At 48.6% G+C, this 57,671-nt stretch carries 51 protein-coding genes (1 of these 51 running past the window's edge); 14 read left to right on the top strand and 37 right to left on the bottom strand.

The window, feature by feature from the left end; genetic code table 11:
- Window positions 1-62: the 5' portion of a ketol-acid reductoisomerase gene (gene ilvC, locus B2739_RS02470; protein ID WP_331344294.1), read on the bottom strand. Its footprint begins 955 nt before the window's first position; 62 of the gene's 1,017 nt are visible here — the first part of the coding sequence; the start codon lies at window positions 60-62; its stop codon lies off the left edge, out of view.
- A 156-nt stretch (window positions 63-218) separates the two neighbouring features.
- On the opposite strand from ilvC, the gene ilvY reads away from it, so the two are divergent.
- Window positions 219-1,085, top strand: a complete 867-nt coding sequence (ilvY, locus tag B2739_RS02465; protein WP_331344293.1) for an HTH-type transcriptional activator IlvY — start codon at window positions 219-221, stop codon at window positions 1,083-1,085.
- Window positions 1,086-1,089: 4 nt separating this feature from the next.
- Here the strand turns inward: ilvY and B2739_RS02460 are convergent, their stop codons facing one another.
- The 7 genes from B2739_RS02460 to B2739_RS02430 form a co-directional block, all read right to left on the bottom strand.
- Complete coding sequence (locus B2739_RS02460; RefSeq protein ID WP_331344292.1) at window positions 1,090-1,650, bottom strand: DNA-3-methyladenine glycosylase; 561 nt, start codon at window positions 1,648-1,650, stop codon at window positions 1,090-1,092.
- A gap of 3 nt (window positions 1,651-1,653) precedes the next feature.
- Entirely contained in the window at window positions 1,654-2,574 is a 921-nt protein-coding gene (locus B2739_RS02455) for a DUF6999 family protein (RefSeq protein WP_331344291.1), read from the bottom strand.
- Window positions 2,574-4,466: an iron-containing redox enzyme family protein gene (locus B2739_RS02450; RefSeq protein WP_331344290.1), complete on the bottom strand. Its 1,893-nt coding sequence runs from the start codon at window positions 4,464-4,466 to the stop codon at window positions 2,574-2,576. Before B2739_RS02450 ends, B2739_RS02455 begins: the two co-directional genes overlap by 1 nt.
- Before the next feature lie 3 nt (window positions 4,467-4,469).
- Window positions 4,470-5,333, bottom strand: coding sequence for a fatty acid desaturase (locus B2739_RS02445; RefSeq protein ID WP_331344289.1), 864 nt, complete (start codon window positions 5,331-5,333; stop codon window positions 4,470-4,472).
- 5 nt (window positions 5,334-5,338) lie between these two features.
- A complete protein-coding gene (locus tag B2739_RS02440) occupies window positions 5,339-6,091 on the bottom strand; it encodes a sterol desaturase family protein (RefSeq protein ID WP_331344288.1) in 753 nt (250 codons plus the stop codon).
- A 121-nt stretch (window positions 6,092-6,212) separates the two neighbouring features.
- Window positions 6,213-6,704 carry an acetolactate synthase small subunit gene (gene ilvN / locus B2739_RS02435; protein ID WP_331344287.1) on the bottom strand — a complete coding sequence of 164 codons (492 nt, stop codon included), beginning with the start codon at window positions 6,702-6,704 and terminating at the stop codon, window positions 6,213-6,215.
- A gap of 1 nt (window position 6,705) precedes the next feature.
- On the bottom strand, window positions 6,706-8,439 hold the full coding sequence (locus tag B2739_RS02430; RefSeq protein ID WP_331344286.1) for an acetolactate synthase 3 large subunit: 1,734 nt from the start codon (window positions 8,437-8,439) through the stop codon (window positions 6,706-6,708).
- 496 nt (window positions 8,440-8,935) lie between these two features.
- On the opposite strand from B2739_RS02430, the gene B2739_RS02425 reads away from it, so the two are divergent.
- Entirely contained in the window at window positions 8,936-9,361 is a 426-nt protein-coding gene (locus B2739_RS02425) for a DUF4124 domain-containing protein (RefSeq protein ID WP_331344285.1), read from the top strand.
- A gap of 118 nt (window positions 9,362-9,479) precedes the next feature.
- Here the strand turns inward: B2739_RS02425 and B2739_RS02420 are convergent, their stop codons facing one another.
- The 6 genes from B2739_RS02420 to rluD form a co-directional block, all read right to left on the bottom strand.
- Window positions 9,480-13,547, bottom strand: a complete 4,068-nt coding sequence (locus tag B2739_RS02420; protein WP_331344284.1) for a S8 family peptidase — start codon at window positions 13,545-13,547, stop codon at window positions 9,480-9,482.
- 161 nt (window positions 13,548-13,708) lie between these two features.
- The gene (gene clpB, locus B2739_RS02415; RefSeq protein WP_331344283.1) at window positions 13,709-16,366 is read right to left on the bottom strand and encodes an ATP-dependent chaperone ClpB; all 2,658 of its coding nucleotides are present in this window, start codon (window positions 16,364-16,366) and stop codon (window positions 13,709-13,711) included.
- A gap of 126 nt (window positions 16,367-16,492) precedes the next feature.
- Window positions 16,493-17,014, bottom strand: coding sequence for a DUF4870 domain-containing protein (locus tag B2739_RS02410; protein ID WP_331344282.1), 522 nt, complete (start codon window positions 17,012-17,014; stop codon window positions 16,493-16,495).
- A 36-nt stretch (window positions 17,015-17,050) separates the two neighbouring features.
- Entirely contained in the window at window positions 17,051-17,809 is a 759-nt protein-coding gene (locus tag B2739_RS02405; protein ID WP_331344281.1) for a copper homeostasis protein CutC, read from the bottom strand.
- A gap of 89 nt (window positions 17,810-17,898) precedes the next feature.
- Entirely contained in the window at window positions 17,899-18,678 is a 780-nt protein-coding gene (gene pgeF / locus B2739_RS02400; protein ID WP_331344280.1) for a peptidoglycan editing factor PgeF, read from the bottom strand.
- On the bottom strand, window positions 18,671-19,636 hold the full coding sequence (rluD, locus tag B2739_RS02395; RefSeq protein ID WP_331344279.1) for a 23S rRNA pseudouridine(1911/1915/1917) synthase RluD: 966 nt from the start codon (window positions 19,634-19,636) through the stop codon (window positions 18,671-18,673). Before rluD ends, pgeF begins: the two co-directional genes overlap by 8 nt.
- Window positions 19,637-19,793: 157 nt before the next feature.
- Between rluD and B2739_RS02390 the strand changes: the two genes are divergently transcribed.
- Window positions 19,794-20,696: an outer membrane protein assembly factor BamD gene (locus tag B2739_RS02390; protein WP_331344278.1), complete on the top strand. Its 903-nt coding sequence runs from the start codon at window positions 19,794-19,796 to the stop codon at window positions 20,694-20,696.
- 94 nt (window positions 20,697-20,790) lie between these two features.
- Here the strand turns inward: B2739_RS02390 and B2739_RS02385 are convergent, their stop codons facing one another.
- Window positions 20,791-22,419: an NAD+ synthase gene (locus B2739_RS02385; protein ID WP_331344297.1), complete on the bottom strand. Its 1,629-nt coding sequence runs from the start codon at window positions 22,417-22,419 to the stop codon at window positions 20,791-20,793.
- A 172-nt stretch (window positions 22,420-22,591) separates the two neighbouring features.
- On the opposite strand from B2739_RS02385, the gene B2739_RS02380 reads away from it, so the two are divergent.
- Entirely contained in the window at window positions 22,592-24,259 is a 1,668-nt protein-coding gene (locus B2739_RS02380) for a sensor histidine kinase (protein WP_331344277.1), read from the top strand.
- A gap of 39 nt (window positions 24,260-24,298) precedes the next feature.
- The gene (locus B2739_RS02375; RefSeq protein WP_331344276.1) at window positions 24,299-25,702 is read left to right on the top strand and encodes a sigma-54 dependent transcriptional regulator; all 1,404 of its coding nucleotides are present in this window, start codon (window positions 24,299-24,301) and stop codon (window positions 25,700-25,702) included.
- 31 nt (window positions 25,703-25,733) lie between these two features.
- Here the strand turns inward: B2739_RS02375 and B2739_RS02370 are convergent, their stop codons facing one another.
- From B2739_RS02370 to B2739_RS02345, 6 genes are read right to left on the bottom strand one after another with little or no spacing between them, the layout of a single operon-like run.
- Complete coding sequence (locus B2739_RS02370; protein WP_331344275.1) at window positions 25,734-26,159, bottom strand: type IV pilin protein; 426 nt, start codon at window positions 26,157-26,159, stop codon at window positions 25,734-25,736.
- 13 nt (window positions 26,160-26,172) lie between these two features.
- Window positions 26,173-30,612 carry a pilus assembly protein gene (locus B2739_RS02365; RefSeq protein ID WP_331344274.1) on the bottom strand — a complete coding sequence of 1,480 codons (4,440 nt, stop codon included), beginning with the start codon at window positions 30,610-30,612 and terminating at the stop codon, window positions 26,173-26,175.
- A 12-nt stretch (window positions 30,613-30,624) separates the two neighbouring features.
- Window positions 30,625-31,179 (bottom strand): pilus assembly PilX family protein, encoded by a 555-nt coding sequence (locus B2739_RS02360; RefSeq protein WP_049630962.1) that lies wholly within the window; start codon window positions 31,177-31,179, stop codon window positions 30,625-30,627.
- Window positions 31,180-31,198: 19 nt separating this feature from the next.
- Window positions 31,199-32,245: a PilW family protein gene (locus B2739_RS02355; RefSeq protein ID WP_331344273.1), complete on the bottom strand. Its 1,047-nt coding sequence runs from the start codon at window positions 32,243-32,245 to the stop codon at window positions 31,199-31,201.
- Between the two features lie 11 nt (window positions 32,246-32,256).
- On the bottom strand, window positions 32,257-32,733 hold the full coding sequence (gene pilV / locus B2739_RS02350) for a type IV pilus modification protein PilV (protein WP_331344272.1): 477 nt from the start codon (window positions 32,731-32,733) through the stop codon (window positions 32,257-32,259).
- A 17-nt stretch (window positions 32,734-32,750) separates the two neighbouring features.
- Window positions 32,751-33,311, bottom strand: a complete 561-nt coding sequence (locus B2739_RS02345) for a GspH/FimT family pseudopilin (RefSeq protein ID WP_049630965.1) — start codon at window positions 33,309-33,311, stop codon at window positions 32,751-32,753.
- Between the two features lie 207 nt (window positions 33,312-33,518).
- On the opposite strand from B2739_RS02345, the gene B2739_RS02340 reads away from it, so the two are divergent.
- The gene (locus tag B2739_RS02340) at window positions 33,519-34,049 is read left to right on the top strand and encodes a GspH/FimT family pseudopilin (RefSeq protein ID WP_331344271.1); all 531 of its coding nucleotides are present in this window, start codon (window positions 33,519-33,521) and stop codon (window positions 34,047-34,049) included.
- A 51-nt stretch (window positions 34,050-34,100) separates the two neighbouring features.
- Here the strand turns inward: B2739_RS02340 and ispH are convergent, their stop codons facing one another.
- The 6 genes from ispH to murJ all read right to left on the bottom strand — a co-directional run bounded on the left by ispH (window position 34,101) and on the right by murJ (window position 41,567).
- On the bottom strand, window positions 34,101-35,039 hold the full coding sequence (ispH, locus tag B2739_RS02335; RefSeq protein WP_331344270.1) for a 4-hydroxy-3-methylbut-2-enyl diphosphate reductase: 939 nt from the start codon (window positions 35,037-35,039) through the stop codon (window positions 34,101-34,103).
- Between the two features lie 2 nt (window positions 35,040-35,041).
- Window positions 35,042-35,491 carry a peptidylprolyl isomerase gene (locus tag B2739_RS02330; RefSeq protein ID WP_331344269.1) on the bottom strand — a complete coding sequence of 150 codons (450 nt, stop codon included), beginning with the start codon at window positions 35,489-35,491 and terminating at the stop codon, window positions 35,042-35,044.
- Window positions 35,484-36,041, bottom strand: coding sequence for a signal peptidase II (gene lspA / locus B2739_RS02325; protein ID WP_414633205.1), 558 nt, complete (start codon window positions 36,039-36,041; stop codon window positions 35,484-35,486). Before lspA ends, B2739_RS02330 begins: the two co-directional genes overlap by 8 nt.
- Window positions 36,010-38,808 carry an isoleucine--tRNA ligase gene (ileS, locus tag B2739_RS02320; RefSeq protein WP_331344268.1) on the bottom strand — a complete coding sequence of 933 codons (2,799 nt, stop codon included), beginning with the start codon at window positions 38,806-38,808 and terminating at the stop codon, window positions 36,010-36,012. Before ileS ends, lspA begins: the two co-directional genes overlap by 32 nt.
- Before the next feature lie 28 nt (window positions 38,809-38,836).
- On the bottom strand, window positions 38,837-39,820 hold the full coding sequence (ribF, locus tag B2739_RS02315) for a bifunctional riboflavin kinase/FAD synthetase (RefSeq protein WP_331344267.1): 984 nt from the start codon (window positions 39,818-39,820) through the stop codon (window positions 38,837-38,839).
- Between the two features lie 127 nt (window positions 39,821-39,947).
- Window positions 39,948-41,567 (bottom strand): murein biosynthesis integral membrane protein MurJ, encoded by a 1,620-nt coding sequence (gene murJ, locus B2739_RS02310; protein WP_331344266.1) that lies wholly within the window; start codon window positions 41,565-41,567, stop codon window positions 39,948-39,950.
- Window positions 41,568-41,889: 322 nt separating this feature from the next.
- On the opposite strand from murJ, the gene B2739_RS02305 reads away from it, so the two are divergent.
- A complete protein-coding gene (locus tag B2739_RS02305; protein ID WP_049630970.1) occupies window positions 41,890-42,183 on the top strand; it encodes a YebG family protein in 294 nt (97 codons plus the stop codon).
- Here the strand turns inward: B2739_RS02305 and B2739_RS02300 are convergent.
- Complete coding sequence (locus tag B2739_RS02300; RefSeq protein WP_331344265.1) at window positions 42,180-42,440, bottom strand: hypothetical protein; 261 nt, start codon at window positions 42,438-42,440, stop codon at window positions 42,180-42,182. The genes B2739_RS02305 and B2739_RS02300 overlap by 4 nt on opposite strands.
- 188 nt (window positions 42,441-42,628) lie before the next feature.
- Here B2739_RS02300 and B2739_RS02295 point away from each other — a divergent pair, with 188 nt between their 5' ends.
- The gene (locus tag B2739_RS02295; RefSeq protein ID WP_331344264.1) at window positions 42,629-43,510 is read left to right on the top strand and encodes a diguanylate cyclase; all 882 of its coding nucleotides are present in this window, start codon (window positions 42,629-42,631) and stop codon (window positions 43,508-43,510) included.
- A gap of 57 nt (window positions 43,511-43,567) precedes the next feature.
- On the opposite strand, the gene B2739_RS02290 is transcribed toward B2739_RS02295, so the two are convergent.
- Genes B2739_RS02290 through B2739_RS02270 form a run of 5 tightly spaced genes read right to left on the bottom strand, consistent with a single transcriptional unit; the run spans window position 43,568 to window position 47,177 of the window.
- Window positions 43,568-44,311 carry an ABC transporter ATP-binding protein gene (locus B2739_RS02290; RefSeq protein WP_331344263.1) on the bottom strand — a complete coding sequence of 248 codons (744 nt, stop codon included), beginning with the start codon at window positions 44,309-44,311 and terminating at the stop codon, window positions 43,568-43,570.
- The gene (locus tag B2739_RS02285; protein WP_331344262.1) at window positions 44,301-45,059 is read right to left on the bottom strand and encodes an ABC transporter permease; all 759 of its coding nucleotides are present in this window, start codon (window positions 45,057-45,059) and stop codon (window positions 44,301-44,303) included. Before B2739_RS02285 ends, B2739_RS02290 begins: the two co-directional genes overlap by 11 nt.
- Window positions 45,060-45,096: 37 nt before the next feature.
- Entirely contained in the window at window positions 45,097-45,519 is a 423-nt protein-coding gene (locus tag B2739_RS02280) for a hypothetical protein (RefSeq protein ID WP_331344261.1), read from the bottom strand.
- A complete protein-coding gene (locus B2739_RS02275) occupies window positions 45,516-46,121 on the bottom strand; it encodes an SCO family protein (protein ID WP_331344260.1) in 606 nt (201 codons plus the stop codon). Before B2739_RS02275 ends, B2739_RS02280 begins: the two co-directional genes overlap by 4 nt.
- A gap of 12 nt (window positions 46,122-46,133) precedes the next feature.
- The gene (locus B2739_RS02270; protein ID WP_331344259.1) at window positions 46,134-47,177 is read right to left on the bottom strand and encodes an ABC transporter substrate-binding protein; all 1,044 of its coding nucleotides are present in this window, start codon (window positions 47,175-47,177) and stop codon (window positions 46,134-46,136) included.
- Between the two features lie 273 nt (window positions 47,178-47,450).
- On the opposite strand from B2739_RS02270, the gene B2739_RS02265 reads away from it, so the two are divergent.
- From B2739_RS02265 to B2739_RS02255, 3 genes are all read left to right on the top strand, one after another.
- On the top strand, window positions 47,451-49,508 hold the full coding sequence (locus tag B2739_RS02265) for a TonB-dependent copper receptor (protein ID WP_331344258.1): 2,058 nt from the start codon (window positions 47,451-47,453) through the stop codon (window positions 49,506-49,508).
- Between the two features lie 134 nt (window positions 49,509-49,642).
- A complete protein-coding gene (locus B2739_RS02260; RefSeq protein WP_331344257.1) occupies window positions 49,643-50,899 on the top strand; it encodes a glycerophosphodiester phosphodiesterase family protein in 1,257 nt (418 codons plus the stop codon).
- A gap of 115 nt (window positions 50,900-51,014) precedes the next feature.
- Window positions 51,015-51,236, top strand: coding sequence for a DUF2805 domain-containing protein (locus B2739_RS02255; RefSeq protein WP_331344256.1), 222 nt, complete (start codon window positions 51,015-51,017; stop codon window positions 51,234-51,236).
- Here B2739_RS02255 and B2739_RS02250 read toward each other — a convergent pair.
- The gene (locus B2739_RS02250) at window positions 51,129-52,364 is read right to left on the bottom strand and encodes an SAM-dependent methyltransferase (protein WP_331344255.1); all 1,236 of its coding nucleotides are present in this window, start codon (window positions 52,362-52,364) and stop codon (window positions 51,129-51,131) included. The two genes, B2739_RS02255 and B2739_RS02250, sit on opposite strands and share 108 nt — an antisense overlap.
- Before the next feature lie 235 nt (window positions 52,365-52,599).
- Between B2739_RS02250 and B2739_RS02245 the strand changes: the two genes are divergently transcribed.
- The 3 genes from B2739_RS02245 to cydB are packed head-to-tail and all read left to right on the top strand — an operon-like array spanning window position 52,600 to window position 55,585.
- Complete coding sequence (locus tag B2739_RS02245) at window positions 52,600-53,166, top strand: GbsR/MarR family transcriptional regulator (RefSeq protein WP_331344254.1); 567 nt, start codon at window positions 52,600-52,602, stop codon at window positions 53,164-53,166.
- A gap of 18 nt (window positions 53,167-53,184) precedes the next feature.
- Entirely contained in the window at window positions 53,185-54,573 is a 1,389-nt protein-coding gene (locus tag B2739_RS02240) for a cytochrome ubiquinol oxidase subunit I (protein ID WP_331344253.1), read from the top strand.
- Window positions 54,566-55,585, top strand: coding sequence for a cytochrome d ubiquinol oxidase subunit II (gene cydB / locus B2739_RS02235; RefSeq protein ID WP_331344252.1), 1,020 nt, complete (start codon window positions 54,566-54,568; stop codon window positions 55,583-55,585). Before B2739_RS02240 ends, cydB begins: the two co-directional genes overlap by 8 nt.
- A 47-nt stretch (window positions 55,586-55,632) precedes the next feature.
- Here the strand turns inward: cydB and B2739_RS02230 are convergent, their stop codons facing one another.
- The 3 genes from B2739_RS02230 to B2739_RS02220 form a co-directional block, all read right to left on the bottom strand.
- Window positions 55,633-55,806 carry a hypothetical protein gene (locus B2739_RS02230; RefSeq protein WP_331344251.1) on the bottom strand — a complete coding sequence of 58 codons (174 nt, stop codon included), beginning with the start codon at window positions 55,804-55,806 and terminating at the stop codon, window positions 55,633-55,635.
- A 78-nt stretch (window positions 55,807-55,884) separates the two neighbouring features.
- On the bottom strand, window positions 55,885-56,337 hold the full coding sequence (locus B2739_RS02225) for an isoprenylcysteine carboxylmethyltransferase family protein (RefSeq protein WP_331344250.1): 453 nt from the start codon (window positions 56,335-56,337) through the stop codon (window positions 55,885-55,887).
- 121 nt (window positions 56,338-56,458) lie between these two features.
- Window positions 56,459-57,671, bottom strand: a 1,213-nt coding sequence (locus B2739_RS02220; protein ID WP_331344249.1) for a cytochrome P450, incomplete at its 5' end; no start/stop codon positions are given.

Raw genomic sequence — 57,671 nt, 5'->3', positions numbered from 1 at the left:
ATGGCTACTTTTTTGCCCTGGATGATAGAAAGATCGGCATCTTTATCGTAATAAACGTGCATAACAGACTCCTGTAGGGATGATTACCGCCTGATAATAAGAAATAACAAGGCGACTTGGATAAAAGGCCGCCAGTGTAGAGAAACACCCGCATCGCGTAAAATGATATATTCGCAATTCAATATTTCATTTTATGAAACACGGTTATTACCCACTTTATGGATATCACCAAACTTCGCTTGTTTTGCAACCTCGCCAACAGCCTTCACTTTGGCCGCGCTGCCGCGAGCGCCCATGTCAGCCCGTCCACACTCAGCCGAAACATCAAACAACTTGAAGACGATTTGGGTGTAAGCCTGTTCGTGCGCGACAACCGCTCGGTGATACTCACCCACGAAGGTGAACAGTTTTTAGGGTTTGCCAAAGAAGTGATCCAGCAGTGGGAGACTTATCAAGAGTCGCTGCTTGCACAAGCCGATCAATTGCGCGGCCAACTCAGTATCTATTGCTCGGTAACCGCCAGTTACAGCTTTCTTTATGAAATCCTCACCGAGTTCCGCGTTAAACATCCCGGTATTGCGATCAAACTTCACACCGGCGACCCTGCACAGTCGATTGAGCGGATTCTGGCAGGTGATGAAGATATCGCTATCGCCGCTAAACCCGACAAATTACCATCAGGCATCAGCTTCAAACCTATCAACAGCTCGCCGCTGATTTTTATCACCGCAAACACAGAAGATTGGCAAGGTAAAAACTGGGATGAAATTCCAGTGATTATTCCTGAAGAAGGTTTGGCGCGGGAGCGGCTGAACGTCTGGTTCGATTCCCTGGGCATCAAACCCAATATTTATGCGGAAGTAAAAGGGAACGAAGCGATTGTCAGCATGGTAAGTTTGGGATTCGGCGTGGGCGTTGCACCACAAATCGTGGTCGATAACAGCCCACTCGCAAACAAAGTAAAACGCTTTGATCCGCAACCGGATTTAGGCCCTTACGACACCGGCATTTGTGTAATGGAAAAACGCTTAAAAAGTCCGATTGTAAATGCATTTTGGAGCCAACTACGCGAACCAAATAATTAATCGATCAACGAAACGGCTTACTTAAAAACGGCGAGCCCGTTAAACCAAAACGCCAAGGCAAATCCATCGCTTTGGAAATTCCGATGCGCGGGCCAGTCACCACATCAACGGGGGTCATTGCAGGCGATAAATGAAAAGGTTTTTGTGCAAGCGAACGCCCATTAAATGCATGAACAATTTCCAACGCCTGCCCCACTCGCCCCGGCCCAGAACATAATAACTTTTCCGCATCAACACCGCGCCGCTCGCGCATTACATCCAAACCCTGTGTGGGCTGTATCGCACGAATTAAAACACCCGCACCATGCCCTTCCGGCGAGCACACAAAATTCAAACACCAGTGAATGCCATAGGAGCGATAAACATAGGCGCGACCCGGCGCACCAAACATAGATGCATTGCGCACACTCAGCCCGGAGAAAGTATGTGATGCAGGCTCAGATTGATCATAAGCCTCTACCTCAACAATCACGCCCCCAACACCATTCACAAAAAATTGCGCGCCGATTAATTGCGGTGCAACTATATGCGAGGGCTGGGAGAAATCAATTGCGATGTTTTTCATATACTAGTTTTGAATTGAATTGAAACTCTGCTGTTTTTTCAAATCCATCAATAAAGCATGCAGCATCTCTGTTGATAAACCATGCAGCACCAAGCGATAGCCTGCGCGCAGAGTACTCATTGGAACTAGCGGATGCTTATTGTTAAGCAGAACCAAATGCTGAGGCGAATTTAAAATAGTCGCGACATATAAACCAATGGTTTCATCTAATTGCAAAGAATTGGATGCGCGCCAAAAATCGTTATCGGTTAAAAATAATTGATAAGTCGGCGTAAACATTTCGATAGCAGTTTGCAGGTCGATGCCGTTTAACCTGCCGCGCGGCATGGCTTCGAGTGTCACCTCCGGTTCTTTGATCATACTGAAATCTGGCTGCGCAACTGGCAGCAGTTTTTTATCCGCATCGCGCAGGGCTTTGCTCAGGCGAATCACGAAGTTAAATAAATTTAAATCGTGTTTTAAAAATAATTCGTCCTTCAAATCATCCAGAGTTATTGGCTTCAAGGGTGATGTTTCAACTTTCACCGGTGAATTAGCTGCAATAAATTCCAGTATCTGTGCGCCCATATGAAAGTGACGCAACACCAACCAGTTAGCCTCGGGGCGCACGCAATATTTCAAGCCAGTAGCGAGAATCCAGTGCAAGAATTTGGAGGCCGCCCACTTGCGCGGCACCACCACTTTAACAACTTGGATTAACACAATCAGTGTGCGAGCAATGGGGCGCACAAAGGGCAATAAAAATTGGCGCGATGGTGATGCCGAGTCAGTAAGCCAAGCCTGCTTAACATGATCCGGTAGGGGTGTGCTTTGATCCAAATACAGCGCAAGCCACGGATTAGGGTCGCGCGGATCAAATTCGGCCTGCAAAAATTCTGGCTCTTTTAATTCTTTTTCCTTTTTTGTTTTTTCCAGATTGTCCATCAGCTCGCCTCCAGAATATGTTCAAACTGCATCAAATAAAGTTGTGCCGTGCGTTTGGCCGTAGCGACAATTGCGTTTGCCGCCTTAGGATCAATCGCCATCACCAATTCAACTGCCGCCAACCAACGCGCGAGATGATGTTCGTCATTCGCGCCGTGATACTCCAAAAAGCGGAATGCGCTTGCAGGCAAACCCACTTGTTTGCGCAACAATGGCAAGAGCGCTGGCACGATACGCTGACCAGTGCCTTCAATGATATAGATCGCACCTAATAAGCCAATGGCATTGGTTGTCGCGGCAAGCGAATGCAAATAACTATTCAAAGCTTCGCCACCGGGATTGCGGCGCAAATTATCCAGCGGTTCAGTGCCGCCTGCCGCACAATAATCCTCGTACAAAATTTTAAAATCGTTTTGCTCTTCGCCGGCATGAGTTTCAATTAATGCACCAAGATCAGCATAGCTACCGGTGAGCGATGCCACAGCTTCGCGCATCCACTTACTGCCTTCGCGCACCTGCGGCACCCATTGCGCAGTCCAGGTGCGATAATCCTCCAGCGTAAATTGTTGGCTCACCAATTTGTGAATAACAGGGCTGCGCCACACTTGCGAGCGGTAGTCATGCCAGATACTCGCAAGGGTTGTTAATAAATTTTGCAAATGTTGCGGCGCAGATTGTGGATCGTGAGGTGCTGCAATATCTGGTAGCTCGGTTTTTTCTGACGCTGTCGATCTAATTGCAGAAGTAAGATTGGCAGCCAAAGGCGCATTGGCTGCTTCCACTTCAATCAGCATGTAAGCCGCCGTCATGCGCCCGGACTCGGGAATAAAACAAAATATTTTCTCGCCCGGTTTAACCTGATGGGTATCGAGAAATTCCGCCAGCATAATAAAAATCGAGGCGGAGCCTGTATTGCCGCGCGTGGTTAGGTTGCTGTACCAGCGCTCGCGCGGAATGGTTAAGCCCGCCTTTGCCAGCAATTCGTCTACTACTGGAATAAAACGCGCCGATGAATAGTGACAAAGAAAATGATCAATCTCATCCGATGTAACCCAACCATCGTGGACAAGCTTTACATATTCGTGAATGCTCACATCAAACAAATGCGGCAGCAAGCGAATATCCTGCCGCAGCGACAGTGCACCTGCTGCTTCTGCCTCACTGGATGACGGAAAATCCAAGAAAGATTTGCTGCGATCCTCAGTTAAACCCAGTTGCATGCAGACCGGATAATCACCGGCAAAACTTTTTTGGTGAATCCAGTTTATTTTTAAGCGCACACCGTTTTTTTCTTGCGGAGTATCGGTAAGCAAAACTGCGCCAGCACCGTCAGATAACATCCAACGCAAAAAGTGCGCATCAAAATCACTGCTGTAACCGCGCGGGGCAAAACGGCTTTTTTTAAAAATACGCGATGGCATTTCCGCTGTCGCCACTAAGGCTTGTTGATGCGCACCCAACTCAACCGATTGTGCGGCATAAGCCAAGGCAGAAACACCTGCGGCACAAACGCCCAAGCTCGATAAGGTTTCCATTGGCGACGCACCTAACTCACCTTGCACCATGGCCGCAAAACCGGGAATTAACGCATCGCTGCCCGATGAACCGACCGCGAGCAAACTCACATCACTTAGACTCGTATTGGCGCGCGCGAGACAATCGTTAATCGCATTGGCCGCAAGCTGCGTATGCGAGGTAATTGTTTCACCGTTTTTATCAATCGCGTAGTGGCGAGTTTGAATACCATTTTCTGCCAAAATTTTATTTTTGATGCGCAGTGAAATGCGATTGAGCGGCGCAATAAAATCATCCATTGCCTGATTATCAACAGGCTCACCCGGTAGGTGATAGCCCGCTGATTGAATGTAAACACGATTAAAACGGGTAGGCATAAGTTAGTCCTTGTTGTGAAGCGAACGACTGCGCCAGCGCGGGTGCAGTAACGCCAATAAATAAGTGCGCAACATATAACGCAGTAAACTGTTTTCCTGCAACGCAGGATGAACTTGTGTTGCATAATGTTGGTGCAATTCCGGCAACTGCGACCAATGCGCGCGCGGGTGTTGGTGGTGCGCAGTATGCAACCCGATATTAAATAACAAGGGGTTAAGCAAACCATAAAAATTGCGCGCAAACTGTAAACTATTGCCCGAACCATCGGCATGTGCATGCTGCAAATAATTTGTCGCCAATAACCAATGCAGCCCATGCAACTGTGGAATCAATACCAACACAAGCCATTTTTCCCAATCAATCCACGCCAGCGCAAGCCATAACCCAACAACAAGAAAATACTGCAACACACAATAATAAAAATAGGCACGCTGGAATTGATAGCGGCGTTTTAAGTAGGCCAGAAATTCTGGATAGAGCACCGAAATTGCCTGCAGCGGATGCAACAAATACCCCAGCAAATGATTGGTGTCACCGCGTGCACCGGGTGTATTAAAACGATAGGTGCGAGCCAGATCCTGCTCGCCGTGTTGGTAACGATGGTGATTGCCAATATGGGAGGGATAAAACACAAAGGTGGGATGCCCCTGCAAGAGCATGAGCCATAAATCCGTCAGGCGATTTAACCGGCGCGAAGTCCAGATTCGCAAATGGGTATGATTATGGTGAATCACCCCCACACCCAGCGTTAAAAATAATTCCAGCAAATAGAGCGGCCAACTGAATCCCTGCTGCCATTGCCATACAACCAATAATGGCAACAGCAGCAAATAGGCAATGCTCTGCCAATCGCGCCAGTTACGCATCTTATTTAACGCACACGCCAGCGGTTAATTTGTTTGTCGGCAGCATCGGCAGGCAAGGCGGTTTTAAAAATCCAATCCATAAACGGAAACATAAAACCGTAGTTGCCGTTAAAACAGGCATGATGCAAATGGTGGCGACGCGCACCGTTAAAAATCACGCGCGGCGAGCGCGGGTTAAAATCAAAATTGGAATGGCCAATACTATTGAACAACAAACTAAATAACGGCACGGAAAAAAGCGCATAGACACTAAAATCGTGCACCAGCATCGGCAATAAAATCACGTTACCTAGCATCAAAGCTTCAACCGGATGAAACGCATAAGTAGACCAAGGAGTCGTCACTACCGAGCGATGATGCGGTAAGTGAAAGCGGCGCAACCAGCGCGTGTGCAGCAACCAATGGTTGATATAAAAATGGATTTCATTCCAGATAACCAACACAAAAATTTCCAACACTATTTGCAACCCTGAAGGATTCTCCGCCAACTCAGCCCAACCCAGCTGCAGCAATCCCCAAGGAAAAATCATCCCCACCCCAAAAATCCCAATCGAACTGGCAGACAACAACAGCTCCCGCCGCAACTGTCCATCACCCAACGGACGGGGATCAAGCTTGATACCAATATGCAATCGCGGCAACAACTGCTGGGTGAGCATAAGGTTCACTGCACCAAACACTAAATAAATTCCGCCAAAAAAAGCGAGGCCGACACCGGCGATCTCGAACATATTGCAATTTAAAATAAAGTCACGCATTACTCTGAAAACCTATTCCGTTAATGATGCAGCAGCAAAGCACTTATAGATTGACCACAGCTCTATAAAAAAGGCCGATACCCTTGCGAGTATCGGCCCTTCTCATACCAACAAACACAACTTACAAACTCAACACCTTCTCACCGCGCGAAATACCGCACACACCAGTGCGCACGACTTCGATAATTGCTGCATCGCCGACCGCTTGTAAAAACGCGTCGAGTTTATCGCTCGCGCCGGTGATTTGGATGGTGTAGAGGGTGCTGGTGACATCCACGATTTGACCGCGGAAAATATCTACGCAGCGTTTTACTTCTGCGCGCTGCGCGCCAGACGCTTTGACTTTAACCAGCATGAGTTCGCGCTCAATGTGCGAACCTTCGGTCAAGTCCACCAGTTTTACCACATCAATTAATTTATTGAGGTGTTTGGTGATTTGCTCGATCTTGTGATCATCGCCAATAGTCGTCAGCGTCAAGCGCGAGAGCGTTGGATCTTCTGTGGGCGCTACCGTGAGTGACTCAATGTTGTAACCGCGCTGGGAGAACAAACCAACCACACGCGAAAGTGCACCGGGAGCGTTTTCCAGGAGAACAGAAATAATTCTTCTCATCTTATGTGCGCTCCGTTTTGCTCAGGAACATATCGCGCATGGATTGCTGCGCAACCTGCATTGGGTAAACGTGTTCGGATTGATCTACCATGATGTCCATAAACACCACGCGATCTTTCAGCGCAAAACACTCTTTCAATTTTTGTTTCAGTTCTTCGCGTTTAGTTACACGCATGCCTACATGGCCATATGCTTCAGCAAGTTTGATGAAATCCGGCAAGGAATCTTCATATAAACTTTCCGCGTAGCGGCCGGAGTACTGCATGTCTTGCCATTGGCGAACCATGCCGAGCGCTTGGTTGTTCAAGCAAATAATTTTTACCGGCAAGTGATATTGCGTACAGCAGGATAATTCCTGAATACACATTTGGATCGAACCTTCACCGGTAACACACACAACAGTCGCATCGCGATGCGCAACTTGTACACCCATCGCTGCAGGCAAGCCAAAGCCCATAGTGCCAAGACCACCAGAGTTGATCCAACGGCGCGGTTTATCAAAACGATAATATTGCGCGGCAAACATTTGGTGCTGACCTACGTCAGACGTTACATACGCATCGCCTTTGGTGACTTCCCAAATCGCCTGAATAACTTCCTGCGGTTTGATTTTATCGCCAGAGGTATCAAAACGATTTTTGGTGTAGATGCTGTGACGCTCGCGCCATTCGTTAATTTGCTCCCACCAGGTTTTCAGCGCATCGGCATCTGGTTTGTCGCTGCTTTCTTTAATCAGCGACAGCATTTCGGTGAGTACGCTATCTACCGCACCAACGATAGGCACATCGGCAACCACGGTTTTTGAAATCGATGCAGGATCGATATCAATGTGGATAATTTTTGCGTTGGGGCAAAACTTGCTAACCGCGTTGGTTACGCGGTCATCAAAGCGTGCGCCTACTGCCAGAATCACATCGCTGTGATGCATTGCCGTATTCGCTTCGTAGGTGCCGTGCATTCCCAACATACCGAGGAAGTTTTTGCCGGTGCCCGGATAAGCGCCCAAGCCCATAAGGGTGTTGGTCACTGGATAATTCAGCAAGTCCACCAACTCTTTGAGCAAATGCGATGCATTGCCCTGCACCACGCCACCACCGGTGTAAATCATCGGGCGCTTGGCGCCGAGCAGCAACTGCACCGCTTTTTTGATCTGGCCGGAGTGGCCGCGCGTCGCCGGATTGTAGGAACGCATTTTTACCTTCTCGGGATATTCATAAGGGAAGGTATAAAGCGGGCTGGTTACGTCTTTAGGGACATCGATAACCACCGGGCCAGGACGACCAGTCGCAGCAATGTAGTAAGCCTTTTTAACGATTTCCGGAATTTCGCTGGCGTGTTTGACCATAAAGCTGTGCTTCACGATCGGACGGGAAATCCCCACCATGTCGGTTTCTTGGAAGGCATCTTCGCCAATCAGATGACTCATCACCTGACCGGAAATCACTACCATAGGAATAGAGTCCATGTAAGCGGTCGCAATACCGGTAATCGCATTGGTAGCGCCGGGGCCTGAGGTCACCAGCACCGAGCCGACTTTACCGGTTGAGCGCGAATAAGCATCAGCTGCGTGAGTCGCCGCTTGTTCATGGCGAACGAGAATGTGTTTAACGTCGTTTTGACGAAAGATGGCATCGTAAATATGCAGGGCAGCGCCGCCTGGATAGCCGAACAGGTATTCAACACCTTCGTCTTTCAGGGCGCGGATGAGCATATCTCCGCCGGAAAGCATTTCCACAATAATTCCCCTTTTAGGATATGGATCGCAAATAATGCGCGTGCGTCTTTGCCGCAATATGAAAAAGGCCGATGGCAACTATTACACAGGGCAAACATCACACAGGAAAGTGCTGGCACTTAGGGCAGGCCAACACCGTGAATGATCCACGATCAAAACCCGGCAAGGTTAGGATCGGATCAGTGAAAACCGTGCAGGTAAACAACGGCTTTCCACGGTGACACTCTGGTAGGAGCATCGCCATTAGATGGGTCGCCAAGAGGGTGACTTGGCGGGAAGCAGCGAAACGCCCAAGCTTAGGGGCAACTGCGAGCCATCTAGCGGAGTGGCAATTTTCCCAAGATACGCAGCAAAGTCAAGAAATTAACCGCTATTTATGTCATTTTTTAACCACTGAGCGCATTTTGCGCTCGCTCACAGATTTTGGTGCCCCGGTTTCACCAATGCCGCATTAGGTCTATAGTTGGCGTAGATGCATTCGCAAAAAGGCAAAATTATGAAGTACTTACGTTTGATCGGATTCTGTGTGGCAGCACTCGCGCTCAGCCAGAGCGCCATAGCAGCCAAGGTCTACACATGGAAAGATAAAAATGGCGTAGTCCATTATGGTGAACACCCGCCAAAAGATGTTCAGGCAATACTTGTCAAAACCCGCACAGGCCATAGCGAACCTACACCGGCACAAATTGCAGCCTCCCAACCAAAACCTGCAGCAGAGCAACAATCGGCAGCACAGTCTGGCCAACAATCACTGAAAGACCCAGAGCGATGCGCAGCAGCAAAAGAAAATCTGGAAATACTGAATACGGTTGCCCGCCTGAGAATTCAAAATGCAGACGGCGTTATGGTACCCATGACAGAAGAAGATAAAAAACAGCAGCGTGCAACAGCCCAAAAGATCATCGAGCAAGCCTGCGAGTAATTAATTATCCAACAGCCAATAAAAACGGCCACAATCAGTGGCCGTTTTTATTGGTACCTTGGCTTGGCGCGCCAGTTATTTAGCTTTCTGGCTATTTATCACAGCCACCGCTTATCGGTCACGAACGCGTCAATCCTGTGCACGGATAACATCGCGCTGCAAACAGCCCCGCGAATAACAGTATCCACCACAGGCTTATCGAGCCTCCACCACCACCTCCACCTGAACTTCCACCACCACTGCTGATGGGCGCTTTGCTGCTGGCTGTGCTACTGGATGCCTGACTGCTTGTCGCCGTTGTTACGGTAACAGTTTGCAGAACATAAGACAGGTTATAGCGAGAGTCGCTGGCATTCCAATGAACATAACTTGTACCCACCGGGAATGGCTTCCAATCCATTGTCCATGCGGTAATTTCACCATCGATAGCATCATAAGCCGTCACTTGGGGCTGGGGAATATCGGTATAAACACCTGTTGCCTCTACGGTGATGTTGGCTGGAACCTGGATCACCGGACCGGTGGTATCGCGCACATCCAGCGACTGGAAACCCGTGGCGGTTTTACCTGCCGAGTTGGTCGCCTGCCAACGGATGAGATGGCTGCCTATCGCATAAGGGCCAAGGTTCTCCGTTGTAGCGGCTATCTGGCCATCGCGCTCATCGGTAGCAAATACAACAGGCAAACTGTAAGGCGTTAGCGCGGCGGACGCCTCCACGTTCAAAGAAGGCAATGGCGCAAAACTCGGAGGGGCGATAACAGCTCCGGTAGCATTCTGACCAAGGACAACAATATCCGCCAGCGTCTGCACCAGTTTTACACTTTTATCGGCATCCACAAGAGTGATGCGCAACGAGGTTTTTACCGACCCGGACAAGACCGGCAATTTGCCCACATAGCGGGTGCCAGCCTTCGTCAGTGTCACTGGCACCCAGTCGCTTGAGCCTGCCAATTGGTACTCCATCACTGGTATTTCACTGCTGCCCGCCGCCTCATTGGTCATGCTGAGCATATCGAGCTGCACCTGCAGATCGCTACCGTTCAATACCCGGCTCGCGGTGCCATCGCTGAAAAATTGCAATTGCTCGGGGAATTCTTTTAGCAGATAGGTCTCGCTTCCGGGAAAGCGGGTCACATCCAGCTCAAGCCGTAAATGGGAGGTGCTGGTATTACCCAAAAAACGCACCGGTTGATCCAACTCCAGTACCAACGTATTGCAATTATCACTACCTAGCGGCAGGTTGAAATTACCGCCATTGGTTTCCGAGTTACTGGTCAGGGTGCCATTGCAAAACAACCGATAGGCCATGGAATCGAAAAAGTTGTTTTGTTGGAGATCGCGCTGGATGGTGTAATTACCACCCCACCAGTAGGGCTCCGACATACTCTGCACTTTTAATTCATTGGCGGGGCGACTGAAGTAAAACGCTGGCGCAACAAAGTGGGCACTGTCCGTTACGCGCAATTCGCGATGCTTGCTGCGATAGTTGGTTGCATCGGGCGTGCTGAACACACCGCGTAATTTGGTAAACGAGCTGGCATCCAAAAAGGCGAGTGTGCCGGTATTCATCAGCTGCAGATTCCAGGCAAAAGGATCATCGCTCACCTGATCCACACCCAAGGTCGGGTACCATTCCCCCTTCGCCAGCGTGGAAATATCCGCATGCAGCCTGGCGGATAATGGCTGGCTGTAAACGGTATTTCGTGTCCATGACGTGCCGAAGGCGACAAACTCGAAACTTGAACGCATTTGGCTCAAGCCTTGGGCAAACTTAACCCCCTGCGCCAGAATATCCCGGTCGGCATAGGTGAAATCCACCCCGCCTGCACTGCGCAAATCAAGATCGAGATATTGGGAGGACGATACACCGGTGTAGGCATCCTGCAACAGGTAATAGTCGCCGGTGATATCGGGGTTGGTTTCGCGCAGGGCGATGTAGGCAGTCACATTGATCTGGATCTTATCCGACACATCGGAGAGCCGCAGGATTCGCTTGGTACCCGAGCTTAAAAATAACAGGCTGCCTTGGGCGACATCGGTAAACCGCCACTCCAATTGCTGGCTGAGAGTCACAAGGGTATCCAGAGAAAGTGCATTGCCATCACTACCCGTCAGTGTGCCTATGGCCACTTCATGCAGGGCACTGGCGCGTTCCAGTTTGACGCTGGTTTCATCCTGCAAGGATACGTTTTCCTTAAAAACCAGCGCATCGACCATGCAGTTCTGGTCATAGAAAGTAACGGCCAAATGGTAAGTACCCGGTTTGAGATCAAACCCGAAATCCTTGGGGATATCAGTACAACTATTGAAATACTCCACCCCGCCGTAGCTGCCATCGGCATTCAGCACATGCACCATGTAGGGTGGTGCATCAAATTCAACATTCAAACGGGCAGCCTTGGCAAATACCAATGGCAAGCGCACCTCGCTACTGCCATAACGAATGTTACCTACCACTTCATGATGCAGGGTGACGTTATCGGCAAAGGGCAAGGCTTGGGTATCGACCGCAAGATTGAGTGTTGCTGTAGCAGACTCACCGGCTGCCAATGAGAGCGATCCCGGATTCAGCGCAGCGCTGGCACCAGTGGGCATGGTGGCAGGTGCATCCAGGCTGACAGTGAAGGGCGCAGTGGCGATATTTTTCAACGTGAAAGGCACCGCAGCAGACCAGTTGGCCTGCTCAAGATCAACTGACCCGGCCGACAAGAGTGATGGCATCACCAGCAGGCTGGTACTGGCGGCTTGCGCCAAGTCCATCATGCCCGCGCCTTGGGTAAACACATCCTGCCCCAGATCCCGGCTGGTATTGACCAGTAAAGCTTTCAGTTCAGCAGGTGACAGGGTGGGATGCAGCTGTTTCAGCAGCGCCGCACCGCCTGCGACATGAGGCGTCGCCATACTGGTTCCACTTAAACGCACATAGCTGCCGCCGGGTTTGGCGGAGTTGATATCCACGCCCGGCGCAACCAGCTCAGGTTTGATATAGGTTTGACCAATCACTGGCCCGCGCGAACTGAATCCGGCAATAGCGCCATTGTTATCACTCGCCCCTACCGTCAATACCTGCCCCGCATTACCGGGCGAGCCGATGGTGGAATAACTGCCGCTATTGCCCGCCGCCACAATCACGACAACACCCGCCGCCATCGCATTATTAGCCGCCTCCGACAGCGGCGAATCCGGCGCGCCACCGCCGCCAAGGCTCATATTGATGATATCGATCTGGTCATCCGTGAGTGGATCGCCGTCGGGATCTACGGCTTTTTCGATTGCTGCAATAATGCTGCTGTCCATGCCCCAACCCTGGTCACTCAGCACTTTATAGGCGTAAAGGGTGACATCCGGTGCAACGCCGGTGAGCGTGCCTTTGGCGGCAATAATTCCCGCCACATGGGTGCCGTGGCCATGTTTATCGATGGGATTATTCGCATCCTCCCCCTCCACAAAATTGTGCCCACCCGCCACCTTGCAACCGGCACCTATACAGCCACCCAGATCAGGATGGGTGTAATCGATACCGGTATCCAACACCGCCACGGTTACTCCTTGCCCGGTGATGGATCGCGCTTGCCCATCGCGCATTGACCATAGCTGCGGTGCCTTGGTGATCTCCACGCTCTCGGCAAGAAAAGCTTCTACGCGGTTATCCGGGTAGACCGCTGCCACCTGTGGCAAGCGACGAATCTGTTCAATGCTATCTGCCGTTGCGGTGATACTCAGGGTGTTGGTCAACTGGGTAAATTGGCCGTGCACTTTCTGCAGCAACTTTTGTTTACGCAATTCACCCAGCACCTGGCTCTGGCTTTTTTGCACGCGCTGCAATTGCGTTTGCGATGATTTGGCAAGCTGCTGTTGCGCACTGCGCGACAATTTGCCAGAGGGCGCGAGCTTGTCGCGCTGCTGCTTGAGATAAGGCTGTAACGGCTGGTCTTTCAACCGCACCAACCAGCGCTGCGACTGTTTGGGATCAACTGAATTGACCTGCAATTGCCCGCTGAGGTTATCAACACTGACGGCACCACCCGCAGACATGGGGATGGTTTTCGTCTGGATCTGACCGGATGGATTATTTTGCTGTTGGTGGATATGGATAAACTGCTGCGCCGATGAATCCGCCCGGACAGGCAGAGCGCAACAGGCCAATACCACCAGCGCTGTCACTGACAATTTCCGTTGAAACATAACAACTCCATGCTTTTTTATGATTAATTTTATTCGTGCTGCCAAGCCCGCGTTTGTACCATCACCGGAAACGGCATATCAACTGTTGCCGCTTAATAAATAGACATAAAAAAACGCCGTCACTGCTGACGGCGTTTTATCGGTTTGCGTTGGCTGCGCGTTTAATTCAAGCGTTTGGGATCAAACACAATTTTCTCACCCAACAACCGGCCATGGATAATGGAACCAGGCAGGAATTTTCCGCTGAGAATATCCTGTGCCAACGGGTTTTCAATCAGCTGCTGGATTGCACGTTTTAATGGGCGCGCACCATACACCGGATCAAACCCGACACTCGCCAGTTTATCCATCACATCAATGTCCAACTCCAAACTCAATTCGCGCTCAGCCAACCGTTTGCGCAGCAATTCAAGTTGGATATCCGCAATACCGCGGATTTGTTCACGCCCCAGAGGATGGAACACAACGACTTCATCGATACGGTTGATAAATTCCGGACGGAAGTGACTGCCGACCACTTCCATCACCGCATCTTTCATCGCGTTGTAGCGGTTTTCATTGTTGAGCGAATTGTTCAGGTTATCACTCACCACATTATCAAAGCTCACGGTATCAAATGATTTGTCTTCCGCTAATTCCTGAATGCGATCCGAACCTAAATTCGAAGTCATCACAATCACAGTATTGCGAAAATCCACCGTGCGCCCTTGGCCATCGGTGAGGCGGCCATCATCCAAGACTTGCAACAAAATATTGAATACATCCGGGTGCGCTTTTTCCACCTCATCCAACAACACAACAGAGTAAGGTTTGCGGCGCACCGTCTCGGTCAAGTAACCGCCCTCTTCGTAACCAACATAGCCCGGTGGTGCACCAATTAAACGGGCGACAGAATGCTTTTCCATAAACTCCGACATATCGATGCGCACCATTGCATCGGTGGTATCAAATAAAAATTCCGCGAGCGATTTACACAGCTCGGTTTTACCCACACCAGTTGGCCCTAAAAATAAAAATGACCCATTGGGGCGATTGGCATCACTCAAGCCCGCACGCGAACGGCGCACCGCGTTGGCGACGGCAACAACGGCCTCGTGCTGGCCAATTACCCGTTTGTGCAGCGATTCTTCCATACGTAATAATTTTTCGCGCTCGCCTTCCAACATTTTGGATACCGGAATACCGGTCCACTTGGAAACCACTTCAGCAATTTCTTCGTCAGTCACCTTGTTGCGCAGCAGTTTCATTTCCATCATTTCCGCTTGGCTGGCCATATCCAGTTGTTTTTCCAACTGCGGAATAATGCCGTACTGCAATTCGCTCATGCGTGCCAGGTCGCCTTTACGGCGCTTTTCTTCCAACTCAAAACGCGCCTGTTCCAATTGGCTTTTGATTTCATGGGAACCTTGCAGCGCCGCTTTTTCTGCACGCCAGATCTCTTCAAGATCGCCGTATTCGCGCTCTACTTTATCGATATCAAAATCAATTTTTGCGAGACGTTTTTTACTTGCCTCGTCTTCGTCTTTTTTCACCGCTTCGCGCTCGATTTTTAATTGGATCAAGCGGCGCTCCAAACGATCCATCTCCTCCGGTTTGGAGTCAATTTCCATACGGATACGACTCGCCGCTTCATCGATCAAATCAATCGCTTTATCGGGCAATTGACGATCAGTAATGTAGCGCTGCGACAATTTTGCCGCGGCGATAATCGCCGAGTCGGTAATATCCACACCGTGGTGAACTTCGTAGCGCTCTTTCAAACCGCGCAAAATGGCAATGGTGTCTTCTTCACTCGGTTCATCCACCAATACTTTTTGGAAACGGCGCTCAAGTGCCGCATCTTTCTCAATGTATTTGCGATATTCATCGAGCGTGGTGGCACCCACGCAATGCAATTCGCCGCGCGATAACGCAGGCTTGAGCATATTGCCCGCATCCATCGCGCCCTCGCCTTTACCGGCGCCGACCATGGTGTGCAATTCGTCGATAAATAAAATAATGCGGCCTTCTTGTTTGCTCAGCTCGTTAATCACGGATTTCAAACGCTCTTCAAATTCACCGCGGAATTTTGCACCGGCGAGCAAGCCACCTAAATCGAGCGACAACAAGCGTTTATCTTTTAAACCTTCGGGCACTTCGCCGTTGACGATGCGCTGCGCAAGGCCTTCCACGATCGCAGTTTTACCCACACCCGGTTCACCGATTAATACCGGATTATTTTTGCTGCGACGCTGCAAGACCTGAATGGTGCGACGGATTTCGTCATCGCGGCCAATCACCGGATCGAGCTTGCCCGCTTCGGCGCGCGCGGTTAAATCCACGGTGTATTTTTCCAGCGCCTGACGGTTGCCTTCGGAATCCGCATCATCCACATTTTCACCGCCGCGCACTTTTTGGATTGCCTGCTGTAAGCGTTGTGCATTGCCGTGTTTTTTTAACAGCTCGGCAACAGCGCCTTGCGCTTCAGTCATCAGCACAATCAATACCGAATCGCTGGAGACAAATTTATCACCTGCTTTTTGCGCATGGCGGTCAGCAAGATTCAACAGACGCACCATTTCCGGTGACATGGTCACCTCGCCGGTCGGGTTTTTAATTTGCGGTAAATTTTCCAGATATTCATTGAGCGAGGTGCGCAAACCAGCCACATCAAAGCCCGCCTGACTGAGCAGCAGGCGCACACTGGCTGCACCTTTTTGGTCGATCATGGCAAGCAGCAAATGGCCGGGGTCAAGCTGGCTGTGATCCTGCCCCAGTGCGATGGATTGGGCGTCAGACAGTGCAGTTTGCAATGAATTGGTTAAACGGTCGATACGCATGGATTACCTCAAGCGATGAGTGATTACTCGGTTGAAGCAGACGTGGGGGCTGGCAGGGTGATTTCAAGCAGGCTCTGACGCCTGCTTGATCTATCCAATAAAAAATAGGCGGGAAATTGCTTTAAATCAATTTTGTACGGCTGATGGACGCGGTGTTTCGCTCACATCAAAAAATTTGATCGACATAGGGTAGTTTTTAATAATCCCTTTGTTGGCATCCATAGCGCCCATAATGGTGAACACAATCGAACACACAAACAGGATCGCCATCAGGAAAAAGCCCACCACAATAAAACACAACACCAGACTGACCAGAAAATAAATCAGCGCACTGAAAACCCAATTCATGACGACTTTGCCCTGTTGGTCTACGTAGGGATCATCCTTTTTGGATTGCCACATAATCAGCGGCACAATCAACCCCAGGAAGGGAAACAACCAGGAGCAAAATTGGGTGAGGTGCATCACCATCGCATAGTCGTAATTATTGGTTTGCATAATCGTATGTGGCTGGAGTTGGGCATCTGGCTGCGCAGCGCGCTGCGTTTGCGCGCCCAAAATGCGCTCTTTGGCTTGCTGATATTCCTCTTCACTGATCAACCCTTTTTGTTTGAGGTCGTTCAGTTTTTCAATTTGGTCGAGATCCATAATGATTCCTTGTTGTGTGTAGGATAAAAACAATAACTAGCTGGCTGCTCGCGCGGCAGCAATGGTTGCGCGCACTGCATCGACATCGGTCAACGTAATTTCATATTCACGCTCAAGTGCAGTTCCGCCCATGCCAACATGCGGGTTGCGAAATTCCATGCCACTCTTGATGGTTTTTAGTGCCGCAAAATGCATTTCATCAACACCTGTTTCTCGCCGCACCTGGGCGATATTACCAACATCAAGTGCACCGCAACCCATGATGATAATTCGGCCATCCGCGAGTGCGACTACCTCCTTGAGAATAGCGCTACCCTCTAAGGCAGTATCGCGCTGGCCGGACGTCAGCACGCGGTCAACACCGGTGCGAATCAAGGATTCAAGTGCAGTGCGATAATCACGCGTCATGTCAAACGCGCGGTGACAGGTTACTTTCATCGGACGCGCCGCATCAACCAAGGCTTTGGTACGCAGCTCATCGATAGCACCTTCCGGCGTAAGGCAGCCGATCACCACACCGGCAACCCCTATTTCCCGCAATGCAATGACATCCTCAAGCATGCTGCGAAATTCGAGTTCGGAATACAGAAAATCGCCGCCGCGCGGCCGGACAATCACGTGAAACGGAATAGTCGCTACACGCAAGGCTTCGCGGATCACCCCCATGCTCGGGGTTAATCCACCTTCAAACAAGCTGGCACACAACTCAACCCTGTCCGCACCGGCTTGTTGTGCGGCCACAAGGCCATCAATACCTTCAACACAAATTTCGATTTTGAATGGATGTTTTGACATGGAATAACTTCAACTTATTCGTTAATGGTGATCAGGTTCACTCAAGGTTAGATACCAATTGAACGCTGCCGGATTCACGTTACAGAAAATTATTCAAACCACACCAAACTCGCCATGCGCCCGGTGATTTTATCGCGCCGGTAAGAATAAAAACGCGCACTATCAGCGTAAGTGCAATAACCACCGCCATACACATCATTAACGCCCAGCGCCGTTAACTCGGCACGCGCCAGCGCGTAAATATCGGCAAAAAAATGCAGCGGGCGATAGGCGGGGCTGAACGCAGCAGCGATCTGCTCGGCGTGAAGTGGATTGCGCGCGGTGTTAAAAAACGCTTCGAGCACATCGATGCCGACTTCAAAATGCGGCTGGGAAATCGCAGGGCCGAGGTAAGCCATAATATCCTGCGGTGCAGCGTTGAATTTTTGGATGCCTTTGGCACAAATCCCCTTTGCCAGACTGCGCCAACCGCAATGCAGCGCCGCCACTTGGGTGCCTTGTTTATCGCACAATAAAATGGGCAAACAATCTGCCGTCATCACCAGACACGCTTGCCCGCGCTGGTTGCTGTAACTGCCATCGGCCGTGCGCACCAAACCATCGGCCTTGGCGTCTACTACGCTTACGCCGTGCACCTGTTCCAGCCACTGCGGTGTTTTTCCCAAGCCCAGCTGTGCACACAACTGCGCGCGATTTTTTTCCACTAGCAGTGGATCATCACCCACATGCAAACCGACATTATTGCTGGTGTACGGCGATGGGCTCACACCGCCCGCACGGGTTGTGATAAAGGCGCGCACATTGGCGGGTGCTGGCCAGTCGGGTGTTATGCCAGCAGGACTCGTTATGCCAGCAGGGCTATCAGTCATCGACAAGGGTGTAACCTGTGTTGAGTGCATCGAGCAGGTTTTTGAAATCCTCCGGCAATGGCGCGGTCCACTCGGTGTACTCGCCTGTGCCCGGGTGCTCCAGACCCAACTTGAATGCATGCAGCGCCTGACGCGGGAAGTTTTTCAAAGTATCGATCAAATGCTGATTGGCACCTTTGGGGATTTTGAAACGGCTGCCATAGGTTTGGTCGCCCACCAGCGGATGGCCGATATGCGCCATGTGCACACGGATTTGATGGGTGCGCCCCGTTTCCAGTTTGACGCGGATATGGGTGTGGCTCGGGTAGCGTTTGGCTACACGGTAGTGCGTCACCGCGCGCTTGCCGCCCGCTTTCAACACGGCCATCAATTTACGTTGGAGCGGATGACGCCCCATAGGCGCATCTACTGTTCCACCGCCGGTCATAGCACCCACCGCAACCGCCTCATATTCGCGGCTTACGGTGCGGTCGGCCAATTGCTCTACCAAATCGGTGTGCGCCTCCAGTGTTTTGGCGATCACCATCAAACCCGTTGTTTCTTTATCAAGGCGATGCACAATGCCCGCGCGTGGCAAATTCACCAAGCCGGGAATATGGTTGATCAGGGCGTTAACCAACGTCCCGGTGTAATTGCCCGCCGCCGGGTGCACCACTAATCCAGCCTGTTTATTGATGACAATTAAATCGTCATCTTCATGGACGATATCCAGCGATATCTCCTCCGGCTCCCATTCGCCCTGGGCTTCCAGCTCGGCTTTTAATTCCAGCCGTTCGCCGCCGATCAACTTATCTTTGGGTTTGGCGATACGGCCATCCACTTTCAACTGGCCATCTTTGATCCAACTTTGCAAGCGTGAGCGCGAGAAGTCGGGGAACAACTCCGAGGCGATCTGGTCGAAGCGCATGCCGCTCATCTGGATCGGCACTTGTGCGCTCAGGTCAAAAACATCTTTCATTAAAAAACCTCTAGTGATTGTTTCTGGCTGCTCTGCCAAAAACCGGAATTTGGGCGCTTTTACTGTCGCCAGATTGGTATCCGCCAAGCTCTGTGTTTAAATACCCTGCCCCGCAAACGGGGTCTATGTTTACCGAGATATAAGAGTCTATAACCCTATGCGATTCCTGCCCTGTTTGATGCTGAGTAGCCTGGTGCTGCTGACTGCCTGCTCGTCCAAAGAGCCCGAATATACTACCGAGGCGGACTTGTACAACGCCGCGACCAAACAACTTGAAAACAGCCAATGGGAATCAGCGATCAAAAACCTGAACTCACTGGAAGAAAACTTTCCGTTTGGTACTTACGCAGATCAAGCGCAATTGGAATTGATCTACGCCCATTACAGCTCGGGTGAAGCGGATGCAGCCATCGCTACCGCCAATCGCTTCATCCGCCTGCACCCGCAACACCGCAATGTGGATTATGCCTACTACATGCTCGGTATGGCATCGTTCACCAAAGACAAAGGCATGTTCGAGCGGGTAATGCCTATCGATACATCAAAGCGCGATCCGGGCGCAGCGCGTGAATCCTTGGCTAATTTTACCCAATTACTCAACCGTTATCCCGACAGTAACTACGCCGCCGATGCCAAAAAGCGCATGCTCTTTCTGCGTAACCACTTGGCTCGCTATGAAATCCATGTCGCTAATTACTACTTCAAACGCGGCGCTTATGTTGCCGCTGTGGGCCGCGGGCGCTACGTACTGGAAAACTTCCCCCAGTCACCTGCAACACCCGATGCCTTAGCCGTTATGGTACAGGGTTATCACATGTTGAAGATGCCTGAAAAATCCAACGAGATACTGGAAATTCTCAAACTTAACTATGCAGATTACCCGGCACTGAACAAAAAAGGCGAATTCGATTACGACTTTATGTACAACAATGGCAAATCGCCCTGGCTGGCTTACCTGACACTGGGTTTATTCAGTAAAAATGAGATTACCGGCTTTGATACCCGCGTACTCTATGATCCACAATACAAACCCTATGTTGATGTAGAGCGCGTGCAGTAAGCAGCTCCACACCAGCAAACCTTTTGGGATTGTATGTAAAGGCCGCATTTGCGGCCTTTTTTATTTCTCGCGCTGGTGTATCGCTAGCGGGACTTTACTCGCCCAACTTCCAACCCGAGGTAATCGGATAACGGCGATCGCGTCCGAAACCGCGCTGGCTAATACGAATACCTACCGGAGCCTGACGGCGTTTGTATTCGTTGATATCCACCAAACGCACCACACGCTCCACCTGCTCACGTGCAAACCCTTGGCTAATAATCGCCTCGGCGCTGTAGTCTTGCTCAACATACAACTCCAGAATGCGGTCGAGGATATCGTACGGCGGCAAGCTATCTTCATCTTTTTGATCGGGAGCCAGCTCCGCCGAGGGCGGACGGGTAATCACTGTTTCCGGGATCACCGGGCTGATGCTGTTGCGATAGCGCGACAGGGCAAATACCAGAGTTTTGGGCACATCTTTAAGCGCATCAAAACCACCGGCCATGTCGCCATAGAGCGTGGAGTATCCCACTGCCATTTCGCTTTTGTTGCCGGTGGTTAGCACCAGATAACCTTTTTTGTTGGAGATCGCCATCAGCAGCACACCGCGGCAACGCGCCTGCAGGTTCTCTTCGGTAGTATCGCGCTTGCTGCCGGCAAACTCATCGCTGAGCGCCGCCATAAACGCTTCGTACATGGGTTCGATACTGATAGAGCTGTAACGCACCCCAAGGCGCGCCGCTTCATCGGCAGCATCGTTTTTGCTTAAATCCGAGGTGTAGCGGAATGGCATCATTACCGCTTCAACACGGTCAGCACCCAGCGCATCCACTGCCATCGCCAGCGTTAACGCGGAATCGATACCACCTGATAATCCCAGCACTACGCCTTTAAAACGGTTTTTATTGACGTAATCGCGCATGCCCAACACCAGCGCCTGATAAACAGCCGCAATGTTTTCAGCTATTGGCTCAAGCGACTGGGCAGGCACATGAACTGACTGCTGATCCCCTTCCAATTGCACCGCAAATTGTCCTTCCACAAAACCCGGAGCGCGGAAACACGTCTGTCCGCTGGCATCAATCGCAATGGAACCGCCATCGAAAACCAACTCATCCTGACCACCGACAAGATTGGTATACACCACCGGCATTTTTCCTTCGCGCGCACGTGTCGCCACTACCGCTTCGCGCTCTTGCTGCTTGCCTTGGTGATAGGGCGAGGCATTCAAATTGAGCATCAATTTTGCGCCCGCACTGGCGGCTTGCGCCATGGGCCCTGCAAACCAAATGTCTTCACATACGCTCAGCGCTGTGGGGACACCTTTAAGATTGAATACACAAGGTTGATCGCCCGCAGAAAAATAACGCTTCTCATCAAACACCTGATAATTGGGCAAACATTGTTTGGCGTATTCCGCAATGAGCTTTCCGTTTTCAATCACGCCCGCCATGTTATAGAGCTGGCCATCTTTGAAACGCGGATACCCCACCACCAATGCCGGAGGCAAGCTGGCCGCCTGCAACTCACGCAAAGCCCGCTCGATGCGCAATTCAAGACTTGGGCGCAACAACAAGTCCTCAGGCGGGTAACCTGTGAGGGTAAGCTCGGGAAAAATCACGGCATCGACATCGCCTTGTGCAACCGCCATACGGGCGGCCTCCAGCACCTTGGCGGTGTTACCGGGAATATCCCCAACAAGAGTATTGATTTGGGAGAGGATCAAACGTAGCTGCGACATAGGCATAAAGGTATCATCAGCAAAAAGACAGGCGCGCATTGTCCGCGATATACGCTTTCAAAGCCAAGCGGATTTTACCCGGCCATTTCCAAAAGCCTGTTATGTCCGATATCCGTTATTTGCTAATGCCCGTTATTTCCTAATGAATAGATACAAGGAATATGCACAAACCATGACATCCAGTTTGCTCAACAATCCGCGCAACTATAACCCTTATGACTTGCTGCGTATTTACACCTATTACCGCACCTTGCTGGGCAGTGTCCTGCTATTGATGTTTCAACTTGAATTTGCCCCAAAAGTGCTGGGCAATGACAACCCCACCTTGTTTTTTTATACCTCCATCGCCTACACAGCGATCAACTTCATGACATTGATAGTGATGTGGCGACTGAAATATTCGCCCTCACAACGCCAACTGTTTGGCTCCCTGTTAATTGATGTGGTTGCGATTGGCATATTGATGCATTCCAGCGGCGGCGCGATTAGCGGACTGGGTTATTTATTATTGGTTGCGATTGCTGCGGGCGGGATAATGTTGCGTGAGCGCATTTCATTTTTTCTTGCCGCTATCACCACCGTCGTTGTCATCGGCGAAGGCACATATCGCTTTTTAATTCTCACACAAGACAACAAGGCATTGTTTGCATCGGGCACATTAAGTGCCCTGGCATTTTTGACTGCACTACTATTTCAACATCTCACTAAAAAAATCCGACTCTCCTATGCTGAAGCAGAGGCTCAAGCAGAGCATGCAGCACACTTACAAAAATTGGCGCAGTTGATCATTGAAAGAATGCGCACCGGCATATTGGTATTAAACAACCGCGCAGAGATAGAGCTCTGCAATCAGGCAGCATTAAAGCTGTTAGGCGCCCCACACCCTGCAGCAGGTGAAACATTGCGGCTTGACCGATTCCCCGAGTTGTATCGCAAACATCAATCCTGGCAACGCCACGCCAATGACCATTCGCCTTTTATAAAAATTGATGGCGACACCACCACTGAAGCAAAAGCCAATTTTGCTTACCTTGAACCAAGCAATACCGACAATGTTCTGGTTTTCCTTGAGGACGTGCGCTCACTCAACCAACAAGCACAGCAACTAAAACTTGCATCACTTGGACGATTGACTGCCAGTATCGCACATGAAATCCGCAACCCGCTGGGTGCTATCAGCCACGCAAGTCAATTACTCGGCGAAACAGACACACTTCCCGCCAGCGACCAGCGCTTGCTCGACATCATTAATAATCACAGCAAACGCGTAAACCAAATCATCGAAAATATTTTGCAATTGTCACGGCGACGCCCAACCAAGCAAGAACCGATTGATTTGCGCAAGTGGATGCCTGCATTTATCGCCGATTATAAATCCAGCAAAACCAACGGATACCAGTTGGATATACAGCTGCTGGAAAAAAACCTGGGCGAAATTACCAGCGATTTTATTTATGATGACATCCATAGTTTTACCCGCATGGAAGCAAAATTTGATATCAGCCAATTGCAGCAAGTATTAACCAACCTGTTTGACAATGGCATTCGTTACAGTCCCGCCATAGATGGGCGCACGCAACTGCGAATTGAAATGGGTATTGATGTCACACAACACCAACCCTATATCCGCGTTATCGATTTCGGGCCAGGAATTAACACCGACAACTATAAGCATTTGTTTGAACCATTTTTCACAACCGAAAATACTGGTTCTGGTTTGGGCTTGTACATCTGCAAAGAACTATGTGAAGCCAATCAAGCCATTATTTCTTACAAGCGCACCGATAAAGGTGAAAGTTGTTTCCACCTGCAACTGGCGCACCCGGAAAAAACATCCTAAATATTTTCGCAGCACATTTTATAATTATCGGGAACCACTATGACCACAAAGCGCGCACTGATTATTGATGATGAACCTGACATTCGCGAGCTATTGGAAATTACCCTCGGACGCATGCAAATCCATACCGACAGCGCAGCCACAGTCGCCAGCGCCAAGCAGTTATTAGCACAGCATCGTTACGACCTATGCCTGACCGATATGCGATTACCTGATGGCAATGGACTGGAATTAGTGGAACTCATCCAACAACAGCATCCTCAATTGCCGGTTGCGGTGATCACAGCCCACGGCAGCATCGATACCGCTATTGAGTCGATGAAAGCAGGTGCATTTGATTTTATTTCCAAACCGGTGGATTTAGCCACGCTGCGCAAGCTGGTAACTACTGCCATCGAATCAAGCCAATACACACCTCCGCCCTTACAAAAAACCACACCCATTATTGGTGAGTCAAAAGCGATTCAAGATTTAATCCGCAGTATTGAAAAGCTGGCGCGATCACAAGCACCGGTTTATATCAGTGGCGAATCGGGCTCGGGCAAAGAGTTGGTTGCGCACTCTATTCACGATCTTGGCCCACGCGCCAGCAAACCGTTCATTGCGGTTAACTGTGGCGCAATCCCGCGCGAGTTGATGGAAAGTGAATTTTTTGGTCACAAGAAAGGAAGCTTTACCGGCGCACATCAAGACAAAATAGGATTATTCCAAGCTGCTGAAGGAGGCACATTATTTTTTGATGAGGTCGCCGATTTACCACTGGATATGCAAGTAAAGCTCTTACGCGCTATTCAGGAAAAATCCATCCGGCCTGTAGGCGCTGCGGATGAAATCACTACCGATGTACGCATTCTGTGCGCAACACATAAAAATTTGGAACTTGAAGTAAAGGAAGGGCGTTTTCGTCAGGATTTATTTTATCGTTTGAACGTAATTCAACTGGCTGTCGCACCACTGCGTGAAAGGCGTGAAGATATCACGCTGTTGACCCATCATCTATTACAGAAACTGGCAAACGAAATTGGAATGGACGCTCCCTTGTTGTCTACGGAAGCACAAAAGCTATTAAACAATTATCACTTTCCCGGCAATGTGCGTGAACTGGAAAATATTCTGGAGCGCGCATTTACGCTTTGCGAGAGCAATGTTATTGACGCGCAGGATTTGCAATTGCGCAATCAGGAAAATTCATTCACCTCAAGCGAAGAAAAAACCTATTCACAGAAAGTTACTCAACGATCCAACAACCAAGCAGTAGATTATCCTGCTCGCTGTGCAGAATACTCCTCGCTGGATGAATATCTTCAGGATGTTGAAAAAGAAATTTTATGCCATGCGCTGGAACAGGCGAAATGGAACAAAACACTGGCAGCAAAACATCTTGGAATTACGTTCCGCTCACTCCGTTATCGCTTGCAAAAATTAGGGCTGGATGATGAATAAAGCCGCTTTAAAAGCGGCTTTATTCATCAGATTATTTCCAGCACTCTTCCGGTGCTTTTGCGCCAGTATGCTCAAGCGTCAGTTCATTGCACCCACCTTCAGTATCTTCGGTCTGCGGTGATTTAATCGCCGTAGCCTTTAAACTATAGGTTGTTGTCTCTGAACTGGCGGTATGGCTAATAGTGATTTTATAAAAACCAGTACCGGGGGTAATAACACCCCCATCTTTCAAGTCTTTATACACAGCGCAATTTGTTTCGTCGTTAAATCGAGTATACGACGTATAACAACGCTGCAAACGTTGGGACAAACTCATTAACTCAGCTTTTGCTTCGGCACGATTACTTTTCCGCACCGAAGACAAATATGACGGATATGCTATTGCGACCAAAACCCCAACAATGACCACCGCAATCATCAGCTCAATTAATGTAAAACCACGCACAAATTTTTTCATAATAAAATCCAATTTATTGTAGCTGACGCCATGATTGACGGCCTTCTATTGGAGCAGGCAAAGAGAGATCTTCGGTTTCTATCTTACCCAAAGAACTGTTTTTAATAATATTGCCGATATCGCCACTCAAAGTGGCATTAAGATTTCCAAGAATCAAATAATCTGCATAGGTCATTTCTTTGAGTATATTCACACCCACATATCGATCACCGACTGCGGGTATTTCCATCAACCAACTATTGCCACCATATTTACACGCATGATTAGACGGAATTAAGGTTGGAAAGATCAATTTATCAAACAGCAAGATTGCCTTGGTTGTTACGCGCTCGCCCTGAGCACTCGTATCATCAAAATCCAATACCCATCCGTCTTGAGTTCTCCAATCAGGATTCTGATCTTTATCCAGCTCACGCTTCGGTGTTGATGAATAGGTAGTCTTCATTGTTTTTTTACGCAAGTTGGAATAGCTCACTGTGGAACCGATATCCGCTATTGCATAAAAACTATGCTTAACGCTGCCGACTGCGTCATCACCATCATCGTAATATTTGCCCGTACCAAAATACACCATGGTTTTGTAATCCTTGGGAACGTTAATACCTAAAGTTGGTGCAGCGGTAATGGGTTGCGCTTTGGTGCCATCTTTTGCCTCAAAGAGCTTATAAGCCAATTTCCAATTACTCACGTCATTAGAATTATTGGTGTCTGTATCGTAGAGATCGAAACGCCATAAGTTACCATCGATGTCACCGGCATAAACCTGCAGCGCACGACCTAATGAATCAACTTGCAACGTGGGCGCAGACAAGCCGGTTCCTGCACCTGTATCGATTACTTTTGAGTAACTTGAACTCAAAGGTTCCTCAAGATCAATCACGAATAAACTGGACTTACTTTCACTACTGTCGCCATTACCAAAAATCATTGTCCAGCGACCATTTTTCATAGGGGCAATGATTGGTTTACCTAGCACATAACCCATTTGAGGATAATCAGCATCACTCAACTCAAATAGTAGCTTGGGTGTTGCGTCAGTCACATCCAATGCGTACACACCTCGACCACCGGCCCCCAAAGTACCAACCACAATCCGGCGCCATTCTCCTTTGTAAAAAACATCACTGTAAGTTAATGGCCCATCCACTATGTATTTATGCGCACTTGCGCCCAAGGTGTAATTGGGAGCGGTGATAGCGGCAATTTTCGCAAAGGCACCATTGGGGATAAATGCAAATTCCTCTTTCATTGTTTTGGCGTTAAAGGCATGAACCATCCCGTCATTAGCACCCACCATTACCAACTCAGCAAACCCGGACGCTGTTTCGCTACCCACTTTATCGCTCAAAAACTCCCTGTAGGTTGCACCGGCATCACCAGGTAAATTGTTGTAACGGAAGTTTCTTGAACCGACATATACAGGATTAGAGTTAACTATATCGCCCAATATATTCCGGTCATCGCCTTCCCCCCTACTTCTGAGGATACTCGCCGTTGTTTTCTTTGATTCTTCATAAGTGTCACTGCCGGTTATCCAGTCAGCGCGCTTTTGTGCGTTGGTAAAATCACTACCTTCTGATGCAAGCTTCAAGGCAGCCTGCTGCGTAGCAGTTAATGCACTCCAAGAAAACGAAACCAAATTGTTATTTTTATTAAAGTAAATATTTCTTCCCTCAGGCGACTGCTGCATGCTTCCTTCGCATAACACACCTGTACCAGTAGCATCCCTAATGGTTGAGGTACAGAGTTCAGGTTTATCATCTAACACGTCTGATTCAAACGTGTAGCCAAGCAAGCTTCCGGTCCAGTCTGAGCTATTAAATTGAGCTTGATAAACAAATGACCCCTCACTGACACGGGCACTGACAGTCGCCACTGATGATGCAGCACCTATTCCGGCTGCAATGTCGTTCATCACAGTTTCTAAAGAATCTTTTAATGTTCTAGGATCTGTCGCGTAAAAATAGGAATCGGATATATCCCTATCTTTAATCTTGGCGGTCAAATATTCATTGTTAAAAGTAGCTTTTTCTTTTGCTGCAGACGCTTTCGCCGATGCCTCAAACGCTACGGAATAACCGCCCCACTTTGCCGCCAACTCCAATGGGGACTTCAAGAATTGAGCATCAGTATCAGTCGCGTCTTTTCCGATGGAGTATCGCGCCTGAGGGGTTTCCGCTAAGCCATCGCACTTTCCATTTACATTGGTTGCATTACAAGTACACTTATCTACAGCATCGCAATAGGTAACCTCGTCTTCATCCATAAAATCCCGAATACCAGAGTGTACTTTCCAACCGTCTTTATCAGTGCCACTGATCACATAACCGAAACCCATAGACGCGGCAGTTGAAACCGTAAATATTCTTGAGGTAACACGTGCCTCACCACTATCAACTTCTATATCAAGAGTGCCCCATACATCTTGGTCAAAATCCAATCCTTGTTCCGCGGATTCCCAGTTAACATAAAGCTTCGCAGTGTTGACTGTGTTTGATTCGTCGATATCGATATCTACAATTTTAAAATCCACTATTGCACAATTACCCTCTCGCTGTGCTGTAGCAGAAGTCGCGCCATCTACGTTAGTGGTTTTACGATTGCTTTTACAAGCAGGCAAAATCTCAACGATTTTGGCTTCATCAGATCCGGGAACAGGAATTTTTATCGATGGCACAGCAGGAGCCAGAGCAACGCCAAACGTACGCACATTTTGATCGCCTGTTATCGAGGTGTTGATATCACTCTGACGAGCAAAATAAGACAGGCCAGCTATACCATAACTACCTTTAAGGCGAGGGGCATCAGGACAAGTACCCAAAACATCAGCGAGAGCCGAATAGTTTTTCCCGGTACATATGCCATCTTTTTTAGATGCATTAGCCCCCATGAAATAGTCACCTGATAAATTCTCATGCGCAGCGTTGCCAATTTTGTTCGTCCACACATTAAGGTCAGAGAGATTAATACCAGCACCACTCAATTCATCATCATCAAAAGAAGAGCTTGATGCATTAAATTGGATAATATTTAGCGGGGCACAGTAATTGGCTTCAGTAACGGGCTTGGTTCCCCATGCGATAGTGTTAAGCCCTGCAATTCTGCCGCTGTCATCAGAAGCAAAAGCACTGGTTGCTGTTGAACCCGCCAAATAACGCAATGACTCTAAATATATTTCAGACTGCGGATTGCCCCAGTTACTACATGTGCCATTAGCAAAACCCGCTATACCACCAGGACAATTATCGTGATTTGTACCAGCAGAGTAAGTGCCATCACCATAGTTATAACCGTAAATGCGTAAAGCATCCAAGGTTTTAATGGCACCGGCCGTACCAGTAAACGTTCCATTGGTTGACACATTAATTTCAGCAGACATATTGCCGATTGCTTTGCGCAATACGCCGCCTGATTTGTTTTTTCCGTAGGAGCCGGTCATCAGACCGAAATTAATTCTATTGGTCTCACCAAATTGTTGAAATAAACCGACTGGTTTTTTGGCACTTCCTGCTGCGGGATATTGTTTACAATCTGTCTCCTCTAAACCGGCAACACATACTTTGACTCGTGCAACATATTCACCTTTTATATCACTAGAGCCTGCAGTTGGCGCGGCACTATAAGCGTTGATACCGGAAACACCTTTATCATTATCATTTGGGGCACCATCAAATCTGCATTGCCAACGCTCGTTACTCGCCCACAAAGAGTAATTTCCTTTCACCACTCTCAATAATGGCGGGCTCTTCAATAGTTGAGACATGTTAGTCGCAGTGTCTGTGTCTGCAGTGGTATTACAAATTGTAATGCCCGTTGCTTCTGTGCCCTTCTGCAACTTAGGGACATCATTAAATGGCGTAAGCTTATCGATGTCATCGCCATCATAAAATTTTGCAAAAGAGTGGGCATCATGCGGCAAGAAGGCACGTTCTAACACAGTTTCTGAGGCGGTATCTGTAGAGCGATAACCACCATAAAGTATTTTGCGAACCGCATCTATTCTGGTCATTGATGCCCAGTTAAGAAAGTTGCCGCTCCATTCATTGCCACCAGACGTACAATAATAGTCACTATCGGCAGCATCGTGCGGCTCAAAACGTTTATTATCGGCTGAGTAGATGTAGCACTTTTTACTGTCGAAATAGCCATAGTACTCATACTTCGGAATGTAAGTAGTATCCGGAATGCCGTCTTTCTCTCCACCAGTTGGATTGGTGATATCACTGTAGTCATCGTAGACTTTGAAATAGAGTTGATGATCTCGCGAGAGATTCAACATCATGATGGGCGTTACAGGGTTCGTTTGAAACAATGGGGCTTGTGCTGGAATTGAATGCGCCGTATGTGCAATTGACATTGCAAAAAACGCAACCACAGAAGCCACGCCCATTCGAGGCAAACAACATTTTTCGGCAAGTTTGCGCACAGCAGCTTTCGTTTTGTTGATTAACATATGTCTACTCCATTAATCAGGAATGCGTTTTAAATACGATTGGAGAATTACAACAGTATCCGTGCTTGCACCAACCCCACGAGCAGATGCGCGATAAGGAACGGTTTCAAAAGAAAGGCTTTCCTGATCTATTCCACTGCCTGAAATAGCTGCCTCTTTGCCAATATCAGAGTTCAGTTCTTCCACTATGTATACCGGTTCACTGGCAACCCATGTTAAGTCGGATGTTATTTTTTTGACCCAATTCGTTTCATCGGCCCACTTTTCATCGGTAAACGAAGCAACAGAATCTGCAGGTGTTTTATTCAAGTCGAAATGCAAACCATCTTTTCCATTAAAAAGCGGCAGCGCCGCCTGCATAACAACAGACTCACCTTGCCGCAAAGCAGATTCAGCAGCCTGGAAAGCAATATTTCTGTCGCGCATGTTTCCCGCCATTCCTTCCTGCAATCCAGTTCCCCGAATAGCAGCAAGACTCACAATGGCAATCAAAAGCACCATTATCAACCCTACCAGCAACACAGCTCCGTTTTCATTTGCCTTGGGCGATTTTGCTGAAAACTTCATACTAAATACCTATTTCCGATTAATTTTCACGACTACGAATACCAATAGTGGTCGTAAACACCTGACGTAAGTAGCGATCGTCCGGATCTGCCTCTGCAGGGTCAACCAATACATCACCAAATGTGTAAGACTGCGGATCTTCTTGCACATTGTTTTCCAAACTGCGAACTAACAATTCAACTCTAACCGAATTAATTAATGGCCACTCTACAGCATCAATATCTGCAGCAAGGCTATAAGTCGGGTTGGGATTATCAACCGTTGCTCTTGGCGCATAAGTAATGCGCATCCGTTCAACACCTTCGAGCAATTCAAGTGCACCCTCATCATCTTTTCTCTGCCATAAACTTGGCTGACCACCAGCACCCTCAGCAATAAAATAAACAGTGGTAGTAATTGGAGCGACCTCCCCTTCAGAGAAAATCTCCAGTTGTTTTGCGGCATCGCCTCCCCATCCTGGGGCATGGGTAATGGTCAGTGTATTTGCAGCAACAGACAAATCCGTCACCTGAAAAACGCGCGAAGAGTAACAATCACTCACAATCACAGCTTTGTTTTTGCAGATATCATCCACGCAATTGTCGACTACAGCTGTTGCATTGGTGTAAGCGAAAACCTGAGTACCATTACTGGTCTTATTGACTGGGAAACCGACCTCAGCAACAGAGCGTAAAACAATAATACTTTCGTCTTCATCTATCCTTTCTTCTGCCAGCCCCAGATCTTCGTCTGCTCCATTTGGCAAATCCTCTGCAGAGTCATACCCCATCACTCCTTCAGCAAAATCAGTATGAAGACCACCAAGATCCAAGTCGCCATCCTGTAAAATAATATTGTTAGTCGCAGGGTCGGAGCGCAAACAACCATAGCGTGCAGCAGCACGTATATCACGCGACATAAATTCAATACCCAGCCGCCCTGTTTCCTGAATTCTGGACATACCTTGCTGGGTGATAAACACTCTCTTGCTCGATAAAAACATCTGTACAACACCGGCCATTAATACCAAGCCTAATGTGATAGATATCATCAACTCTACGAGGGACAATCCCGCCTGCTTACGCATCACATTAATCCTCAAAGCCGCGCCTTGTAACTGAAAGTGGTTTTATTTTCTGATTCTTCATCGGAACTATTTATTTCATCCCACTCAATGGTAATTTCACAAATTCTAGTGCCATCATCACATTCAATCGCACCCGTTCCATTAGGCAAGCTCGATGCTATGTTTTTTCTCCAGTAATACAGATCAATTGCAGACATAGGCTCTGTTGGCGCTGCAGATTTCTCAAACGCCGTCTTCTCAATCGTGTATTTAGATAAATCCTCGCGTGCACTACTAAGGCGTGAATTGTTAATGCGGATTCGCTCCAAAATATCGTAGGCATATATATTTGCTTGCGAACGGAAATAGGCCCCCTGATTAAATTGCAACGATTTGGTTTGCAATGCAGATAAGGCGATAAGCGAGGTAGACAAAATTAGCAGTGTCACCAAAACCTCTATAAGCCCAACACCACGCTGGGAACGCGAAGATGCCTTATTCATATCCATACCACTCTCCACTTTACTCAAGTAACTGGACATGCCTTGCGCTCCAAACTGACCAACCCCGATAAACCTATGGTGATTTCCCACGCCGCATCACCCGTACAATCTTGAAACTTTGATTCAATAATTATTGGGTTTTCATCTATGCGTGCCAAGGTGCCTATATTGGTGTAGCGCACAAAAGTAACATCGCTTCCACCTCTGGTTACTTTTATCTCTGCACGAGGATCCTGCTTTCCCCATACCTTCAATACTGTACTCTCACTGTGAGAGGCATCGGTGAGTACGGGCGTAGACTCTTTATCACTTGTAGCGTGATCTACAACCACAATAAAACCATCTACCCAATTACCGCTACACGAAGCGCCGTCATCACTTGCACATAGAGTGACTCTTTTGCTTCGTTTGACCGCTTCCAGACGGGCAAAATTAATTGCTGATGCAAAATCTTCACCGAGTGCTACTGCGCGATTATTTAACATCTGCGAATTGAAGCTCGGTATAGCCATCCCCAAAACAATAGCGGTGACAACCAATGTCACCAGCAACTCAATCAACGTAAAACCTCTGTATGAATACATGTATTGCTTCTCAAGTTACATACTCTAAGGACACGCCAATGACACCTAGACAGAGAGATTGGCATTAATTATATTTGGCCAGCTTAGCACGGCCTGTGCGAACACCTCTTGAAGATGGCGACATCCGGTCATGATGGATGCATAAGCGGCCGCCAATGGCACCAAAATCAACTCACTGCCCGCAATGGGCATCAGGAAGGATCCGGAATGAAATCAAAGGGATTTACGTTATATGAACTGCTTATCACCTTAGTGATAATCGGCATCACACTTGCAATAGCCATTCCCAGTTTCAATAAACAACTTTACCAATCGCGAACAGAGGTAGCTGCACTCGCGCTACTGGATGCCATCGAAACAAGCCGCTCAACCGCAATATTCAAAAATACCCGCACAATGCTGTTAGCGAACGATAAAAAATGGCACAGCGGGTGGATATTGTTTATCGATAGTGATAATGACGGCACTTACGACGAAGACGAAATCATGATTCGTAGAGAGGGAACACTGACAGGCGTATCCATCAGCAGCGCAAAAGCACCGATGGATAGCTACATATCATTCATTGGCACTGGAGAGGGAAGAAAACCCGGCAAGGCAAATGCCGGTGCATTTTTGGCAGGAACGATAAAAATTTGCCCGGAACAACATGGCAGCGGCTACGCACTTGTTCTATCGCGAGGAGGACGAACACGCATAGCAAAATTACCTCCCGAAGAGTGCACTATTGCCCGCTGAGCCGGCTCTATTACCAACACTAAGCGCTGGTGTAATTTTCCAGCTGCACTTTTAAATCCGCAGCGCTTTAGGCAAAGAAAAACTAATATTTTCCGGTGTACCATCCATTTCTACAGGAGCCTGGGCACCGCAGGCTTTTAATTTATCGATCACTTGTTTAACTAAAATTTCCGGCGCTGACGCTCCCGCTGTAATACCAATCGCCGTGCGATTTTGTATCCACTCAGGATTAATATCCTCCGGACCATCAATTAAATAACTTTCAGTACCGCAACGCTCCGCCAATTCGCGCAAACGATTTGAGTTGGACGAATTTGGAGACCCCACTACTAACACAAGATCACATTCTAATGCGAGCTGGCGCACTGCATCCTGTCGATTGGTAGTGGCATAACAAATGTCGTCGCGACGAGGCCCTTGAATTTTGGGAAATTTATTACGCAGAGCCTCAATCACTTTGGCGGTGTCGTCCATGGATAAAGTCGTCTGTGTTACATAGGCAATATTTTCAGGATCATTCACAATTAGCGCATCAACATCCGCTTCATCTTCCACCAAATAAATGGCACCACCATTACTGGTATCGTACTGCCCCATAGTGCCTTCAACTTCCGGATGCCCTTCGTGACCAATCAGAATACACTCGCGCCCCTCGCGGCTGTAACGTGTTACTTCAATATGCACTTTGGTCACTAGCGGACAGGTTGCATCGAACACTTGTAAACCGCGATCTTCTGCTTCTTTACGCACCGCCTGGGAGACGCCGTGTGCGCTAAAAATCAGAATGACGTTATCAGGAACTTGATCCACCTCATCGACAAAAATGGCGCCGCGCTCGCGCAGCGAATCTACTACAAATTTATTGTGTACAACTTCGTGACGCACATAAATTGGCGCACCGAATACATCAAGGGCGCGATTTACAATATCAATTGCGCGATCGACACCAGCACAGAAGCCACGAGGATTGGCGAGTTTGATTTGCGTCATGATCAGTGCACCTGAACCGGTTCGATTTTGATAATAGCCACTTCAAATAAGATATCGCGCCCTGCAAGCGGGTGATTAAAATCGACAACAACGACTTCATCATCAAAACGCTGGACTACACCGGGCAATTCTGTTTTTTGTGCATCCGCAAATGACAACATCAGTCCCTCACTTAATTCCAGATCCGGGCTGAATTGGCTACGGGCAATTTCCTGAATGTTATTCGGGTTACGCTGACCAAAACCGTCTTCCGGTTTAATCACCACCGTTTTGTGCTCGCCTTCGAGCATGCCGAACAATGCTTTTTCAAAGCCCGGCAGTAAATTGCCGTCACCCACGGTGAAGGTAGCGGGGTCACGCTCAAAATTAGAATCAACGATCTCACCGCTGTCTAATTGCAATGCAAAATGCAAGGTAATTTTGGTACCAGGTCCAATTGCCAGATTACGCATTTTTCGAATTCTCTTTACCATTTTCTTTGCTGAACAGCATATCGATAATCAATACGACAGCACCCAAACTAATCGCCGAATCAGCGAGATTGAATGCGGGCCAATAATTATCCTGATAGTGCACCACAATAAAGTCCACCACATGCCCGAGCACAATCCGGTCATACAAATTACCGATGGCGCCACCTAAGATAAACGCCAAGGCAAAAGCCTCACGTGGTTTTTGTTGGACGCAGCGCGCTATCCATACACTTAATAACACGCTAGCCACTAACGCAATCACCGCAAAAAACCAGCGCTGCCAACCACCAGCATCAGCAAGAAAACTAAATGCCGCGCCGGTGTTATAGGCCAAAGTAAAATTGAAAAACGACGTAAACACCAAGGTTTCACCGTCTTCAAATGCGGCTTCAATTGCGTGTTTGCTGGCTTGATCCAGTGCCACAATCACAAGCGCAACGACATACCAAAACCAGGCTTTCTGATAAATTTTCAACGGCAACACCCACTGAGTCTCATTAAGCAAAGTGACGGGATTCACCCGCACCATCAACGTTTTCCACACAACGCAAACAAATGGTTGGATGCGCGGCGTTAGCGCCCACATCGGCGCGATGATGCCAGCAGCGTTCGCATTTAGCGTGCTCTGATTTTTTCACTGCCACCTGCAGACCGGCAACATCCGTTACCTCGGCTTGCTGCGCCTGTGCCAAGGGGCGAAGCTCAGCAGTAGACGTAATCAGAACAAAGCGCAATTCATTGGCGAGTTTTTGTAATTCGCTTTGCAATTTTTCGTCGCAATACAAAATCACTTCCGCGCCCAATGAACCACCAACTTCACCAGCAGTGCGTTTTGCTTCGAGCACTTTATTTACGGCATCTTTGACTTGGGCGATCAAATCCCAGTAGCTGTCAGCAAAGGAATCCGCTGGCATGGTTGGCAATGCGTACCACTCTGCAACAAACACATTGGCTTCGCGCTCGCCGGCAATTTCTTTCCAAATTTCATCGGCGGTAAAACTTAAAATCGGCGCGATCCAGCGCACCATAGCTTCGATCACATGTTGCAATGCTGTTTGTGCCGAGCGGCGTGCCAGTGCATCGCCTTTTACGGTGTACTGGCGATCTTTAATAATATCGAGATAGAAACCACCCAATTCCACCACACAGAAGTTGTGTAGCTTTTGGTAGATCAAATGTAATTGGTAGCTGTCGTAAGCAGCGATAATCTCCTGCTGCAATTGCGCGGTGCGCGCCACAATCCAGCGGTCCAACTGCAGCATATTTTCTGGCGCAACCGCATCTGTCGCCGGATTAAAACCGGTCAAGTTGGACAAAATAAAACGCGCGGTATTGCGAATACGGCGATAAGAATCCGCGGTGCGTTTTAGAATTTCATCGGACACACTCATCTCGGTGCTGAAATCCGTTGCCGCAACCCAGAGGCGCAATACGTCTGCACCCAAATCGTTGACGACTTTTTGCGGCGGAATCACATTGCCAATCGACTTGGACATTTTGCGCCCTTGCGCATCCACCACAAAACCGTGGGTTAATACGGTTTTGTAAGGCGGCACGGCGTGCATCGCCATAGAAGTTTTCAGTGATGACTGGAACCAACCGCGATGTTGATCTGAACCTTCCAGATACAAATCCGCCGGGAAACGCAAACCGGCGCGCTGCGCGAGTACAGCAAAATGAGTTACACCGGAATCAAACCAAACGTCCAATGTGTCGGTCACTTTTTGGTATTTATCGGCATCGGCACCGAGCAATTCGGCGGCATCCAATTCAAACCAGGCATCCATCCCGCTTTGCTCAACTTTTTGCGCAACCGCTTCGATTAAACGTGCAGTTTCCGGATGCAACTCTTGCGTTTCTTTATTCACAAACAACGCGATGGGCACGCCCCAAGTGCGCTGACGCGAGATACACCAATCCGGCGATGTGGCCAACATGGCATCAATCCGCGCCTTGCCCCAATCCGGTACCCATTGCACGCCATCAACGGCTTTTGCCACTTGATCGCGCAAATTATTTTTGCTCATGCTCACAAACCATTGCGGTGTCGCACGGAAAATCAGCGGGGTTTTGGTGCGCCAGCAGTGCGGGAAGCTGTGGGTGATTTTGCCTTGGGCGAGCAGTGCATTTTTTTCAATTAACAAGGCGATGATTTTTTCATCCACTTTGTAAACATGATCGCCCGCAAAAATTTCTACGCTGGGGCGATAAGTGCCGTGATCGTCGATGTAATTGAGTGTGCCGATTCCGTATTTCAAACCAACAGTAAAGTCGTCGGCGCCGTGATCCGGTGCGGTGTGCACAAAACCGGTACCGGCATCAGTAGTGACGTGATCGCCAAGAATCACCGGCACCTGGCGCGCATAGAAAGGATGTTGCAGCAACAGTTTTTCCAGCGCCGCGCCTTTTACCCGGCCAACGATTTCATGACTTTCAATTTTTGCACGCGCGAGTACGCTGCCAATTAAAGTTTCAGCAACCAGCAGACGTTCGTCGCCAACTTGCACCAAGGCGTAATCCACTTCTGCATTGGCAGAAACTGCTTGGTTAGCAGGTAAGGTCCAAGGCGTGGTAGTCCAAATGACTAAGGAAATTTTTCCGCTGCCGCTTAATTCGGAAATGACTTTTTCAATCGCTGCTTGATCGACAAAGGCAAATTTTACGTCGATAGAAAAAGAGGTTTTATCCTGATATTCCACTTCCGCTTCAGCCAGTGCAGAACCACCGACCACGCTCCAGTACACAGGTTTAAACCCTTTGTGCAGATGGCCGTTTTCAGCGATTTTGCCGAGCGCGCGAATAATGTCCGCTTCAAATTTGTAATCCATGGTGAGATAGGGTTTGTCCCACTCACCTAAAACCCCCAAGCGCACAAAGTCAGCTTTCTGGCCATCCACTTGTTTGGCGGCGTATTCGCGGCATTTGTTGCGGAAAGTTTTTACATCGACTTTATCGCCCGCTTTGCCGATTTTTTTCTCCACGTTGTGCTCAATGGGCAGACCGTGACAATCCCAACCGGGCACATAGGGCGCATCAAAACCGCTCAGGGTTTTGCTTTTGACGATGATGTCTTTAAGAATTTTGTTAACCGCGTGACCGATATGAATATCGCCATTCGCATAGGGTGGGCCGTCGTGCAAAATAAATTGCTCGCGCCCCGCACGCGCTGCACGAATTTGTTGATACAAATCGCTCGCTTGCCATTGTTTGAGCATGTCCGGCTCGCGCTGGGCGAGGTTTGCTTTCATCGCAAAACCGGTGGTGGGCAAATTCAGTGTAGCTTTGTAATCAGTCATGATTCACGGTCAACTTTGTTAACGATAATTAAACAGGGAAGTGTGAGAAAAATTGTCGGGCTTGGGCAATGTCCGTTTGCAATTGCAGTTGCAGCTCTTCCAATGAATTGAATTTTTTTTCATCTCGCAATTTTGAATGAAAAATCACATCGATCATTTCGCCATAGATGGTGCGCGTGAAATCAAACAGGTGTACTTCAAGTAACGGTTTTTTGTCGCCCGTTACTGTTGGGCGAACACCGATGTTGGCGACACCCCGCCCACTGCTGCCATCACGAAATTTTACTGAAACAGTAAAAACCCCATGCAGCGGTGAACGATACCGATGCAAATGCACATTCGCCGTAGGCACACCCAATTGGCGACCCAATTGTTGCCCATAGCCGATGCGCCCGTGGATGCTGTAAGGCTTACCCAGCAAAGTTTCCGCTTGCGCAAAATCGCCTGCTTCAAGCAATTGCCGGATACGGGTGCTACTGACACGCTCACCCTTTATTTCCAGGGTACAGGTATCGCTTACATCAAAACCGCGCTCGCTACCGATGCGCTGCAGGAGCGCAAAGTCGCCGCGGCGATCACAGCCAAAGCGAAAATCATCGCCCACAACCAAGTGTTTGATCGCCAAACCATCGAGCAGGACTTTTTGCACAAAAGCTTCGGCAGAAAGACTGCGCAAGGGGTCGTTAAAGCGTACGCAGAGTACACGTTGAACACCAGCGGCGAGCAGTGCCTGAATTTTATCGCGCAGGCGCATCAACCGTGCGGGTGCTTTATCGCGTAAAAAAAATTCATGCGGCTGAGGTTCAAACACAATGACCACTGCTGGCAAATTATGCTGCTTGGCGACCTCAATCAATTGACGAAGGATGGCTTGATGACCAAGGTGCACACCATCAAAGGAGCCGATAGTTGCCACACAGCCACGGTGCCAGGGGCGCAGGTTGTGCAACCCGCGAATAAACGCATGTGCCGCTGGATTCACTCGTGTACTGACCTCGCACTGATTTGCCACAGCTCGCCCTGTTTGCCACAGAGTGGCTGGAAAAATCGCCCAAAAAATAAGGCGGGCAGTATACAGGAGCGGCGGCACCTGAGCCTACCCCGTGAAAATTTGGACCGGTGCCTTCGGTGATATGAGATTACTGCTGCGCTTTGAAATCCCGCAAACGCACACCAACAGCAAATAAGGCGACCAGATAGGCCGTCAGCCCCACCACGCAGACCAACGCCAAACGCAGGATTCGCTCCATCGCACCCCATTCAGCCCACAAGTGCCATGACCAAAGGAACCCAAGCAACACACCAACCATAACCAGATTCGCCGCACCGTAGCGCAGCCACAGCTTGGGCCAGGTATCGGCGGGGTCATAAACCCCCTCCTTGCGCAAGCCGCGATACAGCAAATACGCGTTGACGTAGGCCGCCATCGCAGTTGTAAAAGCGAGGCCGACATGCCCAATCCCCCACAACATTACCAAGGGAATGACAACAATCGGCTTCATGATGATATTGGCAAAAATGGCGATAATTCCGGTGCGCACCGGGGTTTTCATATCCTGCCGCGCAAAATAACCCGGCACCAACACCTTAATCAGCATGAACGCAAACAGCCCTAGCGCGTAGGCTTTGAGACTGTAGGACGACATCAAAATATCATCCTGTTTCATCTCGCCGTGATAGAACAGCGTGTACAGAATCGGCTCTGCCAGAATAATCAGCGCCAGCGTTGCAGGCAGCGCGATGAGCACCACAAAGCGGATCGCCCAATCCAGCATCTGGCTGAATTTTTCGCCCGACTGCGCCGCGCTCAAGCGCGATAAACCGGGCATGATCACCGTCGCAATCGCAACGCCAAACACCCCGAGTGGCAGTTCCACTAAACGGTCGGAATAGAACAACCAGCTCACTGCACCATCGCCCAACATGGTGGCAATCACCGAATCCAGCAGCAGGTTCAATTGACTTACGGATACTCCAAACAGCGCCGGTGCCATCAAAACCAGAATGCGTTTTACCCCGGGGTGCGACCAATCCAGCTTGGGCGATGGCAACAAATGAATTTGCTTCAAAAACGGCAGTTGAAACAGCAGCGAAAACACACCCGCCACCACAATACTCCACGCCAATGCATACGCAGGGCTGGAGAAGAAATCCGCCACCAGCAGCGCCGCGGCAATCATAAAAATATTCAGGAAAACCGGAGTGACCGCCGGAATCGCAAAGCGGTCGTAGCTATTTAGAATCGCACCGGCAAAGCCCGTCAGGGAGATCAACATCAAATACGGAAACGTGATGCGCACCAATTCGACCAGCAGCGAAAACTTTTCTGGCTCATCCGCGTAACCGTAACCGAATATATAGGCAAAACCGACTGCGCCGACCAATCCCAACAGGGTGAATAACAGCAGCATCGAGCCGAGACAACCGGCGACTTTATCGACCAACTCTTTTACGGCGGCATGGGAGCCTTTCTCGCGATACTCGGATAGCACCGGAATAAACGCTTGGGAAAAAGCACCTTCGGCAAACAAACGGCGGAAAAAATTGGGAATTTTCTGCGCGATGGCAAAGGCGTCCATCGCCCCGCCCGCACCCAGCACATTCGCCAACACAATGTCGCGCACCAATCCCAGCACACGCGACACCATGGTCATCGAGCCGGTCAGCAAACTGGAACGCAACAAGCTGCGCGGTTTGGCTGTGACGGTCGAAGGCGGCTGGTCTTTGGGAGATGGGGTTGGCGACTCGGAATCAGACACGAAACAATCCTGTGCGGATGAAAAGATGCCGCATTATCCACGGCTGATATACTCGGGGACAACACCCGTATCGCACTCAAGGAGAAAGTCATGGTTAAAGTATCACTTGGACTCGCCGGTTTTATCATCGGCGGCCTCTCGCTTATCGCCTGCGAATAAGAATGAAAGCTTTTGGGAACACCGGGGCGAAGCGCGCGTGACATGGGGTAACAGCGCCCCCGAATTCACCTGCACCAAAATCCAATAAAAAATCTGTTTGACATTCAACGCACCAAACAATACTGTATATAAAAACAGTAACAACACTTTCGAGGGTTTACCCATGGCAGTAGTCGCCGTATGGCTATGTGATCGGGATGGCAGCATGTTTGAAGATAGAAAAGTCGCAGAAGAGCACGATAAGTATCTGGAGCTGGCCGCTAATATCACTCAATTAATTGAAGACAATATTCCCGGCATCGATGAACAGCACAGCGAAGCCATCGGTATTTTGTTAGCCCAACGCCGTGAGTTATTGGCCAAAGCCTGCAAGGGCAAACCCGATGAATTATTACAGCCTTTTACTTATGAAAAGCCTGTAACCCTGAACAGCAAAACCACCCCCGCCAAGGACTAGGAACACCAGGCAGAGGTAGTTGCTGCAAGTACCGGTTCGCCCACATAGCCGGTACAGCCAATCGCTGCCCACACAGCAATTGGCAACAAACACCTGAATTCACCTGAGGCAGCTTCGGCAACCGCAGTACCTTCAGTGGTTTGTAACGTGTAACAGTGAGCTTTTTGGATATGAAGTGACTTCTCCCCAGCGGTGACTTCACTATCCAATTGGCTCACTTGCTTCCAATGACCCGTGCAGGCAGGTCGTTCAGCCACACCTGTTCTGTAATGGGCCGCTTTTGCCACCGCACCTTTCTTTTGGCGACCGCCTTTTGGTGGCTGTCGTTAGGGAAACCTCAACGGGTGTGGTGGTTTTTTATCGTCTTCCGATATTAAAAAGCCCATGCAATTGCACCAAACTCAACTAAAGTAATGGGATTGTATACTAGTGTAGGACAATCCAAATGACCCGATACAACCACGCCTATTCAAGCCATATCTGCATGTTCATCCTAATGGCCTGTGCGCTTGCCTTATCGCTACCGATTCAGGCAAAGCCTGTACGCACAGTGCAAGGCAATAACAGTATCGAAATTTATGCTAAAGGCCTGCTGCAACTTGCGCTCAGCAAAGTGTCGGGAAAATATGCCGTGCAGGAGACCATCCCCAACACTAGCGAAGAGCGCATGGTCAGCATGTTGATCGACAACCAACTGGATGTAGTCTGGTACGCCACGACGAATGATCTGGAGGAGCGCCTGCAGCCCATCCGAATCTGTATTTATCGTGGCCTGTTGGGTTATCGCGTCTTAATGATCAAAAAAGGCACCCAAGCCAAATTCAACGGGATTCAAAATCGGGAGGATTTAAAACGCGTGTCGCTCGGTCAGGGGCGCTTTTGGGCAGACACCAACGTGCTCGTCGCCAACAATCTGAATGTGGTGAAAGTACTGAAATACGAAGGGCTTTTTTACATGCTCGACGGCGACCGTTTTGATGCATTCCCACGCGGCGCGCACGAACCCTGGGCGGAAATACAACGCTACCCCAAACTGGCGTTGGATGTTGAGCAAAACCTGCTGCTGTCCTATACCAACCCATTCTATTTTTTTGTAAATAAATCCAATACCCAATTAGCGGCAGATATTGAGCGCGGCCTGCGCATAGCCATTGAAGATGGCAGTTTCAGCGATTACTTTTTTAATGACCCAACAGTGAAAGACGCGATTGAGAAAACCAACCTGAAAAGCCGCACACTGATTCAATTACAAAACCCCGGGCTCCCACCCAAGACGCCGGTGAATGATAAATCCCTTTGGTTTGACCCCTACTCATCCGACGAGTGACGCAACTACTTTTCCAATAGCCCTCTGATAAAAAGCCGGCAACATGCCGGCTTTTTATTAACATTCAATACCCAATTCGCGCAAAATGTCATCGCGCAATTTTTGTAGTGCGGGATCTGATAATTTTCGTGGATGCTCAAACGGCACTTCAAAAATTGTTTGGATAGTTGCTGGACGATTAGAAAGCACAACAACACGATTCGCAAGATGTACAGCCTCTTCAACATCGTGAGTAATCAAAATAACTGTGTGGCGCTCTTCCTCAAGAATGCGCAATAACTCCGTTCGAATACGCAAACTCATTAACGCATCGAGCGCAGAAAACGGCTCATCCATATACAGAATTTCCGGCTTAACGGCGAGTGCGCGCGCAATTTCCGCGCGTTTCAACATACCACCCGACAACTCGCGCGGATAATGTTGCTCAAAACCTTTCAAGCCCACTAAATCCGCATAATGATCGGCAACGGCTGCTTTATCGCTGTGTTCGTCACTTAAACCAAACATCAAGTTTTGTTGTACGGTTAACCAAGGGAAAACCGACCCATATTGGGAAATTAAAATGCCATTGGAGTTGGGGCCTTTGCGCACCACACCGTCAATCGCAATGCTGCCCTCATCGGGCAACATAAATCCGGCAATCATGTTCATCAATGTGGATTTGCCACAACCGGACGGTCCTACAATCGCAATAAATTCGCCATCCGCAATCGTCAGATCAATACCATCGATGACAGTTTTTGTTTCATTGCCAGATGAAAAACATTTTTTAATATTTTTGATAACAATCTTATCGGTCATAACGCCACCTTACTGATTTGTGCCCTTCCATTAGTCTCATCAACCCGTCCAACAAAAGTCCGATGACGCCAATAATAATCATGCCCGCAATTACCAAGTCATAACGATTACCAGCATTGCGTGAATCCATAATCATGTAACCAAGACCAGAGCGCAACGCAATCATTTCCGCTGCAACCACGACCAGCCAAGCGACACCCAGCGAAATGCGCATACCCACGATCAGATCTGGCAATACAGCAGGAATTACCACTTGCCGATAGAGTTTGTAACGCGACACCCCAAAATTTTCGGCGGCATTTAAATAGCGCGGCTCAATGGTGTGCACCCCCGCGGCCGTCTGAACAATCAGCGGGAATACTGCTGCAATAAAAATCAAAAATATCGGCGAAGCATTACCCACACCGAACCAAAGAATGGCCAACGGAATCCAGGCAATAGGGGAGATGGGGCGCATAATTTGAAAAACTGGATTCAATGTAGCGTAAGCGCTATCAACACGCCCCATCCATAATCCCAATGGGATCGCCGTAACGACGGCCAGTAAAAAACCGGTACCAACACGCATCAGTGATGAGCTGATATGCTCCCATAAGGTTCCATCTTCAATTAATTCCAGCGTTCCGGTTACCACCTGCAATGGTGTCGGAAAAATCACACTGCCGGTTTTGACAACCACTATCCACCAGACTGCAATTAGCGTTGTAATCAACACTACTGGCGGGATTATTTTCTCAATTTTTATCACAGCAACTACCCTTTTATTATGTAAATTTTTACAACGATTACCGCAGCAAATTTTTCATCCGCCACCGCAAACGATTCCACCCTGGTGTGGGCTCTGGATCCACCACTACCCGCATTTGCCCGCTCGCGTGGGCGGTACAGGCAAAATCATATTCAGAGGCTAATTCAAATGGCAGCTTGAAACTTTGCCCCGGCATAATCAATGTCGGCCCAAACATTTGGGGCACATCATCCAGATTGCGCAATACCAAAAAGTCGCGCACTCCCAGCGCCAAATAAATCTGGTCGGGCAAAATACTAACCGGATTACCTGCCATACGCTGTGCCCATGTCCCCTTGGGAATCTCAAAAATTTCTTCGCGGGAATCGTAGCGAACCGGAAAAAAAGCACACAGTAAAACTGTGATGAGAATACCGGCAGCTAATATCAACAACCGCACATACACACGTGCCAGCCTCATAATGCCGCCTGTTGGTTTTTATCTTGCAGTAATAATTTGATGTCATGCGCTATGTCATCTGCACTTTTTCCAAACGGCACCAGCGCGCGCAATAAACCCTCGCGGTCGATCAAATAAAGATAGGAGGAATGGTGCACTTCATAAGTCCCGCCATTTTTGTGCACTTCTTTTTTTGCGATGATGCCGTAAGCTTGGCGCACTGCCGCCAGCTCATCAACCGAACCGGTAACACCAATAAAATTCGGATTAAAGTTGGCGAGATATTCGCGCAAGCGGTCCGCAGTATCGCGTTCAGGATCGACGGTGACATACACCACTTGCACCTGATCAGCGAGGGCACCCAGATGCTTCGCAGTTTGCGCAAGGTTGGCGAGCGTCATAGGACAAACATTAGGGCAATAGCTGAAGCCAAAACCCAATACGACTAGCTTGCCTCGCTGTTCGCTTAGCGTGAATACATTATCGCGGGAGCTAGCCAGAGAAAAATCCGGAGCCATGCGCGGTGGTTCAAACACACCGGATTTTAATACTGCATTATTTGCAACAGCATTGTTTGCGATTGCAAAACAAAACACACTCATCAGGAGCAAACGAATCATCATCACATCCTGATACTAAACCGTAATAGCAACCGGTTTGGCATTGTTAACGAAGGTTTCATCTACATAGTTTTCAAATGCAACCGGCTTGGTCAAGGTACCCGCCGCGATAGACAATTCCATCAGTTCATTGAACTCATCTTTGATCATGCGCATATCGCCATATGTCACACGATCTTCAGGATTCTCCATCACGAAACGAATAATATTGGGATCTTGATTGAAGAATTGGCGGCCAGCAGCAATCTGAACCGCTTTTTCACGATTCGCCATCCCCTGATCCAACCACGCACCCGCACTCATCACATGGTTAACAAGATCTTGCACTACTTCTGGCTGTGATTGAATCAACTCTTCGCGCACGGTCAAGACGCAGCAGATGTAATTGCGCCACTCGTCGCGCGTCATCCGCAACGGACGCGCATAACCGGCTTTTTGTGCCGCTGCACCAAAGGGTTCGCCGGTACAGTAAGCATCTACAGCATTGGCATAAAGTGCTGCGGGCATATCAGGCGGCGGCATTTCAACGATTTCAATATCAGTGTGAGTCATACCTTCTTGCGCAAGCATCTTGCGCAAGAACAGAAAGTCCACCGCAAAACGGCTCGGGATTGCAATGCGCTTGCCTTTTAACTGACTGAAGCTTTGATAGTTGGAATCCGTGCGCACCATAATCACTGCACCTGACCGGTGTCCTAATGACACCACCTTGAGTGGGATTTGTTTGGTGGTGAGGTCCATCACCAAGGGAGCCAGCATGTATGCCGCTTGGATGCGCCCGGTCATTAGTGATTCCTTGATCTCCGGCCACCCGCTGTATTTACTGTACTGAAAGCCAATCCCCTGGGGATTGGTTTGTACACCAGCCAGTGAATGGGCGGCGCAGGCAACAGGCAATGTCAGGTTACAGGTGACGGGCAAACCACCCACTACCAATAATTTGCTGTCTTCCGCAGGGGAACAGGATGCCAAACCAAAAGGAAGTGAGGCAGCAGCCATTCCCTTTAGCAATTGGCGACGCTGCAGGGAAAAAGCAGCCATAGGGTCATTGGTGTTCATGAAATACCTTTGCGCAGAGTTGTCGCACTAATCAACAAAAAAATTCACGTGAGTATTAAGCATCTACTTTAGGTCGTCCAGAGAATCACCATAGATAAAGCCTATGGTGATTCCGCAAGCGCTGCCGTGTTAATTCCTCACCTGTCCACACCAAAATCGCCCCAATTTGCATAGTCAAAATCTATGGGGTCGTCATTGCAGGCTTTTGGATTCCTCATCTATAACGCCACCCTTAATTCACTCCCAATGATTAACAATAAGACCGAGAACATAATGATTGCTAAACCGCGACTGATAAGCCTGGCCATTTGCACACTGCTTGCTCCTTGGGTATATGCCGAAACAAAAACCAAAAATGACTCCACCACCGAAGAAATGGTCATCACCGGCGTAAAAACCGATACTCCTCTCAGCATAGAGACTGACCCCAAAGCACCGCGCCAACCGCTACCCGCACAGGATGGAGCGGATTATCTTAAAACCATCCCGGGCTTTTCTGTGATCCGCAAAGGCGGTACCAGTGGTGATCCGGTCTTTCGTGGCATGGCAGGATCGCGCCTTTCGCTTTTATTGGATGGCGACCTCGTATTGGGTGGTTGCGGAAGCCGTATGGATCCCCCGACCGCTTATGTATTCCCCGAGACCTATGACCGCATTCGCTTAGTCAAAGGCCCGCAAACGGTTATTCACGGTCCGGGAAATTCCGCTGGTGTCGTATTGTTTGAGCGCGACCGCGAGCGCCTGGCTGAGCCTGGCTGGAAATTCCATAGCAGCTTGTTAGACGGCAGTTTTGGACGGGATGATGAAGTTATTGACCTGCAAGGCGGAACACCGGATTTTTACCTGCGCGGCATGGCCAGCCACTCGCAGCAGGATAATTACGAAGACGGCGACGGCAATGAAGTCCACTCGCAATACGACCGCTGGAACACCAATCTCACGCTGGGCTGGACACCCAGCGATGATGTGATCGTCGAAATCAACGGCAGCCGCAGCGACGCAGAAGCAGCTTATGCCGACAGGAGCATGGACGGCTCAAAATTCGCGCGCGATAACCTCAGCGCAAAACTCATCGTAAAAAATCTGACCCCGGTTTGGAAAAAACTGGAAACACAGATTTACTACAACTATGTCGATCATGTGATGGACAACTACTCCCTGCGCAAGCTGACAGGGATGACCACCATGCAAATGGCTTCCAACCCGGATCGCCAAACAGAAGGCGCGCGCGTATTGGCTACGCTCAACCCAACTTCATCGGCTGAACTAATCCTCGGTGCCGACACCCAAACCAATGACCACACCAACCGCTCCACATCCAACCAGATGATGATGCCCTATCAGGATATGCCGCGGGTTGGTGATGCCTACTTCAAACAGCTAGGCATTTTTGGCGAATGGACGCAAACCCTGAGCGCTCAACAGCGAGTCATTAGCGGACTCCGATTTGACGACTGGAATGCAGAAGACCAGCGCGCTGCTAACCGTATGATTGGCAACGTCCAATACACTAATCCCACTGCAGGTCAGGAGCGCAATGAAAACCTGTCCAGCGGCTTCCTGCGCTACGAAAAAGATATGCGCCCCATCACGCTATATACCGGCATTGGGCACAGCGAGCGCTTCCCGGATTACTGGGAGTTAATCAGCAAGGAATCGTCCGAATCCATCAGCGCATTCAATGCCAAACCAGAAGAAACCACCCAGTTGGACATAGGTGCCATTTACACCACGCATCGCTTGAAAAGCAGTATGTCGATGTTTTACAGCGAAATTGATAATTACCTGTTAATCCAGTCCCGAGTAAACAAACCGGCAGGAACAACAGGCTCAAGGATCGCCACTGTAACTCGCAATGTCGATGCCAGCACTTGGGGATTGGAGGCAGACATCAGCTATGCGATCACCGACAGTTGGCGTACCGAGGCATCATTGGCCAGTACGCGCGGCACCAATGAAACCGACAACACCCACTTATCGCAAATACCACCGCTGGAACTTCGTCTCGGTCTAAATTACACCAACCCCACCTGGTCTGCCGGTGTGTTCTGGCGCGTGGCGGACGACCAAACGCGGGTAGACGTCAACAAAGGCAATATTGCCGGACAAGACATAGGTACCAGCGAAGGTTTCAATGTGCTCTCCTTCAATTCCGGTTGGCGCGCACATAAAAACCTGCTGATTACCAGTGGAATTGATAACCTACTCAATGAAACCTATGCAGAGCACATTAGCAAAGCAGGAGCCATGATTGCCGGTTACGACCAGACTACCCGCATCAATGAACCAGGAAGGACTTACTGGCTAAAGGCACAATTGACCTTTGAATAAAAGGCTCAAAAAAGCGAGCCACAACACAAATTTCTACTGCGTCACCAATCGGTCATCAAACCAGAAAATAACCTTCACAAAACGCGGCTAGGGTGGCAGTGCAATATCCACCCTAGCCCCAAGGAGGTTTCCCCATGCTACGTCAGGTTCATCTCGCCGCCGGCCTATTGGCCTTGCTTGTTGCCATCCCCTTCAGTGCCTGCGCACACAGCAATAAAGCACAACATCATCATTACGACGAAGATAAAAATCCACGTATCCAACTGGGGCCGCGCCCATTCTTTTTAGTGGGTGACATGGACGAAAGTGCGCTGAAAAAGACATTACAAAGCTGCGTGAATAACCCGGTTAAAAAAACCAATTTCTCGATTGGCCATCGCGGTGCACCGCTGCAATTTCCCGAACACACCAAAGAATCTTATGAAGCAGCCGCAAAAATGGGTGCCGGAATTGTAGAGTGCGATGTCACCTTCACCAAAGATAAACAACTGGTGTGCCGCCACTCGCAATGCGATCTTCACACCACCACCAATATCCTCGCCACGCCACTCGCGAACAAATGTAGCCAGAATTTTTCGCCGTTTGATCCTGTCAGTGGCAAAGCAGCGAGCGCCAATTGTTGCACCAGCGATATCACCCTCGCCGAATTTAAAACCCTGCAAGGCAAAATGGATGCATTCAACCCCAAAGCCATTAGCGTCGATGAATATTTAAAAGGCACTGCCAATTGGCGCACCGACTTGTATGCCAATAGAGGCACACTGCTGACACACGCCGAGAGCATCCAGCTGTTCAAAAAGCTCGGGGTAAAAATGACGCCCGAATTAAAATCGGCCAGCGTATCCATGCCCTTTGAAGGCACCTACACCCAGGCGATGTATGCACAGCAAATGATTAACGAATACAAAGCCGCCGGTGTAAAACCGCGCGATGTCTGGCCGCAATCATTTGATATACAGGATGTTCGTTACTGGATTAAAAACGAGCCGGAATTTGGCAAGCAAGCCGTGTATCTGGATGATGCCGATACTATCGCCGATGTGCCTACCGCGGCCGATTTACAACTCTACGCCGATGAGGGCTTCAATATAGTCGCTCCACCCATTTGGGTTTTGCTCGCGCTCGACAACAACAATAAAATCATTCCATCAGAATATGCGCGCAATGCAAAAAAAGCCGGATTAAAAATCATCACCTGGTCATTTGAACGCTCAGGCCCATTAAAAAATGGCGGTGGTTGGTATTACCAAACCATCAATCCGGCAATTAACAATGATGGCGACATGATGAATGCCTTACACGTACTGGCAAAAGATGTCGGCGTGATCGGAATTTTCTCTGACTGGCCCGCCAGCGTGAGTTATTACGCGAGCTGTATGGATTTGAAATAACAACACACAGTGAACAATAAAAATCCCGGTCAGGGCAATGGCCGGGATTTTTTATGTTACTCAAATGATCTGCATCGCCACTGCAACGTAATACTTTGCATTTGCAGGTGACGTTATGCAAACAAATATCGCTTTTTCCGCTGCCGACATCTCGCGCATTATTGAGATGGCGTGGGAAGATCGCACCCCGTTTGAAGCAATAGAAACGCTGATACACACTCTTGCCCGGTTAGTCCTGCAGCAAAGTCTCCAGACAATGCTCCTGAATGCCATAAAAATCTTTGATGGCAGCAATCTGTTGCAAAATATCGGAATTATCGCGCGGGGTTTTATGTAATGCAGAGCTGCGTTTTTGCGCAAGGATCATTTTATTTTTGCTGGTATGTTCGAGCGAAATAAATTCAAACACTTTGGTGTCGTAACCATGCGCTTCCAGTAATAGCGCACGCAGGCCATCGGTAATCATTTCAGCTTCTTGCCCCAAATGAATTCCGTGTTGCAAAACCGGTGCAAGCAGCAATGGGCTTTTCATTTGCGGGCGAATCTGTTTATGGCAACAGGGCGAACACATAATAATCTCTGCACCGGTGCGAATACCCATATTGAGCGCGTAGTCAGTCGCGGTATCGCACGCATGCAAAGCGATCATAATATTGATATTTTGCGCCGAAAAATGTTGCACATCACCCTGCTCAAATTTAATGCCCGCAAGCGATAACCGCTGCGCCGTCTGGTTACATAAATCGACCAGATTCTGGCGCAACTCAACACCCGTCACTTGCGTTTTTACTTGCACATTCGCCGTCAAATAATCATGCACAGCGAACGTTAAATAAGCTTTGCCGGAGCCGAAATCGGCGATATGCAACTCTTCACGTTTATCCAAACCGGTTTGCTGGATCGCAAGCGACAACACCTCAATAAATTTATTGATCTGCTTCCACTTGCGCGACATTGCCGGAATGACCTGACCCTGGGCATCCGTAATCCCCAGCTCGCGCAAATAAGGGCGGCTCTGATCCACATAGCGCAGCTTGGTGCGATTGTGTGCTAATTCCGGCTGCACTTTTTTACCATCACTTGCCGCAGAATCGTCAACCGGCGCTGAATTTTTGTTGCGATTTCTATTGATCAGCACTTTGCCCTTTTTGCTAAAACTCAACTGTATTTCCCACTCATCGGTGATCATATGCGCATTATGGAAAGCGCTACCCAACCACTGCTGCAATTGCGCAATCGCCTCGTTAAGCGTGAAATTTTTGGTCACATGGTTGGTGCGATATTCATAGAGAAACGACAGCAACTTTTGCTCTTTAATCTGCACCGGGCGGATGGTAATGCGGTTTAAATCGGCCTCGTCGCCTTTGTATTTGGACAGCACCAATCGCTGCAAGTGGCCGCCCTCAAACGCCTGTACACAGTCATTGAAAAAATTAGCCAATTCGGCAGCGGGCTTATCCGTCATGCAACATCTCTCTCTATAACCAACCGATTGATTATCCGGAACACCGGATCACAAGGTGCCTATATTACCCCTTTGACACACTCTCCACCCCATCGCCAGAGCGCACACCGCCCGCCAATGACCGATGTGGGCACTTTTAGCGCAACCCACTGATCGCAATTCACCCAAATTTAACTTGACCTACATCAAACAATTCTGTAATTTCAGTAATTACTGAAAATTGAGAAATGACAACATGCCAGAAAACCTCACACCGATGATCCAATCCTGCATCCTTCACTTTGGTGAGATGGGCAGCCGCTGGGGCATCAACCGCACCGTTGGGCAAATGTATGCGCTCCTGGTGCTGAACAAAGAGCCCTTATGTGCAGACGACATCACCGAAGCGCTCGGCATTTCGCGCTCCAACGTCAGCATGGGGCTCAAAGAGTTGATGTCATGGGAATTGGTCAAACTGCAGCACCGCCCGGGTGAGCGCAAAGAGTTTTACTCTGCGCCGGGCGATGTGTGGGATATCGCCAAAACCTTGATTGAACAACGTCGCAAGCGCGAGATAGATCCAACACTGTCCACCCTGCGCAATTTATTAATTGAAACACCGGCAAACGATGCAGAAATTTACGCGCAACAACGTATGCGCGAAATGCATGAGCTGATTGAAATGCTCACGCTCTGGACACAGGAAATCCAACGGCTGGATTCTGCGCAACTGGGCAAGTTGCTCAAGCTCGGCAACAGCATTGGCAAAGTATTGGATATGAAAGATCGCCTGCTCGGCGGTAAAAAAGAATCTGCGAAATAAATTTTATCGAGGTAAATCATGCTCGACCCCAGCGCTCTAGACACACTCCTCCTATCCCGCATTCAGTTTGCCGCCAACATTTCATTCCACATTTTATTTCCTTCCATCTCTATCGCCCTCTGTTGGTTCCTGGTGTATTTCAAAATACGCTACAACGGTGAAGGCGATGATGTCTGGATGCGTGCGTATCGATTTTGGGTAAAAGTATTTGCACTGACCTTTGCACTCGGCGTGGTGAGCGGCATCACCATGAGTTTCCAATTCGGCACCAACTGGCCAGGCTATATGGAAACAGTCGGCAATATTGCAGGCCCCCTACTCGGATACGAAGTACTCACAGCATTTTTTCTGGAAGCCACATTTTTAGGCATCATGTTGTTCGGTACAAACAAAGTATCCAACCGCATGCACACCATTGCGACATTGCTGGTCGCCTTCGGCACCACCATGTCCGCTTTTTGGATTATTGCACTCAATAGTTGGATGCAAACACCAACCGGTTTTGAAATGCGCGATGGCAAAGCTTATCCGCTCGATTGGCTGGCGATTATTTTTAATCCGTCCATGCCCTATCGCCTTGCGCACATGTTAATTGCATCGGGTTTGACCGCCGCATTTTTAATTGCGGGTTTATCTGCGTACCGTATTTTAAAAGGCGACCACAAACCTGCACCGCGGCTTGCGTTAAAAACCGCTGTCATCGCCGCTGCGATTTTAATTCCCATACAAATTTTTTTAGGCGACCTGCACGGACTTAATTCCCTGAAATACCAACCGGCAAAAATCGCTGCGGTAGAAGCGGTATGGCACACCGAAAAAGGCGCGCCCCTGGTGTTGTTTGCCATTCCCGATAAAGAAACCCAAAGCAACCAATACGCAATTGAAATTCCCAAATTGGCCAGCTTGATATTAACGCACGAAGTCGATGGCGAAATAAAAGGCCTCAACGAATTCCCCAACGCACATCCGCCTGTCGCGCCCATGTTTTATGGTTTCCGCATTATGGTGGGAGTGGGCATGTTGATGCTGTTGGCATCCTGGTGGGGTTGCTGGAGCTATTGGCGCAAAAAAGAAATATCGCCACTGCAATTAAAAATATTTGTTGCGATGACCTTCTCCGGCTGGATCGCCACGCTTGCAGGCTGGTATGTCACAGAAATTGGCCGTCAACCCTGGTTAGTCACCGGAGTGCTTGCAACTGCCGATGCCGTTACCAAAACACCTGCATCAAACGTAGATACATCACTCGCAATTTATCTCACACTGTATGTCGTCCTGCTGATCGCATACATCCGCACATTATTTTTAATGGCGAAAAAATCCGTACTGGTTGATCGCCCGGAAGAAGTGCAAACCCTGCAAGAACAATTGATCGAGAAAAATTTACCGGGAGTACAACATGACTGATATCAGCACATTATCCGGTGAGGCGTTTTGGCTGCCGATTATTTTTATCGGCTTGATGGGGCTCGCCTTTTTTGTTTACGCGATTCTCGACGGTTACGATCTAGGTGTAGGTATTTTGTTACCCAATGATTCCGAAGCACAGCGCGATGCAATGATCGCCAGTATCGGCCCGTTTTGGGATGCAAATGAAACCTGGCTGGTACTTGGCATCGGCATTCTGCTAATTGCCTTTCCGCTCGCGCACAGTCAAATACTGTTTCATTTATACATTCCCATCACCATCATGCTTGCAGGTTTGATATTGCGCGGAGTTGCATTTGACTTCCGTGCAAAATCGCCAGAAGACCACAAAAAATTATGGGACATGACCTTCAAAGCAGGCTCACTGCTGGCGACCTTATCGCAAGGTTTTATGCTCGGCCTCTATGTAATGGAGTTTGAACAAACACTCATCGCCTATGCATTCGCTGCTCTTAGCGCAATTTGTGTCACCGCAGGCTATACCTTTATCGGTGCCGCATGGTTGGTATTAAAAACCGAAGGAGAACTGCAAAAACGCGCCGCATGGTGGGCACGTTTATGTTGTTGGCTGATGGGGTTGGGCTTGGTTGCCGTATCGATCGTCAATCCACTCGTCAGTGACTTGATTTTCAACAAATGGTTCGGCAATCCATTGGTCATGATTTTGTGGGTGATCCCATTCTTCTGCTTTGTTTTGCTCTTCGCAGTGGATCGCTATTTGAAACACTTCCCCTACGCGAACGATATGGGCTGCTGGATTCCTTTTGCCTGCGCCACCATGATTTTCCTGTTGAGTTTTATCGGGCTGGCCTACAGTTTTTATCCCTATGTAGTCCCCAACCAACTCGACATATGGGAAGCGGCAAGCGCACCGGAATCGTTAAAATTTATCTTGGTAGGCGCAGTCATCGTATTACCAACCATCATCCTCTACACAATATTTTCTTATCGGGTATTTAGAGGAAAGGCAACGCAATTGAAATATTACTGAGTGCGGTGTTTTTTACGCAGCAAGACAGGGAAGTTCAACAATCATATCTACATAGTTTTATTTTTTGGTTTTGCCATGAACACAAATGGCAAAGCCAAAGGGCCAAATAAAGCGCCCATTACAACCCAAAATGGAACAGCCGCATTGCGCTTTTTAGCAACTGAATAGCAAATTATCGCGCAGATAATTGGTATTAATATAAAAACAATAATTGCCCCCATAAAAACCCCCACAATTAAGATTTATGCCCAGACTCAAAGCATTTCCATTTTGGTCATTACCACAGCCGCTTGTATACGCTAAAGCCACCTGCGCACCTTGAGCATATATTGCTGATATTGATTGCCAAATTTTGTGAGCATGGCCTGCTCTTCTGGCAATATTTGAAACTTGGTGATATAGACAACAAAAAAACACACACCAATTACTAAGAGCGGCGATTTCAAATAGAGTACAAATGAAAAGAGAATAAATGCAAAGCCTACATACATTGGATTACGAGAGACACCAAACACACCCGATGTAACGAGAGTTGTTGCTTTTTCAATGTTTAATGGATCTACAGTTGTATGCACACGCCGAAATTCGTAAACACCAAGCAGACAAAAAATTACCCCGGACAGAAACGCAACGATAGAGGCTATTAGATTGGCTGGGTGATCAATGTCTAAAACGGGCGATATTGGCTCAACCAGATACATTACTACAGCGATTAAAAACACTACTAGAATTGGAGGAGCTCGCATTCTCATTAGGATATTTCCTCACGATTACTGGCGAATAACGCCGCGTTCACCGGCCTGTCCGGTGCAATGCTTGTTAGCATCATAGACAACAGCTTGCGTTCAAGGGAAACGGAGCACCCAAAAATACTCATGAAAGCACAATAGGCACCCTATGATACCCTCCTAGAGGTGCAACTTCTCGTTCTACTTTTTGATTGGTGGCTAGTTTAATTGTTTGCACTGATGATAATAATGCTTGCAGCATAATTCTTAGCTCCCATGTTGCTAAAAGACGACCTGGGCAAACATGTTTCCCTATCCCGTAAACAAGATTATTCTTTCTATTTTTTTCGGGGCTAAACTTATTTTTTTCGAATACAGACTCATCCCGATTAGCAGAGGTCCAGTTTAACTTTACTGTGGCTCCACTGGGGATGGTGATTCCGGCAATATGTACAGGGCAGACTGTAACTCTTCGATTTGAAACAAACGGATCATCAATGCGTAACGCCTCGTCGATAAATGCTTCTACTTCGCTGTCACTTGCCATTTTCAACTGCTCAATGAGATATGGCTTCAGTGCTATTTGATGCACAATAACACCAACACATAACGCTATAGATCCAAGGTCTCCACCCGTCCAGTTACGTAAAATAGAAATCAATTCCTCTTCTGTTAGTCGACGCCCCAAGCTATTGTCATTGCATAGTTGAGTCGTTACGCTATTGTTCTCCATCGTTTTATTCATCCGTATCGGCTGAATAATAGCTCTGATTAATTCATCGAATTGATATGCTACTTCTGCCATTTGTTTATGATTTTTTGAACGGGTAGCTGCATGATTATCGGCCATCCACTGCAACAAATGCGACTCCATCTCCCTTGGCCAACCTAGCCATACGCATTGGGCTCGTACGGCAAAAATAGCACCAATATCGCTTACCGCATCCAAGACCTCACCTTTTTTTAATTCTGATATTAGTTGAGCAGCCACATGTTGAAAGCTAGAAACGTAGGGTAGCAAGGCTTCTTTAGTTAAATACTTGTCAATAATTTTCCGGTAGTGCGAATGTTCATCGCCGTCCAAACCATTAGGAATCTGCAAATAACGAGACACTGCATTGGAAAAACGAACATGATCTACAGCTGCGGCCACAACATCCGCGTGTTTAAGCAATACCCATTCATCTAAAGTGTTTTTCACAATGGAATGTGTGTGTCGTAATTCATCTGTATATTCCCGCAGATCTCTGCCTTCAGGGGATATATCATCTGGAATGTGATCTGTCATGTACTTTCCTATACGCTCAAAACGGCTGATTTTTCGATAATGGATGCTAACGAAGCCGTAGAAAAACCCA

The sequence above is a fragment of the Cellvibrio sp. UBA7661 genome (assembly GCA_002483365.1).
Taxonomy (GTDB): Bacteria; Pseudomonadota; Gammaproteobacteria; order Pseudomonadales; family Cellvibrionaceae; genus Cellvibrio.
The sequence above is the reverse complement of the archived record's forward strand: the minus strand, read 5'-3'. Positions and strand labels throughout refer to the sequence as shown.

Bases quoted from the DNA above. Each gene is read 5' to 3' on its own strand.
- B2739_RS02305 (WP_049630970.1), top strand. From the start codon at position 41,890: ATGGCAGTAGTCGCCGTATGGCTATGTGATCGGGATGGCAGCATGTTT.
- B2739_RS02360 (WP_049630962.1), bottom strand. From the start codon at position 31,179: ATGAAGTTTTCAGCAAAATCGCCCAAGGCAAATGAAAACGGAGCTGTG.
- B2739_RS02245 (WP_331344254.1), top strand. From the start codon at position 52,600: ATGCCAGAAAACCTCACACCGATGATCCAATCCTGCATCCTTCACTTT.
- B2739_RS02345 (WP_049630965.1), bottom strand. From the start codon at position 33,311: ATGTATTCATACAGAGGTTTTACGTTGATTGAGTTGCTGGTGACATTG.
- lspA (WP_414633205.1), bottom strand. From the start codon at position 36,041: ATGGTGCGGGTGAATCCCGTCACTTTGCTTAATGAGACTCAGTGGGTG.
- B2739_RS02380 (WP_331344277.1), top strand. From the start codon at position 22,592: ATGACATCCAGTTTGCTCAACAATCCGCGCAACTATAACCCTTATGAC.
- B2739_RS02260 (WP_331344257.1), top strand. From the start codon at position 49,643: ATGCTACGTCAGGTTCATCTCGCCGCCGGCCTATTGGCCTTGCTTGTT.
- B2739_RS02455 (WP_331344291.1), bottom strand. From the start codon at position 2,574: ATGGACAATCTGGAAAAAACAAAAAAGGAAAAAGAATTAAAAGAGCCA.
- B2739_RS02230 (WP_331344251.1), bottom strand. From the start codon at position 55,806: ATGGGGGCAATTATTGTTTTTATATTAATACCAATTATCTGCGCGATA.
- B2739_RS02385 (WP_331344297.1), bottom strand. From the start codon at position 22,419: ATGTCGCAGCTACGTTTGATCCTCTCCCAAATCAATACTCTTGTTGGG.
- cydB (WP_331344252.1), top strand. From the start codon at position 54,566: ATGACTGATATCAGCACATTATCCGGTGAGGCGTTTTGGCTGCCGATT.
- B2739_RS02410 (WP_331344282.1), bottom strand. From the start codon at position 17,014: ATGGATCTCGACCAAATTGAAAAACTGAACGACCTCAAACAAAAAGGG.
- B2739_RS02445 (WP_331344289.1), bottom strand. From the start codon at position 5,333: ATGCGTAACTGGCGCGATTGGCAGAGCATTGCCTATTTGCTGCTGTTG.
- B2739_RS02425 (WP_331344285.1), top strand. From the start codon at position 8,936: ATGAAGTACTTACGTTTGATCGGATTCTGTGTGGCAGCACTCGCGCTC.
- pgeF (WP_331344280.1), bottom strand. From the start codon at position 18,678: ATGACTGATAGCCCTGCTGGCATAACGAGTCCTGCTGGCATAACACCC.
- B2739_RS02265 (WP_331344258.1), top strand. From the start codon at position 47,451: ATGATTGCTAAACCGCGACTGATAAGCCTGGCCATTTGCACACTGCTT.
- pilV (WP_331344272.1), bottom strand. From the start codon at position 32,733: ATGGATATGAATAAGGCATCTTCGCGTTCCCAGCGTGGTGTTGGGCTT.
- ileS (WP_331344268.1), bottom strand. From the start codon at position 38,808: ATGACTGATTACAAAGCTACACTGAATTTGCCCACCACCGGTTTTGCG.
- B2739_RS02280 (WP_331344261.1), bottom strand. From the start codon at position 45,519: ATGAGGCTGGCACGTGTGTATGTGCGGTTGTTGATATTAGCTGCCGGT.
- B2739_RS02450 (WP_331344290.1), bottom strand. From the start codon at position 4,466: ATGCCTACCCGTTTTAATCGTGTTTACATTCAATCAGCGGGCTATCAC.
- B2739_RS02405 (WP_331344281.1), bottom strand. From the start codon at position 17,809: ATGTCAAAACATCCATTCAAAATCGAAATTTGTGTTGAAGGTATTGAT.
- B2739_RS02330 (WP_331344269.1), bottom strand. From the start codon at position 35,491: ATGCGTAATCTGGCAATTGGACCTGGTACCAAAATTACCTTGCATTTT.
- B2739_RS02270 (WP_331344259.1), bottom strand. From the start codon at position 47,177: ATGAACACCAATGACCCTATGGCTGCTTTTTCCCTGCAGCGTCGCCAA.
- B2739_RS02240 (WP_331344253.1), top strand. From the start codon at position 53,185: ATGCTCGACCCCAGCGCTCTAGACACACTCCTCCTATCCCGCATTCAG.
- B2739_RS02365 (WP_331344274.1), bottom strand. From the start codon at position 30,612: ATGTTAATCAACAAAACGAAAGCTGCTGTGCGCAAACTTGCCGAAAAA.
- B2739_RS02375 (WP_331344276.1), top strand. From the start codon at position 24,299: ATGACCACAAAGCGCGCACTGATTATTGATGATGAACCTGACATTCGC.
- ilvN (WP_331344287.1), bottom strand. From the start codon at position 6,704: ATGAGAAGAATTATTTCTGTTCTCCTGGAAAACGCTCCCGGTGCACTT.
- B2739_RS02275 (WP_331344260.1), bottom strand. From the start codon at position 46,121: ATGATGATTCGTTTGCTCCTGATGAGTGTGTTTTGTTTTGCAATCGCA.
- B2739_RS02340 (WP_331344271.1), top strand. From the start codon at position 33,519: ATGAAATCAAAGGGATTTACGTTATATGAACTGCTTATCACCTTAGTG.
- ispH (WP_331344270.1), bottom strand. From the start codon at position 35,039: ATGACGCAAATCAAACTCGCCAATCCTCGTGGCTTCTGTGCTGGTGTC.
- B2739_RS02420 (WP_331344284.1), bottom strand. From the start codon at position 13,547: ATGTTTCAACGGAAATTGTCAGTGACAGCGCTGGTGGTATTGGCCTGT.
- B2739_RS02370 (WP_331344275.1), bottom strand. From the start codon at position 26,159: ATGAAAAAATTTGTGCGTGGTTTTACATTAATTGAGCTGATGATTGCG.
- B2739_RS02390 (WP_331344278.1), top strand. From the start codon at position 19,794: ATGCGATTCCTGCCCTGTTTGATGCTGAGTAGCCTGGTGCTGCTGACT.
- rluD (WP_331344279.1), bottom strand. From the start codon at position 19,636: ATGAAAGATGTTTTTGACCTGAGCGCACAAGTGCCGATCCAGATGAGC.
- B2739_RS02250 (WP_331344255.1), bottom strand. From the start codon at position 52,364: ATGACGGATAAGCCCGCTGCCGAATTGGCTAATTTTTTCAATGACTGT.
- ilvY (WP_331344293.1), top strand. From the start codon at position 219: ATGGATATCACCAAACTTCGCTTGTTTTGCAACCTCGCCAACAGCCTT.
- B2739_RS02255 (WP_331344256.1), top strand. From the start codon at position 51,015: ATGCAAACAAATATCGCTTTTTCCGCTGCCGACATCTCGCGCATTATT.
- clpB (WP_331344283.1), bottom strand. From the start codon at position 16,366: ATGCGTATCGACCGTTTAACCAATTCATTGCAAACTGCACTGTCTGAC.
- B2739_RS02355 (WP_331344273.1), bottom strand. From the start codon at position 32,245: ATGCGTAAGCAGGCGGGATTGTCCCTCGTAGAGTTGATGATATCTATC.
- B2739_RS02460 (WP_331344292.1), bottom strand. From the start codon at position 1,650: ATGAAAAACATCGCAATTGATTTCTCCCAGCCCTCGCATATAGTTGCA.
- B2739_RS02440 (WP_331344288.1), bottom strand. From the start codon at position 6,091: ATGCGTGACTTTATTTTAAATTGCAATATGTTCGAGATCGCCGGTGTC.
- B2739_RS02225 (WP_331344250.1), bottom strand. From the start codon at position 56,337: ATGAGAATGCGAGCTCCTCCAATTCTAGTAGTGTTTTTAATCGCTGTA.
- B2739_RS02295 (WP_331344264.1), top strand. From the start codon at position 42,629: ATGACCCGATACAACCACGCCTATTCAAGCCATATCTGCATGTTCATC.
- B2739_RS02290 (WP_331344263.1), bottom strand. From the start codon at position 44,311: ATGACCGATAAGATTGTTATCAAAAATATTAAAAAATGTTTTTCATCT.